Origin of the sequence: Aeromonas sp. INTO2, assembly GCF_049860605.1 — a bacterium.
Taxonomy (GTDB): domain Bacteria; phylum Pseudomonadota; class Gammaproteobacteria; order Enterobacterales; family Aeromonadaceae; genus Aeromonas; species Aeromonas caviae.
In genome coordinates this window covers 2,089,575-2,146,687 of sequence record NZ_CP187588.1, presented here as the reverse complement: position 1 = coordinate 2,146,687, position 57,113 = coordinate 2,089,575, and the positions used below count along the sequence as shown (strand labels likewise).

General features: G+C 64.7%; 44 protein-coding genes, 5 tRNA genes and 1 other RNA gene (2 of these 50 cut by a window edge). 24 read left to right on the top strand and 26 right to left on the bottom strand.

What is annotated here, in order from left to right:
* Positions 1–411, top strand: partial view of a zinc-dependent peptidase gene (locus ACPW74_RS10180; protein WP_039039054.1) — the 3' portion only. Its footprint begins 399 nt before the window's first position; the window shows 411 of its 810 coding nt (coding positions 400–810); its start codon lies off the left edge, out of view; the stop codon is at positions 409–411.
* A gap of 80 nt (positions 412–491) precedes the next feature.
* Here the strand turns inward: ACPW74_RS10180 and ACPW74_RS10175 are convergent, their stop codons facing one another.
* The 8 genes from ACPW74_RS10175 to ACPW74_RS10140 all read right to left on the bottom strand — a co-directional run bounded on the left by ACPW74_RS10175 (position 492) and on the right by ACPW74_RS10140 (position 12,485).
* Entirely contained in the window at positions 492–1,088 is a 597-nt protein-coding gene (locus ACPW74_RS10175) for an acetate uptake transporter (RefSeq protein ID WP_029314465.1), read from the bottom strand.
* Between the two features lie 1,089 nt (positions 1,089–2,177).
* Complete coding sequence (locus ACPW74_RS10170; protein WP_408754826.1) at positions 2,178–5,084, bottom strand: DUF748 domain-containing protein; 2,907 nt, start codon at positions 5,082–5,084, stop codon at positions 2,178–2,180.
* Between the two features lie 271 nt (positions 5,085–5,355).
* Positions 5,356–5,769, bottom strand: coding sequence for a MerR family transcriptional regulator (locus tag ACPW74_RS10165; protein WP_010674587.1), 414 nt, complete (start codon positions 5,767–5,769; stop codon positions 5,356–5,358).
* A gap of 54 nt (positions 5,770–5,823) precedes the next feature.
* Positions 5,824–6,795, bottom strand: a complete 972-nt coding sequence (locus ACPW74_RS10160) for a hydroxymethylglutaryl-CoA lyase (RefSeq protein ID WP_010674588.1) — start codon at positions 6,793–6,795, stop codon at positions 5,824–5,826.
* Positions 6,792–8,756, bottom strand: coding sequence for an acetyl/propionyl/methylcrotonyl-CoA carboxylase subunit alpha (locus tag ACPW74_RS10155; protein WP_202007296.1), 1,965 nt, complete (start codon positions 8,754–8,756; stop codon positions 6,792–6,794). Before ACPW74_RS10155 ends, ACPW74_RS10160 begins: the two co-directional genes overlap by 4 nt.
* A 109-nt stretch (positions 8,757–8,865) precedes the next feature.
* Entirely contained in the window at positions 8,866–9,714 is an 849-nt protein-coding gene (locus ACPW74_RS10150) for an enoyl-CoA hydratase-related protein (RefSeq protein WP_161648157.1), read from the bottom strand.
* Positions 9,715–9,723: 9 nt separating this feature from the next.
* A complete protein-coding gene (locus tag ACPW74_RS10145; protein ID WP_010674592.1) occupies positions 9,724–11,340 on the bottom strand; it encodes a carboxyl transferase domain-containing protein in 1,617 nt (538 codons plus the stop codon).
* A complete protein-coding gene (locus ACPW74_RS10140) occupies positions 11,337–12,485 on the bottom strand; it encodes an isovaleryl-CoA dehydrogenase (protein ID WP_010674593.1) in 1,149 nt (382 codons plus the stop codon). Before ACPW74_RS10140 ends, ACPW74_RS10145 begins: the two co-directional genes overlap by 4 nt.
* Before the next feature lie 257 nt (positions 12,486–12,742).
* Between ACPW74_RS10140 and ACPW74_RS10135 the strand changes: the two genes are divergently transcribed.
* From ACPW74_RS10135 to ACPW74_RS10090, 10 genes are all read left to right on the top strand, one after another.
* Positions 12,743–14,254, top strand: coding sequence for a CoA-acylating methylmalonate-semialdehyde dehydrogenase (locus tag ACPW74_RS10135; RefSeq protein ID WP_010674594.1), 1,512 nt, complete (start codon positions 12,743–12,745; stop codon positions 14,252–14,254).
* A gap of 79 nt (positions 14,255–14,333) precedes the next feature.
* Entirely contained in the window at positions 14,334–15,491 is a 1,158-nt protein-coding gene (locus tag ACPW74_RS10130) for an acyl-CoA dehydrogenase family protein (RefSeq protein ID WP_104452896.1), read from the top strand.
* Positions 15,492–15,609: 118 nt separating this feature from the next.
* Positions 15,610–16,401, top strand: a complete 792-nt coding sequence (locus ACPW74_RS10125; protein WP_010674596.1) for an enoyl-CoA hydratase — start codon at positions 15,610–15,612, stop codon at positions 16,399–16,401.
* 78 nt (positions 16,402–16,479) lie between these two features.
* A complete protein-coding gene (locus ACPW74_RS10120) occupies positions 16,480–17,580 on the top strand; it encodes an enoyl-CoA hydratase/isomerase family protein (RefSeq protein WP_029314467.1) in 1,101 nt (366 codons plus the stop codon).
* 27 nt (positions 17,581–17,607) lie between these two features.
* The gene (gene mmsB / locus ACPW74_RS10115; protein ID WP_104452897.1) at positions 17,608–18,528 is read left to right on the top strand and encodes a 3-hydroxyisobutyrate dehydrogenase; all 921 of its coding nucleotides are present in this window, start codon (positions 17,608–17,610) and stop codon (positions 18,526–18,528) included.
* Positions 18,529–18,599: 71 nt separating this feature from the next.
* Positions 18,600–19,361, top strand: a complete 762-nt coding sequence (locus ACPW74_RS10110; protein ID WP_010674599.1) for an SDR family oxidoreductase — start codon at positions 18,600–18,602, stop codon at positions 19,359–19,361.
* A 364-nt stretch (positions 19,362–19,725) separates the two neighbouring features.
* Positions 19,726–21,162, top strand: a complete 1,437-nt coding sequence (arcD, locus tag ACPW74_RS10105; protein ID WP_010674600.1) for an arginine-ornithine antiporter — start codon at positions 19,726–19,728, stop codon at positions 21,160–21,162.
* 92 nt (positions 21,163–21,254) lie between these two features.
* On the top strand, positions 21,255–22,043 hold the full coding sequence (locus ACPW74_RS10100; RefSeq protein WP_408754831.1) for a sulfite exporter TauE/SafE family protein: 789 nt from the start codon (positions 21,255–21,257) through the stop codon (positions 22,041–22,043).
* 102 nt (positions 22,044–22,145) lie between these two features.
* An RNA gene (gene ffs, locus ACPW74_RS10095) (signal recognition particle sRNA small type) lies at positions 22,146–22,242 on the top strand.
* Between the two features lie 647 nt (positions 22,243–22,889).
* A complete protein-coding gene (locus ACPW74_RS10090) occupies positions 22,890–23,909 on the top strand; it encodes an MBL fold metallo-hydrolase (RefSeq protein WP_232097984.1) in 1,020 nt (339 codons plus the stop codon).
* A 182-nt stretch (positions 23,910–24,091) separates the two neighbouring features.
* Here ACPW74_RS10090 and yjfF read toward each other — a convergent pair whose 3' ends face one another.
* The 5 genes from yjfF to ACPW74_RS10065 form a co-directional block, all read right to left on the bottom strand.
* Complete coding sequence (gene yjfF / locus ACPW74_RS10085; protein WP_010674604.1) at positions 24,092–25,099, bottom strand: galactofuranose ABC transporter, permease protein YjfF; 1,008 nt, start codon at positions 25,097–25,099, stop codon at positions 24,092–24,094.
* On the bottom strand, positions 25,092–26,111 hold the full coding sequence (gene ytfT, locus ACPW74_RS10080) for a galactofuranose ABC transporter, ATP-binding protein YtfT (RefSeq protein WP_408755495.1): 1,020 nt from the start codon (positions 26,109–26,111) through the stop codon (positions 25,092–25,094). Before ytfT ends, yjfF begins: the two co-directional genes overlap by 8 nt.
* 1 nt (position 26,112) lies before the next feature.
* Entirely contained in the window at positions 26,113–27,621 is a 1,509-nt protein-coding gene (ytfR, locus tag ACPW74_RS10075; protein ID WP_010674606.1) for a galactofuranose ABC transporter, ATP-binding protein YtfR, read from the bottom strand.
* An 85-nt stretch (positions 27,622–27,706) separates the two neighbouring features.
* On the bottom strand, positions 27,707–28,666 hold the full coding sequence (gene ytfQ, locus ACPW74_RS10070) for a galactofuranose ABC transporter, galactofuranose-binding protein YtfQ (protein ID WP_010674607.1): 960 nt from the start codon (positions 28,664–28,666) through the stop codon (positions 27,707–27,709).
* Between the two features lie 283 nt (positions 28,667–28,949).
* The gene (locus ACPW74_RS10065) at positions 28,950–29,915 is read right to left on the bottom strand and encodes a LysR family transcriptional regulator (RefSeq protein WP_197975637.1); all 966 of its coding nucleotides are present in this window, start codon (positions 29,913–29,915) and stop codon (positions 28,950–28,952) included.
* 117 nt (positions 29,916–30,032) lie between these two features.
* Here ACPW74_RS10065 and ACPW74_RS10060 point away from each other — a divergent pair, with 117 nt between their 5' ends.
* Positions 30,033–30,884: a type 1 glutamine amidotransferase domain-containing protein gene (locus ACPW74_RS10060; protein ID WP_041211380.1), complete on the top strand. Its 852-nt coding sequence runs from the start codon at positions 30,033–30,035 to the stop codon at positions 30,882–30,884.
* 62 nt (positions 30,885–30,946) lie between these two features.
* Here ACPW74_RS10060 and ACPW74_RS10055 read toward each other — a convergent pair whose 3' ends face one another.
* Complete coding sequence (locus ACPW74_RS10055) at positions 30,947–31,825, bottom strand: LysR family transcriptional regulator (RefSeq protein ID WP_010674609.1); 879 nt, start codon at positions 31,823–31,825, stop codon at positions 30,947–30,949.
* Between the two features lie 161 nt (positions 31,826–31,986).
* Here ACPW74_RS10055 and fdhD point away from each other — a divergent pair, with 161 nt between their 5' ends.
* Together fdhD and ACPW74_RS10045 are read left to right on the top strand one after the other, a co-directional pair.
* Positions 31,987–32,772, top strand: coding sequence for a formate dehydrogenase accessory sulfurtransferase FdhD (gene fdhD / locus ACPW74_RS10050; protein WP_113070321.1), 786 nt, complete (start codon positions 31,987–31,989; stop codon positions 32,770–32,772).
* The gene (locus ACPW74_RS10045; RefSeq protein ID WP_425859083.1) at positions 32,756–35,053 is read left to right on the top strand and encodes an FdhF/YdeP family oxidoreductase; all 2,298 of its coding nucleotides are present in this window, start codon (positions 32,756–32,758) and stop codon (positions 35,051–35,053) included. Before fdhD ends, ACPW74_RS10045 begins: the two co-directional genes overlap by 17 nt.
* A gap of 82 nt (positions 35,054–35,135) precedes the next feature.
* Here ACPW74_RS10045 and ACPW74_RS10040 read toward each other — a convergent pair whose 3' ends face one another.
* Positions 35,136–36,710 carry a sensor domain-containing diguanylate cyclase gene (locus ACPW74_RS10040; protein ID WP_139701062.1) on the bottom strand — a complete coding sequence of 525 codons (1,575 nt, stop codon included), beginning with the start codon at positions 36,708–36,710 and terminating at the stop codon, positions 35,136–35,138.
* A gap of 101 nt (positions 36,711–36,811) precedes the next feature.
* Positions 36,812–37,729 carry a LysR family transcriptional regulator gene (locus ACPW74_RS10035; protein ID WP_425859080.1) on the bottom strand — a complete coding sequence of 306 codons (918 nt, stop codon included), beginning with the start codon at positions 37,727–37,729 and terminating at the stop codon, positions 36,812–36,814.
* A 163-nt stretch (positions 37,730–37,892) separates the two neighbouring features.
* On the opposite strand from ACPW74_RS10035, the gene ACPW74_RS10030 reads away from it, so the two are divergent.
* Positions 37,893–39,326 carry a glycoside hydrolase family 1 protein gene (locus ACPW74_RS10030; RefSeq protein WP_425859079.1) on the top strand — a complete coding sequence of 478 codons (1,434 nt, stop codon included), beginning with the start codon at positions 37,893–37,895 and terminating at the stop codon, positions 39,324–39,326.
* 95 nt (positions 39,327–39,421) lie between these two features.
* Here ACPW74_RS10030 and ACPW74_RS10025 read toward each other — a convergent pair whose 3' ends face one another.
* Complete coding sequence (locus tag ACPW74_RS10025) at positions 39,422–40,180, bottom strand: SDR family NAD(P)-dependent oxidoreductase (RefSeq protein ID WP_425859077.1); 759 nt, start codon at positions 40,178–40,180, stop codon at positions 39,422–39,424.
* A 130-nt stretch (positions 40,181–40,310) separates the two neighbouring features.
* Here ACPW74_RS10025 and ACPW74_RS10020 point away from each other — a divergent pair, with 130 nt between their 5' ends.
* Entirely contained in the window at positions 40,311–41,246 is a 936-nt protein-coding gene (locus tag ACPW74_RS10020) for a LysR substrate-binding domain-containing protein (RefSeq protein WP_425859076.1), read from the top strand.
* Here the strand turns inward: ACPW74_RS10020 and ACPW74_RS10015 are convergent.
* Positions 41,226–42,236, bottom strand: a complete 1,011-nt coding sequence (locus tag ACPW74_RS10015) for a helix-turn-helix domain-containing protein (protein ID WP_425859075.1) — start codon at positions 42,234–42,236, stop codon at positions 41,226–41,228. The two genes, ACPW74_RS10020 and ACPW74_RS10015, sit on opposite strands and share 21 nt — an antisense overlap.
* A gap of 231 nt (positions 42,237–42,467) precedes the next feature.
* On the opposite strand from ACPW74_RS10015, the gene ACPW74_RS10010 reads away from it, so the two are divergent.
* The 3 genes from ACPW74_RS10010 (at position 42,468) to ACPW74_RS10000 (ending at position 46,544) form a co-directional block, all read left to right on the top strand.
* Positions 42,468–44,504 carry a glycoside hydrolase family 3 protein gene (locus tag ACPW74_RS10010; RefSeq protein WP_323902150.1) on the top strand — a complete coding sequence of 679 codons (2,037 nt, stop codon included), beginning with the start codon at positions 42,468–42,470 and terminating at the stop codon, positions 44,502–44,504.
* A 169-nt stretch (positions 44,505–44,673) separates the two neighbouring features.
* Positions 44,674–45,531 carry a deoxyribonuclease IV gene (nfo, locus tag ACPW74_RS10005; RefSeq protein WP_042880583.1) on the top strand — a complete coding sequence of 286 codons (858 nt, stop codon included), beginning with the start codon at positions 44,674–44,676 and terminating at the stop codon, positions 45,529–45,531.
* Positions 45,532–45,566: 35 nt separating this feature from the next.
* Positions 45,567–46,544: a Gfo/Idh/MocA family protein gene (locus tag ACPW74_RS10000; RefSeq protein ID WP_010674620.1), complete on the top strand. Its 978-nt coding sequence runs from the start codon at positions 45,567–45,569 to the stop codon at positions 46,542–46,544.
* 85 nt (positions 46,545–46,629) lie between these two features.
* On the opposite strand, the gene ACPW74_RS09995 is transcribed toward ACPW74_RS10000, so the two are convergent.
* The gene (locus ACPW74_RS09995) at positions 46,630–47,514 is read right to left on the bottom strand and encodes a LysR substrate-binding domain-containing protein (RefSeq protein ID WP_010674621.1); all 885 of its coding nucleotides are present in this window, start codon (positions 47,512–47,514) and stop codon (positions 46,630–46,632) included.
* Between the two features lie 103 nt (positions 47,515–47,617).
* On the opposite strand from ACPW74_RS09995, the gene ACPW74_RS09990 reads away from it, so the two are divergent.
* The 4 genes from ACPW74_RS09990 (at position 47,618) to ACPW74_RS09975 (ending at position 51,913) form a co-directional block, all read left to right on the top strand.
* Positions 47,618–48,598: a TDT family transporter gene (locus tag ACPW74_RS09990; RefSeq protein WP_029314475.1), complete on the top strand. Its 981-nt coding sequence runs from the start codon at positions 47,618–47,620 to the stop codon at positions 48,596–48,598.
* A gap of 220 nt (positions 48,599–48,818) precedes the next feature.
* Complete coding sequence (locus ACPW74_RS09985) at positions 48,819–49,808, top strand: lipid A biosynthesis (KDO)2-(lauroyl)-lipid IVA acyltransferase (protein ID WP_010674623.1); 990 nt, start codon at positions 48,819–48,821, stop codon at positions 49,806–49,808.
* A gap of 154 nt (positions 49,809–49,962) precedes the next feature.
* Positions 49,963–50,958 (top strand): lipid A biosynthesis acyltransferase, encoded by a 996-nt coding sequence (locus ACPW74_RS09980; protein ID WP_041215911.1) that lies wholly within the window; start codon positions 49,963–49,965, stop codon positions 50,956–50,958.
* 94 nt (positions 50,959–51,052) lie between these two features.
* Entirely contained in the window at positions 51,053–51,913 is an 861-nt protein-coding gene (locus ACPW74_RS09975; protein ID WP_029314478.1) for a PA4780 family RIO1-like protein kinase, read from the top strand.
* Between the two features lie 59 nt (positions 51,914–51,972).
* On the opposite strand, the gene ACPW74_RS09970 is transcribed toward ACPW74_RS09975, so the two are convergent.
* Positions 51,973–52,851, bottom strand: coding sequence for a pirin family protein (locus ACPW74_RS09970; RefSeq protein WP_010674626.1), 879 nt, complete (start codon positions 52,849–52,851; stop codon positions 51,973–51,975).
* A gap of 237 nt (positions 52,852–53,088) precedes the next feature.
* On the opposite strand from ACPW74_RS09970, the gene ACPW74_RS09965 reads away from it, so the two are divergent.
* Positions 53,089–55,491, top strand: a complete 2,403-nt coding sequence (locus tag ACPW74_RS09965; RefSeq protein ID WP_039039090.1) for a DNA polymerase II — start codon at positions 53,089–53,091, stop codon at positions 55,489–55,491.
* 140 nt (positions 55,492–55,631) lie between these two features.
* On the opposite strand, the gene ACPW74_RS09960 is transcribed toward ACPW74_RS09965, so the two are convergent.
* From ACPW74_RS09960 to ACPW74_RS09935, 6 genes are all read right to left on the bottom strand, one after another.
* Positions 55,632–55,708 (bottom strand) — tRNA-Val (locus ACPW74_RS09960).
* Positions 55,709–55,747: 39 nt separating this feature from the next.
* A tRNA-Val gene (locus ACPW74_RS09955) sits at positions 55,748–55,824 on the bottom strand.
* A 121-nt stretch (positions 55,825–55,945) separates the two neighbouring features.
* Positions 55,946–56,022, bottom strand: a tRNA-Val gene (locus tag ACPW74_RS09950).
* Between the two features lie 17 nt (positions 56,023–56,039).
* Positions 56,040–56,116, bottom strand: a tRNA-Val gene (locus ACPW74_RS09945).
* A gap of 11 nt (positions 56,117–56,127) precedes the next feature.
* Positions 56,128–56,204, bottom strand: a tRNA-Val gene (locus tag ACPW74_RS09940).
* 194 nt (positions 56,205–56,398) lie between these two features.
* Positions 56,399–57,113 carry the 3' portion of an MATE family efflux transporter gene (locus ACPW74_RS09935; RefSeq protein WP_029314480.1) on the bottom strand. The gene runs 665 nt beyond the window's last position, so only the last 715 of its 1,380 coding nucleotides appear in the window; its start codon lies beyond the right edge, outside the window; the stop codon is at positions 56,399–56,401.

Here is a 57,113-nt window from a genome sequence, read left to right as displayed (position 1 = left end):
CTGGTGCTGGCCTGGAGCGAATTGCAGCAGGACGGGGACTGGGACGGATTCAACCTGGTGATCCATGAGCTTGCCCACAAGCTCGACATGCTGGGAGGGGATGCGGACGGTGCACCGCCCCTGCCGCGGGGCATGGATCCCCAGCAATGGACCCGGGCGCTGCAAGGTGCGTTTGACGAGATGAACGATCAGTTGACCAGAGAGGAGGTGACCGAGATAGACCCCTACGCCGCCTCGCACCCCGCCGAATTCTTCGCGGTGTGCAGCGAGAGCTTCTTCACCGATCCGTTGCGTCTGCGTGCCGTCTACCCTGCGGTCTATGACCAGTTCGCCCGCTTCTACGGTCAGGATCCCGCTGCCCGCTACCCGGCCACCCGGTTGCTGGCCGGAGATCCCGGAGCGCAGGGCTGACCGGCACTGCGTCCGGGCGGCAGAAACACAAAAGGCACCCCTGAGGGTGCCTTTTTCGTGACAGCGATGTCGCCGGGTGCTTAGGCAGCGGCTTTGAGCTGGGCGGGAGCGGCTTTCTTCTGCTCGCCGATGGGCAGCACGGTGCGACCGAACTGCTCGTTGATCACGGTGGCCATGGCCAGGTAGATGGCGCTGGCGCCGCAGATGATGCCTTCGAAACCGGCGATGGTGCCGATCAGGGTACTGCCGGTGAAGTCACGGGCAGCCAGCAGGAAGAACAGCACGGTCAGGGAGGCGAACACGAACTGCTTCACGCGGGGGAAGTTGACGGTCCCGATCAGCATGAACAGGGTGAACATGCCCCACATCAGCAGGTACCAGCCCATGTAGGCGTGCGGGGTGGCCTCGGCCAGACCCATGGTCGGCATCACCAGCAGGAACACCAGGCTCCACCAGAAGGTGCCGTAGGAGATGAAGGCGGTGACACCGAAGGTGTTGCCACGCTTGTACTCCATGATGCCGGCGATGATCTGGGCCAGACCGCCATAGCACAGACCCATGGCCAGGATCATGGCGCTGATGGGGAAGAAACCTGCGTTATGGATGTTCAGCAGAATGGTGGTCATACCGAAACCCATCAGACCCAGAGGGGCAGGGTTGGCCAATTTTTCGCTCACGTGGTGTTCTCCAACAATAGAGGTGGGGTTGATAAAAGACGCGCGATTTTAGGCAGGCTCAGGGGCCCGGGCAAGGGGGGGACACACAGAAATGGTAAAAAAAGAACACGAAAGTTTAAGTGGCCAACCATTCGTGCCATTCAGGTAGACGAGTGGTGAATGAAAAACGTTTTCAACGTTGCGATTTTGTATAAAAGGCAACTTGGCATGAAAGTCGGCAACGACGATGGTGACTGGGACTGGTGAGGGAAACGCGCCCCGGATGGTCGCGTCATGGCGGTTTGATTGAAAAATGAGTTCATATGCCATCAGACCAGAGTGTTTCCCTCCTGTTTGTGGCGCATGGACCTCCCGTATCGCTTGCCATCGCAGTGTCCGTTGCGCTCCCCATTTTCTCGTCAACCCCGCGCTCGCCACCGTGTTCCCTACACAAGGGCGGGGCGCCTGAGAAACCCGCAGGCGCGCTGTGTTGACTGCCACGGGCGAAAGGGGCGCAAGATTAACGGGCAGGATCAGAGGCTGCCCTTGTCAGAAAGCCAGAGGCGGGATGGGCCATGGGCCCAGTAAAGACGCTTCGAAATGGAAGGGGGGCGCGGGGTTGGCCCTTTGGCGTGCGCGAGAGGGTGTTCAGGATTGGCCCGATTAGACACTGTATATCTAATCGGCCATCTATTTTGACATGCCGACATGCCGACATGCCGACATGCCGACATGCGGGATAACGGGATAACGGGATAACGGGATAACGAGATCTTTCGAGACGGCTAGCGAGAGATAAATCCTGATGGCAGGGGTCGGGGGAGGTTAGAGAAGGGGAGGCAAGCAGGGATAAGGCAGCTCCACCATGATGTCGCCGCCGCTAGGCACAAAGGGAACAGCAGGGGCAAAGCGCGGGACCAGCCACCGCCCGCTCGCTCCGGCGGGAAAGAAAGGGATGAGAAAGGGTCGAGCAACTGGCACCGCACGGGTATCTGGGCGGTGGGCACCTTAAATGGCCAGGAAGGCGTTATCCGGTGGGGGTCGGGGGTGGGAGCCCCTTGGGCCATATGCCGTCGGGGCAAACAAGAGGGGCATCCGGCGGGCGCCGGATCAGTTGTCCAGGGTCAGCACCACCTTGGCTTCCTTGTCCGTCTCCTTCACCTGGCTGTCGAGCACGAAGAGGCGCTCCGGCGCGATGCCCTGGGTATCCACCAGATACTCCTTGGTGTTCTGGGCGCGGCGCATGGCGAGGTTTCGCAGGGACTTGGCGGTGATGAGCTGCTGATCCCGTAGCAGGAGCACCGCCTGGGCGCGCAGGGCCTCGCTCCCTTCATCGAGTCGCAACCGGTCGGCCAGATCCCCGAGATCTTCGTTGAACTTAGCTTCATAGGCCTCTGCCAGTGCGGATTGCATGGCGGGATCCTGCTCCAGCAGCGTCAAATCCACCGGGCTGCCGGTGGTCTTGGCCAGCAGCCGCTCAAGCTTCTGGCGCTGGAGGATGGGGCGCTCTTCGTTGAAGTTGACCTTGCCGCGAATGTTCATGCTGAGCTTGGGCCTCTCCTTGAGGGCCTGCGCGAGGGTGGTCAGCTTGGTCTGCTGGGTCGGGGTCAGGGCGGGATCGCCAGGTAGGAAGGGGAGCTCGTCGAGATCCTTGGTGCCCCCCGTCAAGGACGCAAGCAGGGAGAAGGGGGAGGTGATGGCCTTGCCGAGGGTATTGCCGAGCACGTCCCAGAAGATGTTGCCCAGGCTGAAATCAGGCTGATCCAGATTGCCCTTCACCTTGAGGTTCATCTTGATGACGCCGTTCGAATCGCTCAGCAGGGCGATGGCGAGGCCGAGGGGCAGATCCTTGGCCTGCTCGCTCTTGACCTTCTCCCCGAGTTGCAGCTTCTTGATGGTGATGTCGTTGTCCCCCTCCAGCCGGTTGCCCTGCAGCTTGTAGTTGAGTTTCATGGAGAGCTGCCCCTTGTCGATGGCATAGCCTGCATAGGTGCTGGAGTAGGGGGTGAAGGTGGTGAGCTCCAGATTGTTGAAGGCCACGGCCACATCCAGCACGGGATCCTCGATGAGCAGGTTGGCGCCCCCCCGGATGGTGACGGGGGCGTAGCGGTCCACCTTGCCGTTGAAGGCGAGCTCGGAGCGCTGCCCCGGGGTGTTGCTGATATGGCGGCTCTGGCCGTCGAGGGAGGCGATGTCCACCACGAAATCCGGGCTCAGGCTGCGATCGGCGAAGCGCAGGTTGCCCTGGGCGGTACGGATCTGATCGATGACGATGTGCGGGGCGGGGGCGCTCTCCCTGGCGTTCGCGGCGGGTTGCGGCAGCAGCAGTTGCTGCACGTTGGTGATCCCCTCTTCGTTGATCTCGATGCGGGCATAGGGTTTGCTCAGCAGGATGTCGGCGATGCGCAGTTGCTGGCTCAGGCCATCATAGTGCAGGCCGCTCAATTGCAGATTCTCTATCTGGAGCAGGCGCTGGTTGTCGGCCCGATCCAACACGTTGAGCCCCGCGACCTCGAGTCCACCGCTTATCTCCAGCTTGCTGATGGCCCCCTGGCGGTCGGTGGCCAGGTCCAGCCTGGTGCGGCTGGCAAGCTCGCCGTCCCGTACGCTGATGCGCAGCAGATCCTGCAGGTAGGGTTGAGCCAGGGTCAGCGGCAGCCCCTGCTGGCGGATGGCGCCGTTCAGGGTGAAGGGGGTCAGCCCCAGGGTGCCGTCAAACGCCACCGTCGTCCTGGTGTCGAGGGTTGCGTTGAGGGTGAGGGGGCTGGGTTGGGCGGTCTGGCTGCCAAGGGGCCCCAGGGTGAGGGCGAGGGCGGAGATGGCCCGTTTCAGGGGCTTGCCGCTGGTGGCTTCGGTCAGAGTGAGGCTGCCCTGGTCGATGCGGGTCTGCTTGAGGGCCCATTGCCAGGGCTTGGCGGGGGTGGCCGGTTGTTTGCCCCCCTTGGGGGTCTTCTGGGGGATCAACAGGTCCGCGAGATCCAGTTGTTGCTGTTGGTCGAGGACGGCGGTGATGGCCGGGCTCTTGAGGGTGGCGGCATCGAGCTCAAGGCGCTGCTTGTTGCCATCGATGCGGATCCCGGTCAGCGCCAACTGCTTGAAGCGGGCAAATTCCTCCCCCTTGTTGCGTGTGAGCTGCCAGTTGGCCAGGGTCAGCTTGCCCTTTGACAACTGCCAGTCCAGTCCCTGCTTGCCCTGGGTGAGGCGATAGGCGAGCTCGGCGCTGGCCTCCCCTTTGGCGAGGGTCGCCTTGAGATAGGGGGCCCAGAGGGGGGCGAAGGGGGCGATGGCCACCTTGCCAAGGCTGAGGTTGCCCTTGCCGGCGCCGCTCATCATGTCGAATTCCCCTTCGGCCTTGAGGGGGCTCTTCTCGTTGACGGTGGCGCACAGGCGATAGGGGTTGAGCACCCCCTCTGCGCTGGAAAAGCCGGGCAGGTGCAGGGCGAGCTTGTCCAGGGTGAGGGGCGGGACCCACCCCGGGCTGCTCTGCTTGCGGCTGTCCCGGTAGCTGAGCCGGCCCTGCTCGACGGACAGCTTGCCGATGGTCACCAGCACGGGCTCGGCGCTAGCTGGCGGTGTTTGCTCCGGCGCAGGGGCGAGCAGGGAGGCCAGTGCATCGGTCAGGTTGAAGCGTGCCTCCCCCTTGAGATCCTCGAGGCGCACCAGATCTGCCCTGGGGGCGGTCAGGGTGGCCTCTTCCAGTACCAGGGCGCGCTGCTGCCAGCTCGCTTTCAAGGCGGGAATGAGCTTCAGCTCTTCAAATGACACCAGTGCTTGCTGCTTGTCATCGAGCAGGGCGCTGGGCCCCAGCACGAGGGAGGGGTAGCGGATCCCCACCTCTATCTTGCCAAGGGAGAGGTGCAGACCGTAATGGGTGGCAAGCCAGCCGGGGAGATGGCGCTGGATGAGGGTCGGCGCCTGCCAGAGCAGGATGGTGATGCCGATGAGCAGGAGCGCGAGAAGATAGAGGGCATAGCGCAGCAGACGAGCGGGCAGAGGCTTGAGCATGATGGTCTCCATTTGATGCGCATATGGTAGCAATTAATCGTGCCCGGTTCATGGGAAGGACTCATGAGGTGCGCCGCACTCTGACCGGGCTGGGGAATTATTGTGCGACCAAGGCCGGATTTCCCCCGTTTGCCCCACCTCGCCGCTTGCCCAAACCGCCCAGTCTGTCCGGCATGCCGTGACGGGCGATGTGGGGAACAAGGGGGTTGCCGGGTCAGGGCCTGCCACTGCGAATATCCACTGGAAAACCGGGATACCGGGGGCGAGATACCCCCAGAGTCTGTCAATCCCCGTCGGTTTTCAAGCCGCCGAGGGAGTGGATGCAGCGCTGCTCGGCGGCATCGAGCTCGGCCATCACCATCTGGATGTCCTCCAGTTGCTGGCGCAGGGAGTGGCGTCTGGCCTCGATGAGCTGGATCATGGAGTGAAGCTGCATCCGGCTGGAGCGGTCGGTGTCGTACATGTCGAACAGCTCGCGGATCTCCGCCAGGCTGAACCCGAGGCGCTTGCCGCGCAGGGTCAGTTTCAGGCGGATCCTGTCCTTGTGGCTGTAGATACGGGTCTGCCCCTCCCGGGTCGGGGTGATGAGCCCCTCGTCCTCGTAATAGCGGATGGTGCGGGGGGTGATGTCGAACTCCTGGGCCAGCTCCGAGATGCTGTAGGTCCTCTCCTTGCCACTGGCGTGTCTGGCTCTCATGGTGCGCCCTCCTGATGAGCTGGCGGGGTCCTGGCCCCGCGGCAAGGGCCGGGTTCATGATGCATGATGGCCTCCCGGGGGGCGCTGCTCACGCTCTTGTGCGAAGCGCCGCCCCCTCCCGTGCAGGGCCTGGCCGACCCGGGAGCCGTTGGGGCGCCCCAGCAGCTCGCTCACCCACTGGCCGGTGGCGGCCAGCTGGTCGAGGTCGACGCCGGTGCTCATGCCAAGGCCGTGCAGCAGATAGACCACCTCTTCCGACGCCACATTGCCGGAGGCACCGGGGGCATAGGGGCAGCCGCCGAGCCCGGCCACCGAGCAGTCGATGGTGCGGATCCCGCGCTCGAGCGCCGGCAGCAGGTTGGCCAGCCCCTGGCCGTAGGTGTCGTGAAAATGAACCGCAAGCCGGCCCGCCGGGATCTCGTGCAGCACCGCATCCAGCATGGGAGCCACGGTGCCCGGGGTGCCGACGCCGATGGTGTCGCCGAGGGATATCTCATGGCAGCCCAGATCCAGCAGCCGCTCGGCAAGGGCGGCGACCCGTTTCGGGCGGGTCGGGCCGTCGAACGGGCAGGCGATGACGGTGGAGAGGTAGCCGCGCACCTTGATGCCGAGGCTGCGCGCCTCCTGCACCAGGGGAGCGAAGCGCACCAGGGACTCCTCCACGCTGATGCCGATGTTGGCTCGGGTGAAGCCGTCCGAGCAGGCGGTGAAGAGACCTATCTCGTCGGCGCGTGCGGCGACGGCGGCCTGCAGACCCTGCAGATTGGGCACCAGGGCGCCATAGCGGGTCGGCCCCCTGCGCGGCAGGGCATTAAAGAGTGCGGCGGAATCCGCCATCTGCGGCACCTTCTTGGGCGACACGAAGGCCCCCACCTCGATGCGCTGCAACCCGCTCTCGGCCAGGTGGGCGATGAGCGCCAGCCGCTGCGCCAGGGAGAGGGTGGCGGTCTCATTTTGCAGGCCGTCCCGCGGCCCCATCTCCACCAGGCTGACCTTGTCGTCCCGGTTCTCGTGCGTGTGGCTCATGAGCGCTCCTCCTGCGCGGTATGGTCCTCGGCAAAGCGCACCAGCACGGCGCCCTGGCTCACCTGTTCGCCCTGGCGGCACTGCAGGGCCTCAATCACCCCGTCCCGGTCAGCTTTGAGGACGTGCTCCATCTTCATTGCCTCCAGCACCAGCAGGGGTTGCCCCTTGCTGACCGGCTGGCCGGCCTCGACCTGCAGCGCCACCACGATGCCGTGCATGGGGGCCAGGATGCCCGGGACATGGCTCGTGTCGTGATCATGGTGGAGCTGATGATGCTGATCATCGAGCGAGAAGCGGATGCGCCTGCCCGCCAGGTGCAGCAAATAGGCGTCCTCGCCGAGGGGCTGCACCGGATAGCGCTGCCAATGTCCACCCTGGCACAGGCGGATCTGTTCTGACCCGAGTTCAAACGGGATCTGCTCGCCTTGCCAGAGTAGGCTGCCTGCCCGCTCGGCGAGGGTGAGAGTGCGGGTCTCCTCGCCGATGCGCACCGTGGCGCAAAAGCGGCGGGTGGGGCCCAGCCGAAAGCCTGCGGCCTGCTGCCAGGGGGAGGCATCGCGCTCGCAAGTGGCGAGCCAGAGGGTGGCGAGGGGCCAGGCGAGCGCAGGAACGGGCAGGGTGTCGGTGGGAATGGGCCACTGGGTGTGGTGGCGCATCGCCAGCACCTCTGGCGCTTCGCACAGGCGCTGCAGGAGCGGGCCGTTGTGCACCAGAGGGCCGAGATCCAGGGCTGCCAGGGCATCGGCCAGGGTGGCAAAGGCTTCGCTGCGGCTCGGTGCGTGGGCGACGAGCTTGGCGATCATGGGGTCGTAATAGGGGCTCACCTCATCGCCAGCGGTGACGCCGGTGTCGATGCGCACCCCCTTGGGCCAGGTGAGCCAGTGGATGGGGCCGCTCGCTGGCAGAAAACCGGCGGCCACGTCTTCGGCGTAGAGGCGCGCCTCCACCGCGTGGCCACGCAGCACCACCTGTTCCTGGGTGAGGGGCAGCGGTTTGCCCTCGGCCACCGCCAGCTGCCAGGCCACCAGATCCTGGCCTGTGATGGCCTCGGTAACCGGGTGCTCCACCTGCAACCGGGTGTTCATCTCCATGAAGAAGAACTCCTCCCCGCAGAGCAAAAACTCGATGGTGCCCGCCCCCCGATAGGCGATGGCCTTGGCCGCCGCCACGGCCGCCTCGCCCATGGCGCGGCGCAGGGCAGGGGAGATGTCGGGGGCGGGGGCCTCCTCGATCACCTTCTGGTGGCGGCGCTGCAAGGAGCAGTCCCGATCCCCCAGATAGATGGCGTTGCCAAGGGCATCGGCAAAGACCTGCACCTCCACGTGACGGGCGCGGGGGAGATAGCGCTCCAGCAGCACATGGTCGTCGCCAAAGGCGGCACTCGCCTCCCGCTTGACCGCCGCCAGGGCGTCGTCAAAGTCGGCCAGCTGATCGACCCGCCGCATCCCCTTGCCACCGCCGCCGCTGGCCGCCTTGATAAGGAGCGGGAAGCCCACCTGGCTCGCCTGATCGCGCAAAAAGTCAGGATGCTGATCCGCGCCGTGATAACCGGGCAGCACGGGGACGCCGGCTGCCTGCATCAGCCCTTTGGCCCCCGACTTGTCCCCCATGGCGAGGATGGCGGCGCCGCTTGGGCCGACAAAGCGCACGCCCCGCTGCTCGCAGGCGGTGGCAAAGTCGCTGTTCTCGGAGAGGAAACCGTAGCCCGGGTGGATGGCGTCGGCATTCGCTTCTTTGGCAATCTTGAGCACCTTGCCGGTGTCGAGGTAGCTCTCCCGGGCGGGGGCCGGCCCCAGATGCCAGGCTTCGTCGGCTTCGCGCACGTGCATGGCGCGGGCATCGGCGTCCGAGTAGAGGGCGATGGTGTGAATGCCGAGGCGCCGTGCTGTCTTGATGATGCGCACGGCGATTTCACCGCGATTGGCGATCAGCAGGCGCTTGATGGGAGTGTGATGGGTCATGCTGCCTCCCTGTTGTTCAAGGCGCACAAGTGCGAAGCGTGTTGATCCACACTCCCGTTATATTGACCACAGTTGGCGATCAGCAGGTGCTTGATGAGGTGGTATTGAGTCATGCTTCGTCCTTGAAACGGGGGCGCCAGGTTGGGGGGCGTTTGTCGAAGAAGGCCTGGATCCCCTCCTGGGCCTCGAGACCGACCCGTACCCGGGCGATGGTCTCGACGGTCTGCTCTTCGTGCTGGTGGCCTGGGCGCCCTTCGAGGGCGGCCAGCAGCCGCTTGGTCTCCTTCATCGCCTGGGGGCCGTTGCGACACAACCGCAGGGCCATGGCGCGTCCCTCCGCCAGCAACTGATCAGGCTGGCTGAGCCTGTGCACCACGTTGAGTCGGCAGGCGGTGATGGCATCGAAAGGCTCTGCGCTCAGCATGTAGCGGCGGGCCTGGCGCATCCCCATGGTGCGCACCACGTAGGGGCTGATCACCGCAGGCACCAGTCCCAGGGTCACCTCGGAGAGGCAGAAGCGGGCATTTTCGCTGGCCAGCACGATGTCGCAGGCGCAGACAAGGCCTAAGGCGCCGCCGTAGGCGGCCCCCTGCACCAGGGCTACCGTGGGGAAGGGCAGCTCGTCCAGTGCCTGCATCAGGTGGGCCAGCACCCGGGCGTCCTCGCGATTCTTGTCAAAGGCGCGGGGGTCGAACGCTTCCCCTGCCATCTTGCGCATCCACTCGAGATCGGCGCCCGCGCAAAAATGCGGCCCCTCGGCGCGCAGCAGCAGCACGTGGGGGCGGTCGGCGAGGGGCTGGCCGTGGGTCAGCTCGTCGAGGCAGTCGAGCAGCCCTTGCATCAGGTCGGCATCGAGGGCGTTGTGACGGGCCGGGCGGGCGAGCACCAGCTCGATCACCGGGCCGTGGCGCTCCAGGCGAAAATGGGCAAGGGGATCGTTGAAGAGCGGGTCTGACATATGAACTCCTTACATCCGGAAGATGCCGTACTGCCCGGGGCCCGGCTCGGCCCCCTGGCAGGCCGCCAGCGCCAGGGCGAGCACGGTGCGGCTCTGGGCCGGGTCGATGACGCCGTCATCCCACAGGCGAGCACTGGCGTAATAGGGGTGACCCTGGCGCTCGTACTGCGCGATCACCGGGGCGCGAATGGCGGCCGCCTCCGGCTCGCCCAGAGTCTTGCCCTCGGCGGCCAGCTTGTCCCGGCGCACCTGCACCAGCACCCCGGCCGCCTGCTCGCCCCCCATGACGGAGATGCGGCTGTTGGGCCAGCTGAAGAGAAAATCCGGTTCATAGGCGCGCCCGCACATGCCGTAGTTGCCGGCACCGAAGCTGCCGCCGACGATCAGAGTGATCTTGGGCACCCGGCTGCAGGCCACGGCGGTCACCAGCTTGGCGCCGTGCTTGGCGATCCCCTCTTTCTCCGCCGTACTCCCCACCATAAAGCCGGTGATGTTTTGCAGAAACAGCAGCGGGATCCCCCGCTGGTTGCAGAGCTGGATGAAGTGGGCCCCCTTCTGGGCGCTGTCGCTGTGCAGCACGCCGTTGTTGGCGAGGATCCCCACCTGCATGCCCTCAATGCGGGAAAAACCCGTCACCAAGGTAGTGCCGAACAACGCCTTGAATTCGTCAAACACAGAGCCATCCACTAGTCGGGCGATCAATTCTCGTGCGTCATAGGGGCGCTTGAGACTGGTGCCCACCAGGCCGTAGAGCTCCTCGATGGGGTAGTGCGGCTCATCATAGGAGGGAGCGGATGGGGCGGGTGACGCCGCCGTCTGGTTGTCACCCAGGTTGCTTACCAGGGTGCGGGTGATGGCCAGGGCATGGGCATCGTCCCTGGCCATGTGATCCGCCACCCCGGAGTGGACGCAGTGCACCTCGGCGCCGCCCAAGGCTTCTGCGCTGATCTCCTCACCGGTGGCGGCCTTGACCAGGGGCGGGCCCGCCAGAAAGAGGGTGGCCTGTTCCCTGACCATGATCGACTCGTCCGCCATGGCGGGCACGTAGGCACCCCCGGCGGTACAGAGTCCCATCACCACCGCCAGCTGGGGGATGCTCTGGGCCGACATGCGAGCCTGGTTGTAGAAGATGCGGCCAAAATGCTCCCGGTCGGGGAACACCTCGTCCTGCATGGGCAGGAAGGCACCGCCGGAATCCACCAGATAGAGGCATGGGAGGCGCAGTCGCTCGGCAATGGCCTGGGCGCGCAGGTGCTTTTTCACCGTGAGGGGGTAGTAGGTGCCGCCCTTCACGGTGGCGTCATTCACCACCAGCATGCACAGGCGCCCCGAGACCCGTCCGATGCCGGTGAGGATGCCGGCAGCGGGCACCGGTTCGTCATAGACCTGCCAGCCAGCCAGCGCCGACAGTTCGAGAAAGGGGGAACCCGGGTCCAGCAGCTGGTCGATGCGCTCCCGGGGCAGCAGCTTGCCACGGGCCTGGTGGCGGGCCTTGTTGGCAGCACCGCCGCCCAAGGCTATCTCCTCCAGGCGGGCATTGAGATCGTCGACCAGTGCCTGCATGGCGGCACGATTGGCCTCATAGTCGGGGCTCGCGGTGTCGAGACGGGAGTGGATCCTGCTCATGCATTATCCCCCATCAGCTCGCGGCCGATGAGCCAGCGGCGGATCTCCGAGGTGCCGGCGCCGATTTCGTAGAGTTTGGCGTCCCGCAGCAGGCGGCCTGTGGGGTATTCGTTGATGTAGCCGTTGCCGCCGAGCAGCTGGATGGCATCGAGGGCCATCTGGGTGGCATTTTCGGCGGCAAACAGGATGGCGGCGGCGCAATCCTTGCGGCTGGTGCGGCCCTGATCGCAGGCGCTCGCCACCGAATAGACCAGCGCCCGGCTGCTGGCGAGACGGGTATACATGTCGGCGAGCTTGCCCTGCACCAGCTGGAACTCGCCGATGGCCTGGCCGAACTGCTTGCGCTCGCGCACATAGGGAAGCACCACGTCCATGCAGGCCTGCATGATGCCAAGGGGGCCTGCTGCCAGCACCACCCGCTCGTAGTCGAGCCCGCTCATCAGTACCTTGACCCCGCCGTGCAGGGGACCCAGCAGGTTCTCCTGCGGCACCCGGCAGTTGTCGAACACCAGCTCGCAGGTACTGGATCCGCGCATGCCGAGCTTGTCGAGCTTCTGGGCGGTGGAAAAACCGGGAGTTCCCGCCTCGACGATAAAGGCGGAAATACCTTTGGGCCCTGCAGCGGCATCGGTCTTGGCATAGATGACGAAGGTGTCGGCATCGGGCCCGTTTGTGATCCACATCTTGTTGCCGTTCAGCACGAAGTGATCCCCCTCGCGCACCGCGGTGAGGCGCATGCTCACCACATCGGAGCCGGCACCCGGCTCGCTCATGGCCAGCGCCCCCACGTGTTTGCCGCTGACGAGGGAGGGCAGATATTTCGCCTTCTGATCAGGGGTGCCGTGGCGGTGGATCTGGTTGATGCAGAGGTTGGAGTGAGCGCCGTAGGAGAGGCCGACCGAGGCGCTGGCGCGGCTCACCTGCTCCATCACCAGCACATGGGCCAGATAGCCGAGGTTCACCCCGTCATACTCCTCCGCCACCGTGATGCCGTGCAGCCCCAGCTCACCCATGCGGGGCCAGAGATCCCGGGGAAAAGCGTTGCTCTGATCGATCTCGCTGGCGCGCGGTGCGATCACTTTCTGGCAGAAAGCCTCGACCTGTTCGGTCAGGGCCTGGAGGGTTTCATCCATCAGGGCATGCATCCGTGCTCTCCTTGGTGCAGTGGACTGCCGATTTCCCCTGCCATCAGGGTGATGACTGGTCAGTCCATTCGTGATTCAAGTTTACGTTAGCGTAAACGTAAATTGATTGTTAGTCTAAGGTAAATTCGATGGCAGCCCGCCGCAAGGGGCTACCCGGGCAGAGGAGCGCAAGGAGTGAACAGGATGTGCAACAGCAACATGGATGTGGCCGGCCTGCAGTGGCCTGCCATCGCCAGCCAACGGGCTAGGAGGGGGGCATGAGCCAGCATCACACCCAGTACGGGGATCTGCCGCTCTACATCGGTGGCGAGGCGTGTCCGTCCGCAAGCGACGAGTGGATAGAGGTGACCGACCCGGCGGACCAGCATCTGCTGGCGCGTGTGCCGAAAGCTACCTCTGCGGAAATTGAGCTGGCGGTGCGCGCCGCCCACGACGCCTACCTGCTGTGGCGGGAGGTGCCGGCCCCCGAGCGGGCCCGGGTCATGTTCAACTACCAGCATCTGTTGAAAGTGCATCACGACGAGCTGGCGACCCTGCTGGCCCAGGAAACCGGCAAGAACCTGGCGGATGCCAAGGGGGATGTGTGGCGCGGCATCGAGGTGGTGGAGCAGGCCTGCGGTATTGCCAGTCAGACCCTGGGGGAGACCATGGGCAACGTGGCGCGCCGGGTGGATGGCCACTCCTGGGTGCAGCCCCTCGGGGTCTGCGTCGGCATCACGCCGTTCAACTTCCCAGCCATGATACCGCTGTGGATGTTCCCGCTGGCGGTGGCCTGCGGCAACGGCTTTGTGCTCAAGCCCTCCGAGCAGGATCCCCTCACCCCCATGCGCCTGGCCGAGCTGTTTACCGAGGCGGGGGCCCCCAGGGGCATTCTGTCGGTGGTGCACGGCGGCGCCGAGCAGGTGGATGCGCTGCTGGCCCATCCCGATGTCAAGGCAGTCAGTTTCGTGGGCTCGGCCCGGGTCGGCGGCCACGTCTATCGCAGCGCCACGTCGCAGCTCAAGCGCGCCCAGTGTTTTGTCGGCGCCAAGAATCACATGGTGATCATGCCGGATGCCAACAAGGCGCAGGTGCTCGGCAACTTGGTGGGAGCCGGAGTCGGCGCCGCCGGTCAGCGCTGCATGGCCATCAGCGTGGCGGTGTTCGTGGGGAGCGCCAGGGAGTGGATCCCCGAGCTCGCCGCCGAGTTCGCCAAGGTGAAACCCGGTGTCTGGCACGATCCCGAGGCCGCCTACGGCCCCCTCATCAGCCCGGAGGCGAAAGTCAGGGTGGAGGGGCTTATCGAGGCGGGGATTGCCGAGGGAGCCGAGTGCCTGCTGGACGGCCGTTTTTGCGACGTCCCCGGCTACCCGGTGGGCAACTGGGTGGGGCCGACCCTGTTTCGCGGCGTGACCCCCGAGATGCGCATCTACAAGGAGGAGATCTTCGGGCCCGTGCTGGCCTGCCTCGAGGTGGGGAGCCTGGATGAGGCGCTTGCCCTCATCAACGCCAACCCCTATGGCAACGGCACCTCCCTCTTCACCGGCTGTGGCGCCGCCGCCCGCAAGTTTCGCCACGAGGTGGCGGTGGGCCAGGTGGGGATCAACGTGCCCATCCCGGTGCCGCTGCCGTTCTTCTCCTTTACCGGCTGGCGCGGCTCCTTCTACGGGGATCTGCACGCCTACGGCAAGCAGGCGGTACGTTTTTACACCGAGACCAAGACGGTGACGGAGCGCTGGTTCGACGAAGACATTCCCAGCGGCCCCAATATGACCATTCAGCTGCGCTGACGGCAGGTTGCCCACTTTGCCCGGGTGCCCCCATTGACAGCAACGGATCGACGGAACAAGTACAAAGGAAGCGAACAAGATGGATTTTACCCTGACCGAATCCCAACGGGCCTGTGTCGAGTCGGCCGGCGCCTTCGCCGATCTGGCGCTCAAACCCCACGCCGCGCGCTGGGACAGGGAGCACGAGTTCCCCATCCCCACCATCAAGCAGGCGGCGGCGTTGGGCCTGTGTGGCCTCTATACCCCGGAGCAGTATGACGGTCTGGGCCTGAGCCGGCTCGATGCCAGCCTCATCTTCGAACGCCTCGCCATGGGCTGCACCTCCACCACCGCCTATCTCACCATCCACAACATGGTGAGCTGGATGCTGGGCAGCTGGCTGCCTGCCGAGGTGGCCGCGGAGTGGGTACCCAGGCTCGCCAGCGGCGAGCTGCTGGGATCCTACTGCCTCACCGAGCCGGGGGCGGGCTCCGACGCTGCGGCCCTCAAGACCCGCGCCGTGCGCGATGGCGCGGATTACCTCCTCGACGGCAGCAAGGTGTTCATCTCGGGCGCCGGCAGCACCGACGTGCTGGTGGTGATGGCCCGCACCGGTGGTGAGGGGGCCAAGGGGATCTCTGCCTTCATGGTACCGGCCCAGACCCCCGGCGTGAGCTACGGCAAGGCGGAGGAGAAGATGGGCTGGAACAGCCAGCCGACCCGGGAGGTGAACTTCAATGCCGTGCGCATTCCCGCTCGCTTCCGGCTGGGGGAGGAGGGGGAAGGGTTCAAGTTCGCCATGCAGGCGCTCGATGGGGGGCGCATCAACATCGCCAGCTGTTCGCTGGGCACAGCCCAGCAGGCTCTCAACGATGCCCTGGCCCATGTGCAGCAGCGCCAGCAATTTGGACACCCGATCAGCGAATTCCAGAGCGTGCAGTTTCGCCTGGCCGACATGGCCACCGAGCTCGCTGCCGCCCGCCTGCTGGTGCGCCAGGCGGCCGCCAAACTCGATGAGGGCAGCCCGGACAAGAGCGCCTGGTGCGCCATGGCCAAGCGTTTTGCCACCGACGTGGGGCACCGCATCTGCGACGACGCCCTGCAACTCTTTGGCGGCTATGGTTATATCCGCGAGTATCCGCTTGAGCGCTATCTGCGCGACACCCGGGTGCACCGCATTCTGGAAGGGACGAATGAAGTGATGCGGCTCATCATCGCCCGCCGCCTGCTGGCCGACCCCGGCCTGTCGCTGGAGTAGCGGGAGTAGCCTGCCCTGAGGACGCAGTCGGCGCGTCCTCAGGCTTTGTGAGCCAGGTGCAGGTTGGCTCCATTCAACCCTGTCATCATGGGGCAGTTTTTTTGACAAGGACAACGCAATGACAAGGATCAGGCTCGAATATCACGGCCACGTGGCCTACATCACCCTCGATCACCCACCCGCCAACACCTGGACGCTCGCCAGCCTGAAAGCCTTCTTGCAGATGATGGTGGAGCTGGATGGTCGCCCCGACGTGGTAGCCCTGGTGATCCGCGGTGCCGGAGAGAAATTCTTCTGCGCCGGCGCCGATCTCAAGATGTTCGCCGACGGCAGCCTGGCGCATGCCCGCGAGGTGGCCGAGGCCTTTGGCCACGCCTTCGAGGCGCTGGCCCGCTTTCACGGGGTCAGCATCGCCGCCATCAACGGCTATGCCATGGGAGGGGGGCTCGAAGTTGCGCTGGCCTGCGACATCCGCATCGCCGAGCAGCAGGCCAAGCTGGGGTTGCCAGAGGCCTCGGTGGGTTTGTTGCCCTGCGCCGGCGGCACCCAGCGCCTCACCGAGCTGGTGGGGCCGGGCTGGGCCAAGCGGATGATCCTCTGCGGCGAGAAGGTGAGCGCCACCCTGGCCTACGAGATGGGGCTGGTGGAGGAGGTGGTGACCGAGGGGCACGCCTGGGAGGCGGCGCAGCAGATGGCCCAGCTGGTGGAGCGCCAGAGCCCGAGCGCCCTGCGCGCCTGCAAACAGCTCATCAATCAGGGGCGAAGCACCCACAGGGACGCGGCGCTGCCACTCGAGCGCAGCCTCTTTCTCGCCCTGTTTGACGATGCCAATCAGCGCGAAGGGGTGGCGGCCTTCCTGGAGAAGCGGGCCCCGCGCTGGCGTTACGACCAATCCAAACCGAAAGAGTGAGGGAGCGAAGGATGAATGAGGTATTGATGGCGACCCGCCATGTCGCAGGGGCAGATACCCGGTCTACGGGGGCTGCCCATGAGTGAGCCCGTGCTCATCGAGACCCACCCCACGGCGGATGGCCGCCACATCGGCATGCTGACTCTGGACAGCCCCGCCTCCCTCAACGCCCTGAGCCTTGAGATGATCCAGTTGTTGCAGGGGGCGTTGACCCGCTGGGAGCAGGATCCGGCCATCGTCTGCGTGTTGTTGCAAGGGGCCGGCGAGAAGGCATTCTGCGCCGGTGGTGACATCCGCTCCTTTTATTACCGCAAGCAGGAGGCGAGCCACTCTGAATTGTTCGGCTATGCCCGCGACTTCTTCCTGCAGGAGTACCGGCTCGATCATCACATCCACTGCTACGGCAAGCCCCTTGTCTGCGTGGCGGACGGCATCTGCATGGGGGGCGGCATCGGCCTCTTTGCCGGGGCCGCTTTTCGGGTGGTGACAGAGAAGAGTCTGTTCGCCATGCCGGAGGTGACCATAGGCCTCTATCCGGATGTGGGGGCCAGCTGGTTTTTGAGCCGGATGCCGGGGCGGCTCGGACTCTGGCTCGGCCTCACCGGTGCCCGCTTCAACGGGGCGGACGCCATCGGCCTGGGGCTCGCGGATCACGCCATGGGGAGCCGCGAGCGGGTGGAGCTGCCGGCGCGCCTCGCCGCCCTCGACTGGTCCGCAGGCGACCCCTGCGAGCAGATCGAGGTGCTGCTCACCGATTTGCAGGAGGTCCCTGGTCAGGCATTGCCCCCTCCCGTACTGCTGCCCCACCAGGCCCGCATCGATGCGCTGTTGGCTGGCCGCTCTCTGCAAGGGGTGCTGGCACGCCTCGAGGGCGCCGAGCTGGACGAACCGGCGCTGACTCAGGGGCGGGAGACCTGCCTTCGCGGCAGCCCCATCAGCCGCGCCATCCTCTGGCGCCAGTTCTGGCAGGCACGGCGCCAGTCCCTGGCCGAGGTGTTTGCCGACGAGCTGACCCTCTCGGTCAATTGCGTGCTCAGAGGGGACTTCGTGGAAGGGGTGCGGGCTCTGCTCATCGACAAGGACAAATCCCCTCGCTGGCAGGCCCCGCAGGCGGGCGAGGCCTGGCTGGATGCCTTCTATCGCTGGCCCGAGGGGGACAACCCCTTGCGCCTCCGCTGACGCGGGATCACACACAAGGAGCACACCATGACAAGGATTGGGTTTATCGGGCTTGGCAACATGGGGGGCCCCATGGCCGCCAACCTGGCCAGGGCGGGGCACAGGATGCAGGTGTTTGATCTGGTGCCCGAGAGCCTGAGCCGGGCCATCGAGGCTGGCTGCATTGCCGCCGGGAATGCCCGGGAAGCGGTGAGCGGCTGCGAGCTGGTCATCAGCATGCTGCCAGCGGGGGAGCACGTGCGCAGCCTCTGGCTGGGGGAGAGTGTCGGTGAGCGGGGTGGCCAGGATCTGCTGGCGGCCCTGTCGCCCGGCACCTTGGTCATCGACTGCTCCACCATAGACGTGGCCTCGGCCCGTCAGGTGGGGGCGGCGGCGAAGGCGAGCGGCATCCGTTTTCTCGATGCCCCCGTCTCGGGAGGGGTGGCCGGTGCGGCGGCGGGCACGCTCACTTTCATCGTCGGCGGCGAACAAGCGGATTATGAAGCGGCCAGACCCGTGCTCGCCTGCATGGGGCAGAACCTGTTTCACGCCGGGGCGCTTGGCGCCGGCCAGATCGCCAAGATGTGCAACAACATGCTGCTCGCCATCCACATGGCGGGCACCGCCGAGGCGCTGGCGCTCGGGGTCAAGGAGGGGCTGGATCCCGTCGTGCTCTCCACCATCATGGGCAAGAGTTCGGGCAACAACTGGAGCCTGGAGCGCTACAACCCCTGGCCCGGTGTGATGGAGAACGTGCCGGCGTCCCGTGGGTATGCAGGGGGCTTTATGACCCGGCTGATGGTCAAGGATTTGGGGCTCGCCATGGCGTTGGCGGAACATGCCCACAGCGCCGTGCCCATGGGGGCCCTGGCCCGCAACCTCTTCAACCTGCACGCGAGCCTGGGCCAGGAGAACAAGGATTTTTCCAGCATCCTCGAGCTCTATCGGGACAAGACAGCGCCGGGTTAAGGGCCGCTATCTACCTATTTACCCGATAGTCTTTGACTCGACAGTCACCGGCCATCTCACCAGGAGCATTTATGGATATCACACGGAAAGTCATCGCCATCACGGGGGCGGGTAGGGGGCTGGGCCGCGCCATCGCTCTGAGTCTGGCGGAGCAGGGGGCCGTGCTTGCGCTCATCGATGTCAACCGCACCGATCTGGAGGTGACCGAGGCAGAAGTGCGCAGCCGTGACGGCCGCTGCGCCCTGTTCGTCTGCAACGTGGCAAGCGAGCCAGAGGTCGAGGCGACCTTCGCCGCCATCAAGGATCAGTTCGGTGCGCTGCACGGCCTCGTCAACTGTGCCGGCATCCTGCGCGACGGCATGCTGATCAAGGTGAAGGAGGGGGCACTGACGGAGAAGATGAGCCTGGCCCAGTGGCAGAGCGTCATCGACGTCAATCTCACCGGCACTTTCCTGTGCGGGCGCGAGGGGGCGGCGCTGATGGCCACCGGCGGGGAGGGGGGCGTCATCATCAACATCTCCTCCATCGCCCGGGCCGGCAACATGGGCCAGAGCAACTATGCCGCCAGCAAGGCGGGGGTGGCCTCTCTGGTGGTCACCTGGGGGAAGGAGCTGGCCCGTCACGGCATCCGGGTGATGGGCATCGCCCCCGGCGTCTTTGCCACCGACATGACGGCGGCGATGAAGCCCGAAGCCATGGCCCGCATGCAACAGGCCATCCCGGTGGGCACCCTGGGGCAGGCGGCGCAGCTGGCCCAGACGGTGCAGTTCATCCTTGCCAACGACTATCTGTCCGGGCGGATGATCGAGCTGGACGGCGGCTTGAGGCTCTAGTCCCCCTGCATATACCCTCTCTGACGCCCCTCCTGCAGGGGCGTTTTTGCAGGGGAAAGGCCCCAGTGCAAGGGTGCATAGCCATGCAGGTCCGGCTTTTGAAAAGCGGTGCGACATCATGAAAAGTCGTGAAATATCAACGGGTCTTTCTTAATTTGAACCAGCTCACAGGCACCCCGGGTCAGTGCTGTAAAATTGCGCGCGGTCAAGGCGGCTCATGATTGACGGCAAGAGGGATTGCGGCCGGAATAGTCATGCAATATAGTTGCCGCCTTTTTCACGGGGTACGGATTTCTAGCCCCTCCCATGTCGCGCGCTGTATGAATACGGATGCTCAGCCGCCGCCTAATAAAACAGGTTTGAGATGGACAAGAAACTGGGGCTGGGTGCCCTCATTTCGCTGGTGATCGGCTCCATGGTCGGTGCCGGGGTTTTCAGTCTGCCGCAAAACATCGCAGCGCACGCCAGTGCCGGGGCAGTCGCCCTGGGATGGGCCATCACGGGGATCGGCATGATCTGCCTCGCCCTGGTCTACCAGAATCTCTCCATGCGTCGACCGGATCTCGATGGCGGCATCTTCAGCTACGCCAAGGCGGGGTTCGGGGATTTCGTCGGCTTCAACGCCGCCTGGGGTTACTGGCTGTGCCAGCTGCTGGCCAACGTCTCCTACGCCATCGTGGTGTTCAGTGCGCTGAGCTACTTCTTCGACACGCCGGACAATGTCATCTTCGGTGACGGCAACACCCCGGTCGCCATCACGCTCGCTTCCCTGCTCATCTGGTCGGTGCATGCCCTGGTTCTGCGCGGCATCCAGGTGGCGGCGCTGGTGAACATCGTCACCACCATCGCCAAGATGGTGCCCCTCATCGTCTTCTGCGTGGCCATCCTGCTCGCTTTCAACATGGAGACCTTCACCCTGGATCTCTGGGGGCAGGGGAGTCCCGAGCTCGGCTCCGTGATGGATCAGGTGAAGTCCACCATGAAGGTGACCCTCTGGGTCTTCATCGGCATCGAGGGGGCCGTGGTGGTCTCCGCCCGTGCCCGCCATCGCAAGGACGTGGGCCGCGCCACCGTGCTGGCGCTGCTGGGGGCCCTGGCGCTCTACGTCATGGTGACCCTGTTCTCCCTGGGGGTCATGAACCAGCCGCAACTGGCGGCCCTCAAGAACCCCTCCACCGCCATGATCCTGGAAGCCGTGGTCGGCCCCTGGGGCGCCTGGCTCATCAACATCGGCCTGGTGATCTCGGTGATGGGGGCCCTGCTGAGCTGGACCGTGCTGGCGGCGGAAGTGCCCTACATCGCGGGCAAGACCGGGGTCTTCCCGGCCTGGTTCGCCAAGGAGAACAAGAACGGCTCCCCCAAGGTGTCGCTCTGGTGCTCCACCTGCCTGGTGCAGATCTTCCTCATCATCATCTACTTCCAGAACAGCACCTATCTGGCGTTGGTGAACATCGCCACCTCGGCGGCCCTGGTGCCCTATGTCTTCTCCGGTGCTTACGGCCTCAAGCTGGCGTTGAAAGGGGAGACCTACGCGGGCCAGCCCCATCAGCGCAAGCGCGACCTGCTGTTGGCCCTGGTGGCCACCGTCTATGGCTGCTGGCTGGTCTATGCCGCCGGGGTGGAGTACCTCTTGCTGGTGGCGCTGCTCTACAGCCCGGGGATCTTCATCTACTGGAAGGCGCGCCAGCACCACGGCCTGCGCAGCCTCAACCGGCTGGAGCAGGGGATGACGGCAGCCCTGCTCGGTTGCGCCGTGCTGGCGTTCTACAAGGTGATGGACGGTACCATTCCCCTGCATTAATCGGCACAATAAAGGGATGGCAAGATGCCATCTCTTTTTTTATGGGCAATGGCGGTCAAGTTGACCGCTGTTTCGTTATTGAAGGAATGTTTATGCTGTTTGTGGGCTATCTGGTGTTGGGGGCCTTCGCGGGCATGCTGGCCGGGCTGTTCGGTATCGGCGGCGGCCTCATCATCGTCCCCGTGCTGGTCCTGAGTTTTCACGCACAGGGCGTGGCGCCGGAGATCATCACCCATCTGGCCCTCGGCACCTCGCTGCCCACCATGATCTTCACCGGTTTCAGCTCCCTGCGTGCGCACCAGGAGGCAGGAGCGGTGGACTGGGGGATGATTCGGCGCCTGGGCGCCGGCATGCTGGTCGGTGCCTGGCTCGGCGGCATGACCGCCAATCTGCTGAGCGCCAGCACCCTCAACATCATCATCGGCTGCTTCGCCTGGACCATGGCCCTGCAGATGGGGCTCAATTTGAGGCCAAAAGCGGAGCGACACATGCCGGGCCCCCTTGGTACCGGGATCGCCGGCACCCTCATCGGCTGGATGTCGGCCTTGTTCGGCATCGGTGGCGGCTCGCTGACCGTGCCTTACCTCACCTGGAACTCGGTGCCCATGCGCAACGCCGTGGCCGCCTCCGCCGCCTGCAGCATGCCCATCGCCCTGGCAGGCAGCCTCAGCTACCTCTATGCCGGTTGGGGAGACGCCGATCTGCCCGAGTGGAGCGTCGGATTCATCTATCTGCCGGCCCTGCTTGGCATCGTGCTCACCAGCACCCAGTTTGCCCGTCTGGGCGCCAGACTGGCACACAGTATGTCACCCCGGCGGCTCAAGCAGGCCTTTGCCCTGCTCATGTTGCTGGTGGGTGCCAAATTCATGCTCTTTAGCTGAACCCTTGGCCAGATTGTTGAAAAATAAGGCGAACGGCTCGCGATGCGGTAGAAAGCCATTGCATTGAGGGGCCAGTTTGCCTATTCTCCTCGCCGGTGGTCCTATTGGTCCTCTCGCATTGATAACCCGTCGACCTGGTCAGGACCGGAAGGTAGCAGCCAAGGCGGGGGACTCGAGTGCCGGGATGTGGCTGGTAGGGCCACCACCTGTTTCTGCCATTCAACAAGTTACAGCTAATACCCCCTTCAGACCTCTTGGTAATCCACTTCATGTGGATGAATCAGGAGTCTTCAAAGTGCATTTTCAGCTCTCTTCACATGCAATTTGCTCTACCGCAAGGTGAGCCTGTGCCCTATGGGCGTTCATCAGGCTTCAGACCGCGCCTGGCTCAAACTTCCTCTTGATCTTCAGCACTGTCCCCTTGAGATCATGCTTTCCCTCAGTCACCTCCCGTGGCCTCTATGGCCCAGCCATCTTCTGACTTTCAGCACTGCAAGCTCTTGCAGTACGCCATCTGACGCCTCCTTTTGTTGGCGCCGGCAGAGCAGGTGAGGCCATGCGCTTGATGCGACACCATGCCGGGGCCACGCGGCAACGCGAACCCCTCTGGTGGCGGGAGCCCGGGCAGGCTATCTTGCCGTTACTGGAGACGCCGGGAACCGGTTTCATACCGTGCGACTCTCCCGTTCTGTTTTATGGATGGTGAGGCCCCGTGCAGGGGCTGCTCTCGACTCACCAGAGACCAGGCTGACAGGCGTGGCATGAATGCAGACCCCGTCAGCCTCTTTTCGCGCCCCTGAGGGGCGCCGTTTTCTGTGGTTGCTCAAAGGAGCCCTGATGATTGGCATGATCGCATCTCTACTCAAACCGGGCCTGCCCGAACACCCGGACTCCTCGCAATATCATGGGGGCCGGTTCAACAATGCCGTGACACCCCAGGCGCGAAGTCTGTGGGAAGGGGCCAGGCTCTGGTGGGACTTTCTGTTCGCCAAGCCTGAGGGCACGGTGCCGGATCGCGCCATTCCGGTACAGGTCATGACCCGGGAGGGGCTCATCGCGGCGCCGGACAACAGCGTGTGGCGCCTCGGCCACTCCACTCTGCTGCTGAAGTTGCAGGGCACGTTCTGGCTGACGGATCCCGTGTTCAGCGAGCGGGCCTCGCCGGTGCAGTGGTTCGGCCCCAAGCGCTGGCATCAACCGCCCATCACCCTGGAGGCGCTGCCCCCCATCGAGGGGGTGATCCTCTCCCACGATCACTACGACCATCTCGATCACGGGGCCATACTGGCGCTGCAGGAGAAGGTCGACCACTTCATCACGCCCCTCGGGGTGGGGGCGCGCCTCATGGCCTGGGGGATTGCGAAGGAGAAGATCCGCGAACTGGACTGGTGGCAGCAGACCCGGGTGGGCGGTGTCACCCTGGTAGCGACCCCGGCCCAGCATTTCTCCGGCCGTGGCCTCGGGGACGGCAACCAGACCCTCTGGGCCTCCTGGGTCATTCGCGGCGAGGGGGTCAACCTCTTCTTCAGCGGTGACAGCGGCTACTTCGACGGTTTCAAGGAGATTGGCAGGCGCTACGGTCCGTTCGACGTGACCTTCCTCGAGACCGGGGCCTACGACAAGCGCTGGGAGCTGGTGCACATGCTCCCGGCGCAGACGGCGCAGGCGTTTCACGATCTCGGGGGGAAATGGCTCTATCCGGTGCACAACGGCACCTTCGATCTGGCCATGCACCGCTGGAACGACCCGCTTGAGCAGATTGCCCGACTGGCTGCCGAGCAACAGATCCCCCTGACCACGCCTGTCATGGGGGAGCCTCTGGAGGTGCTGAGCCCCCATGAGGGTAGCCCCTGGTGGCGCGATTGACCTGAGTGCCTTCCAAAGACGGTGTCACCCCTCAAAGGGGCGTGCGGGAGGTTGGGGCCGGGCCCTGTGAGCGCCCCCGCTGCCTCCCCATCCTCTGCGCCGGACCCGCGACGGCCAGGCGGGGAGGGCGCACGGGAGCGCCTTGCCGCGTTATCTTCTGCCACCAGAGTCTTGCTGATACCTCACTCGGGCTGGGCGGCAACCTGGCGCTTGAAGGGACCTGGCTTGTTGGCCTTGCGGTGTTCCGAAACCAGGATCAGCAGGCGCTGCAGGGCGATGAAGCTGAACAGCAGCAGGCCGATGATGATCTTGGTCCACCAGGAGCTGAGGGTGCCGTCGAAGTTGATGTAGGTCTGGATCAACCCCTGGATCAGCACCCCGAACAGGGAGCCGAAGACGGTGCCCACCCCGCCGCTCAGCAGGGTGCCGCCGATGACAACGGCGGCGATGGCATCGAGCTCGACCCCGACGGCGGCGAGCGGGTAGCCCGCCGAGGTATAGAGCGCGAACACGATGCCTGCCAGGGTCGCCAGGGTGGTGGAGAGCAGGTAGATGCGAATGGTGGTGTGGCGCACCGAGATCCCCATCAGGGCTGCCGAGGTGGCGTTGCCGCCGATGGCGTAAACGTTGTTGCCAAAGCGGGTGCGGTTGGCGAGCAGGATGCCGAAGACCACCACCGCCAGCATGATGAGGGCCAGCAGGCTCAGGCGACCGCCCCCCGGTATCTTCCACGACAGGCTCGACAGGTAGGTGAAGGTGGGGTGATCGATGGGCAGGGACTGCTCGGAGATGAGAAAACTGGCCCCCCGCAGGAAGAACATGCCCGCCAGGGTGATGATGAAGGCGGGGATCTTCAGGGTGTCGATCAGCCAGCCCATGAGGGCGCCAAAGCCTGCCCCGAGCACCAGCACCAGAGGGATGGCCAGCACGGGGCTGACGCCCAGCTTCCCGATGAGGGTTGCCAGCAGCACGCCGGTGAAGGCGATGACGGCCCCCACCGACAGATCGATGCCCCCCGAGAGGATGACGAAGGTCATGCCCACCGCCACTATTCCCAGAAACGCGTTGTCCGTCAGGATGTTGCAGATGATGCGGGTGGACATGAAGGCTGGGAAGGAGGCCAGGCAGAGCAGATAGCCCAGCACGAAGACCATGATGGTCACCATCAGGGGGAGGTTGCGTTTAAACATGGCGAGTCCCTCGCTGGAAGAGGTGGTTGAGGGCCGGTGACTGCATGACCAGCACCGCCAGCACCACCAGGGCCTTGACGATCTGGTTCCACTGGGGCTGGTAGCCGGAGAGCAGGATCCCGGTGTTCACCCCCTGGATGATCAGTATGCCGATCAGGGAGAGGGCGAGGTTGAAGCGCCCCCCCATCAGGGAGGTGCCCCCTATCACCACCGCCAGAATGGCGTCCATCTCGAGCCAGAGTCCGGCGTTGTTGGCATCGGCACCCCGGATGTCGGCGGCGACTATCATGCCGGCGACGGCGGCCATCATGCCGCTCAGCAGGTAGGTGGCGATCACCACCATGGGGGTGTTGAGCCCGGCGTTCTTGGCGGCCTTGATGTTGATCCCCACCGCTTCGATGAAGAGGCCGAGGGCGGTGCGCTTGGTCAGCAGCCAGAGCAGCAGCGCCATGCCCAGGGTGATGATGACCGGGGTGGGCAGATAGAAGAGGGAGCCGCTGCCGATCCAGGCGAGTGCGTCGTTGTTGAAGGTGATGATCTGCCCCTCGGTGATGAGCTGGGCGATGCCCCGGCCCGCCACCATGAGGATCAGGGTGGCGACGATGGGCTGGATCTTGAACACCGCCACCAGCAGGCCGTTCCACAGGCCGCACAGAAGGCCCACCCCGATGACAGCGGCGAAGATGACCGGCAGGCTGTGACCGCCGGTGGCCAGGCTGGCCATGGTGGCCCCGCTGATGGCCATGACGGCTCCCACCGACAGGTCGATGCCGCCGGTGGCGATCACCAGCGTCATGCCGAGGGAGAGCAGGGCCACCGGGGCACAGCGGTTGAGGATGTCGATGAGGCTGCCAAACAGCCGCCCATCCTGGATGTGGATGGCGAAGAAGTTGTCGGCGACCAGGGCATTGATGAGCAGCACGCACACCAGGGCGGCGCACTGGGCCGAGCCCGTGGGCCACTCCCTGCGGGCGGGCGACCCCTTGGCGAGGGGGAGAATGGATGACGTCATATCAGGCCTCACATGCAATGGCGTTCATGATGGCAGGGACGCTCAGGGCGTCCGTCGCAAGCTCTGCCACCTGTTTTCTGTCACGAAGGACGATCACCCGATCGGCATAGCCCACCAGCTCCTCGAGCTCGGAGGAGATGACCAGCAGGGCCAGCCCGTTGGCGCAGAGGGATTCGATGAGGCGGATGATCTCGGCGTGGGCCCCCACGTCGATGCCCCGGGTAGGCTCGTCCAGGATCAGGAACTGGGGTTTGGTGAGCAGCCAGCGGGCGAGCAGCACCTTTTGCTGGTTGCCCCCGGAGAGAAACTGGATGGGCTGCTCTGGTCCCGGGGTCTTGATGGCCAACTGCTCGATGAGGCGGGCGGTGATCTCGTCCTGCTCCTTGCGAGACAGGGGATGCAACCAGCCCCGCTGGGCTTGCAGGGCCAGCACCATGTTCTCCCGCACCGAGGCCGAGGCGATGATGCCGGCGCTCTTGCGATCCTCCGGGCAGAAACCAAAGCCGTTGGCGGCCGCCTGGCGTGCAGAGCGGATGGTCACCGGCTTGTCCCGCACCCGGCACTCGCCGCTATCGCTCGGGACTATGCCGAACATCAGCTCGGCGGTCTCGGTACGACCGGACCCGAGCAGGCCGGCGAGGCCCACTATCTCCCCGGGCATGACGTCGAGACTGAAAGGGGTGATGACTCCCCGCTTGCCATAGTCCCTGAACGACACCATGGGCTGGTTGCTGCGCAGTGTTTTGCCCGCCCGCTTGAGGGCATTGTCGTCCAGCTCGCGTCCCAGCATCATCTTGACCAGCTCCAGTTGTGGCAGTGCCTGGGTGTCGCGGGTGCCGACCAGCTCGCCGTTGCGCAGCACTGTGATGCGATCGCTGATGGCGTAGACCTGATCGAGAAAATGGGTGATGAAGATGAGGCTCACCCCCTGATCCCGCAGGCGCGTCATCAGGGAGAAGAGCATCTGGACTTCGCTGGCATCCAGGCTCGCGGTGGGCTCGTCCAGGATCAGGATCCTGGCGGAGAGTGACACCGCCCGGGCGATGGCCACGATCTGCTGCATGGCGACCGAGTAGTGGTCGAGGGGCAGGGTGACATCCATCTCGAAGCCGTGGCTGGCCATGATGGCGCTGGCCTGCCGGGTCATGGCGCCCCGGTCGATGAAGCCGAAACGGCGTGGCTCGTGGCCGATGAAGAGGTTGTCCGCCACCGACATGTTCGGCAGCAGGTTGACCTCCTGATAGACGGTGCCTATCCCCAGACGCTGGGCATGGGCGGTGTCCGTCGGGGAGATGGGGACGCCATCGAGTTCGATACGGCCAGCGTCTCGCTGATAGACACCGGTGAGGGTCTTGATCAACGTGGACTTGCCGGCCCCGTTCTCGCCGAGCAGCGCCATGATCTCTCCCCGGCGCAGGGAGAAGTCCACCTGATGCAGGGCTCGTACTCCGGGAAACGCCTTGCATATTCCGCGGGCATTCAATACGACATCGTGAGTGTTCTCTGACATGAACATTGGCTCTCCGATATAGCGCGCCATACAAGTTCAATCACTTATATGGCGCGCTATGTGACAGTCTGGCGGGGGAGCGGGATTAATAACCCATGTCTTTTTTCAGCTCGAGCTGCGCCTCGGCACTCCCGGGCTCAAACAGTTTGGACTCCGTCTTGATATGTTTGGGGGGCAGGGTGCCATCTTTCTTATAGGCCAGCAGGGCATCGAAGGCCGGTCCCGCCATATTCGGCGTGAGCTCCACCGAGGCATTGGCTTCGCCTGCGATCATCGCCTTGAAAATATCCGGCACGCCATCGATGGAGATGATCTTGATATCCTTGCCCGGTTTCAGCCCGGCCTCTTTAATGGCCTGGATGGCGCCGATGGCCATGTCATCGTTATGGGCGTAGACGGCGCAAATATTCTTGCCGCTATTTTCCGCCTTGATGAAGCTCTCCATCACCTCCTTGCCCTTGCTGCGGGTGAAGTCGCCGGACTGCGTGCGGATGATCTTGATGGTGGGCACGGCCGAGACGGTGTCGAGGAAGCCCTTCTTGCGATCCAGCGCCACGCTGGCACCCACCGTGCCCTGCAATTCCACCACGTTGCACGGTTTGCCATCCTGCTGCTTGATGAGCCACTGGGCTGCCACTTCCCCTTCGTGGACGCTGTCGGCGGCGACCCCGGTCATGAAGAGACCGTCATCTTTTACCGTGATATTGCGATCCAGCAGGAAGACCGGGATCTCGGCCTCTTTCGCCTCCTGCAATACTGGCTCCCAACCAGTCTGTACCACGGGGGCAATAAAGATGGCATCCACCCCCTGGGCAATAAAGGAGCGAATGGCCTTGATCTGGTTCTCCTGTTTCTGCTGGGCATCGGCAATTTTCAGGATGATGCCGCGTTTTTGGGCTTCGCTCTTGGCGACCGATGTTTCTGCAGCTCGCCACCCGGATTCAGAACCAATTTGCGAGAAGCCCACGGTCATCTCTGCAGAATATGCAGTGGCCGAGAGAATAAGGGTGCTGATAATGCTCGCCAGTTTCACTTTTTTATACATATGACACTCCTTTGTGATGCATGGTGAAATAAACCGGAACACGTCAGGTTTTTATTGTACGGGTCAAGGTTATAGGCTCTTGAATTAAACGGCGGGAGGTGGCTCACAGAAAATTTTTAGCAGCACGATGCTTCATACAAACAGCAGAAGAGTTCATATATCGAGCCCTGCCTGTATTGATTTTTATGCATATTTATTTAATTAGGCAACCATTGTGTCCAGAGTGCCACCTGCTTTTTGCCCCCGGTATCGGGGGCGCAGGCACGCAGATGAGGGGCCCTCGTCAACGAAGAGGGGGATATTCCCCTGGCACAGGCGACCCCTCTGGGTGCACCGCTGCCAGCAGATAATCCACGAAGGCCCGGACCCGGGCCGAGAGGTGACGGTGCTGTGGATAGAGGGCGTAGAAGGGGCGGGATCGCCCCGCAAAGGGGGTCATCACCTCGATCAGCTTGCCTTGCAACAGCGCCTCGGCTGCCACGAAATGGTAGATCTGGAACAGACCGCCCCCAGCCACCGCCCAGCCCAGGCCCGCCAGCACATCGTCAAGCACCCGCTGTCTGCTCTGGACATGAAGGTCGACAGGGTCCCCCTGCTCGTTCACGAACTGCCAGGGGAAGGGGCGACCCGTGCTCGGGGTGATGAACTGGATCAGATCATGTTGCGACAGCATCTCCAGGGAGGTTGGCGCGGGGCGGCGGGCGGCATAATCGGGGGTGCAGAAGACCCCGAGGCTGGCATCCTCCAGCTTGCGGGCGATGATCCGCCCATCGCGCGGCTCCCCCAGCCGGATGGCCAGATCGTAACCATCCTCCACGAAGTCGATGTTCCTGTTGGAGACATTGAGCTCCAGCTCGACCTCGGGATAGGCCGCCATGAAGCCTGGCAGCAGGGGCACCAGACGGTGGTGGGCATAGACGGTGCCCACGCTGATGCGCAGCACTCCTCTGGGGTGGCGCTGGCGGCCGGTGATGGCCCGCTCGGCCTCGGCGATCTGCTCGAGCGCCTGCTGGCACTGTTCCCGATAGAGCTCCCCGTCATGGGTGAGGCGCACGCTGCGGGTGGTGCGATGGAAGAGTTTGACGCCGAGCCTGGCCTCGAGACGCTGGATGGAGCGGCTCACCGAGGCGGGCGTTACCCCCAGTACCTGAGCCGTGGCGGTAAAGCTACCAAGTTCGGCTGCCTTGCAAAAGAGCTCTATGGTGCCGAGCTGGACGGGGTCGAAGGCACGGGACATATGTTCATCCATGTAAATAATCAAGTTCAATGGTGTGAGTTTATTCGTCCGTGTGTAATCAGTAAATTGCTCATCGAGGGCGGCCCGGTGGCCGCCCGATCGATCACTGCCATCAAAAGGAAGATCACGATGAAGAACACCCTCAAGGCCGTGCTGGCCTCACTGCTGCTGGCGACCTCCGCTGCGGCCAGCGCCTCCCCGAAAGGCGAGATCCTGGTGCTGCTCTCGAGCGAGACCGAACTGCCGCTGCAAGGGGGCAAGAGCCTGACCACCGGCTTCTACCAGAATGAACTGGGGGTGCCTGCCGCCGCCCTGCTGGAGGCCGGTTATACCCTGACCCCGGTGACCCCGAGAGGGAACCGGCCCGTTGTCGACAAACACTCCGTCGATCCCCAGTACTTTGGTGGCAACCCGCAGGAGATGGTGCGCATCGGCGCCGTCGTGGAGGGGCTGCTTGGCGCCGGCAAGGTGCTCTCCCTGAGGGAGGTGCTGGCATCCGGTCCCGAGCGCTATGCCGGCCTCTTCATTCCCGGCGGCCACGCACCCCTCATCGATCTTGCCAAGGATCCCGAGGTGGGGACCCTGCTTCGCCACTTCCATGACAACCACAAACCCACGGCCGCCATCTGCCATGGCCCCATCGCGCTGCTGGCGGCGCAGGCGGATCCGGCCGGGTTCGAGCAGTCGGTCATTGCAGGCAAGGCAGACGGCGCCAGAGAGTGGATCTACGACGGTTACAGGATGACCATCTTCTCCGACAAGGAAGAGGCGGTGTTTGAAGGCTCCCTTGGGGGTGACAAGCTGCGCTACTACCCGGCGAAGGCCATGGCCCAGGCCGGCGGCAGCATGCAGTTCGTGGCACCCTGGCAGCCTGGCGTTGTGATCGATCGCGAGCTCATCACAGGCCAGAATCCCTTCTCCGACCACGCCCTGGCGAGCGCCTTCATCGCGGCGCTGGACAAACAGCAAGGGGCAGACTGACGCCAGGAGAGGCGCAAGTTCCCCCCTTGATCAGTGCAGGCAGCCCCCATGGGCTGCCTTTTTCATGCCCCTGCCTTGGCGAGAAACGCCTTCATGGCGGGGGTGACACTGTGTTTTCGGGTGATGAAGGCGATGGTGCCTGCGCTTGCATCGCTCAGGTGGTGGCAGGGCAGTTTGAAGAGCTGCTGGGCGGTGGCGGCGATGCCGGCGCTGACCACGGCGCAGCCCAGGCCGTGGCTCACCCCGTTGACCAGGTGGAACAGGGAGTCTGTCTCCAGCACCACCCGCAGGCTGATCTGCTGGCGGGCGGCGGCCTCGTCCAGGTAGCGGCGAAACTGCATGGTGGTGCTTGGCAGGATCAGGGGGAGATCTTGCAGGTCCGCCAGGGTCAGCGGCCCGGTCGGGGCGCAGTGGGCAGGCAGGGGGCCCAGCAGGGCCATGGGGTTGGGGTGGCGAAGCTGGACGTCGAGGGCCCTGCGCTGATGCTCGGTGAGCAACTCGTCAAAGCCGAGCCCGATGTCGATGCGATGCAGATCCAGCTGCTCCATCAGGGTGGCATGGGTCATCACGCAGAGGTGCAGGCCCACCTTGGGGTAGGCGTCGTTGAACCCCTTAAGCAGCGGCATGATGTCGATGCTCGACTGGGGCACGACGCCGATGCGTAGCGCCCCCGACAGCCCGCCCCGAAAGAGGCTGAGCTCTTGGCGCATGGCATCCTGCTCCTGCAGCATCCGCTCGGCGTGGTGCAGCACCACTTCCCCCGCCTGGGTCAGGGCCACGAACTGGCTGTTGCGCACCACCAGTTCGGTGCCAAGTGACTTCTCCAGGGCGGTGATGCTGGCTGACAGGGTCGGCTGGGTGATGAAGCAAGCCTTGGCCGCCTTGGCGAAGTGACGGTGCTGGGCCAGCTCGTAGAAATAGTGCAACTGCTTGATATTCATCGTGGTAATGGCAGCAGGCAAAGGCAATGAGCGACAAATTTAATCAATCGACATCCCGATAGCAATAGAAGTTATCTATTGGTGAATAGATTTGTTTCATTGGTTTTGGCGCGGCGGCTTATCTAAACTTGAGGCCCGAATACAGCTTATAAGCGTCTCGCATGATCCCTTTCAATTCACGGTTGCCCAGTCTGGATGAGCTGGTGGAGGAGGTGGCCGTGTCCGTCAACATCAACGGCATCAACCATGCCGTCATGATGGCCACCCCGGACGATCTCGACGATTTCGCCATCGGTTTTCTGTTTGGCGAGGGGATCATCGGGGGCAACCACGATGTACACGATATCCAGAGCACCCCGTCCGAGCACGGCATCGTGCTCGATGTCACCATCGCCAACCGCTGTCTGGCTGTGCTTGGCCAGCGCAAGCGCCGCCTGGCCGGTGCCAGCGGCTGTGGCATCTGCGGGGTGGAGGCCATCGAACATGCGTTGCCCGTGCTCACCCCGCTGACCCCGGGCGCCCCCTTCGACACCGCCTCTTTGCAGGACCTGCGGGAGCGCATCGTCCCCTGGCAGAGCAAGGCCCGCCAGAGCGGCGCCCTTCATGCCGCCCTGGCGCTGGATGATCGCGGCGAGATCCTGGCCTGCCGGGAGGACATAGGGCGGCACAACGCCCTGGACAAGCTCATCGGCATGCAGCTGCGCCAGCCGTTGCAGGCCGATACGCTGGTCATCACCAGTCGTTGCGGCAGCGAACTCATTCACAAGGCGGTGCAATTTGGCGCCGCTCACCTCATCAGCCTTGCTTCCCCCAGCCAGCTCGCGGTGCGACTGGCCCTGAAGTACAACCTGACCCTGATCCATGTGCCCCGATCCGATGCCCCGGTCTGCTATGCCAGCCCCCGCGCCCAGGATCACGTTGGAGATTCCCATGTCCAGTCATATTGAGAAACCGGCCAAGGCCGGCGGCTTTTCCTCCCTGCAGTCCACCTTCAAGCAGGTGCTGCAGAGCCAGAAGACCCGCCAGAACATCAAGAACCTGCTGCGGGTCAACCAGACCGACGGCTTTGACTGTCCCGGCTGCGCCTGGGGTGACAACAAGCAGGGGGCCTTCCAGTTTTGCGAGAACGGCGCCAAGGCGGTGGCCTGGGAATCCACCGGCAAGACGGTGGGTGCCGATTTCTTCGCCGAGCATTCGGTGCGCCGTATCGCCACCCAGAGCGACTACTGGCTCGAATATCAGGGGCGACTGACCGAGCCCCTGCGCTACAACCCGGCCACCGATCACTACGAGCCGGTGAGCTGGGATCAGGCGTTTGCCCTCATCGCCGACAAACTCAAGAGCCTGGCCAGCCCCGACGAGGTGGAGTTCTACACCTCGGGACGCGCCAGCAACGAAGCCTCCTACCTCTATCAGCTGTTTGGCCGCCTCTATGGCACCAACAACTTCCCCGACTGCTCCAACATGTGCCACGAGGCGAGCGGGGTGGGGCTTATCCAGTCCGTCGGGGTGGGCAAGGGCACCGTGGTGCTCGATGATTTCGACGCCGCCAAAGCCATCTTCGTCTTTGGCCAGAACCCGGGCACCAACCACCCGCGCATGATGAACGCCCTGCGCAAGGCGGCGCGCCAGGGGTGCCAGATCGTCACCTTCAACAACCTCAAAGAGGTGGCCCTCGAGCGCTTCGCGAGCCCCCAGAGCCCGGCGGAGCTACTGACCCCGGCGGCCACCACCATCAGCCACCAGTACCTCACGCCAAAACTTGGCGGTGACATGGCGGCCATTCGCGGCATGGCGAAATACATCCTGGAAGAGGAGGGGGGGCGCATCGATCTTGCCTTCATCGAGCAGCACACCGCGCACTTTGACGACTACCTGGCTCAGGTGAAGGCCACGGAGTGGACGCAGATCGAGGCGCAATCCGGCCTCGGTCGGGAGGCGATCACCCGGGCGGCGCAGATCTTCGCAAGCAGCGAGAGCGTGATCAGCTGCTGGGCCATGGGGATCACCCAGCACAAACATTCGGTCGACACCATTCGCGAAATCGTCAACCTGCACCTGATGTGCGGCCAGATTGGCAAGCCGGGGGCCGGACTCTGTCCGGTGCGCGGTCACAGCAACGTGCAGGGCAACCGCACCATGGGGATCAACGAGAAACCCAATGCCGCTTTCCTCGATCGCCTGGAGCGCCGCTTCCCGGTGGGCTTCAAGCGCACGCCGGGGCACAACGTTTACGAGGCCCTCAAAGCCCTTCATGGCGGCAAGAGCAAGGTGCTCATCTGCCTTGGGGGCAACCTGGCAGCCGCCGCGCCGGATACCGAGTTCACCTATGAAGCGATGCGAAGGAGCGAGCTCAACGTGCAGATCAGCACCAAGCTCAACCGCAGCCACCTCATGGTGTCAAAAGATGCTCTTATCCTGCCCTGCCTGGGCCGTACCGAGCTCGATCAGCAGCGCACCGGGGTGCAGAAGATCACCGTGGAGGACACCTTCAGCATGGTGCACGCCTCCACCGGGATGAACGAGCCGGTCTCGCCGCTCTGTCTCTCCGAGATAGACATCGTGGCCCGCATGGCCGAGGCAACGCTCCGCAGCGAGCGGGTGGACTGGCTGGCGCTGCGGGATGACTACGGGTTGCTGCGGGATCTCATCGAGGAGACCATCGCGGGCTTTGGCGACTTCAACCGCCGCATCGAGGAGCCCTGCGGCTTCCATCTGGAGAACAGCGCCGCCCTGCTGCGCTGGAACACCGCGAGCGGGCGCGCCGAATTCAGGGCGAGCCGTTTGCCGGACTCCATTCTGCCCGAGTGCACCAGCCACGCGGAGCAGATGGTGGACCAGCCCGTGCTGCTGCTTCAGAGCCTGCGCTCCCACGATCAGTACAACACCACCATCTATGGCATGGATGATCGCTATCGCGGCATCAAGGGGCGACGCAACGTGGTCTTCATGAACGAGGAGGATGCCAGGAGGCTGGGGCTCGCCGAGGAGCAGCGGGTGGACATGAGTGCGGTGTGCAACGACGGGCGCGAGCGGGTGGTACGGGGCTTTAGCGTCATCTTCTACGAGATCCCGAAAGGCAACATCGCCGCCTACTACCCGGAGACCAACCCCCTGGTGGCCATCGAGAGCATAGGGGAGGGCTCTTTCACCCCCACCTCCAAATCGGTGCCCGTACTGGTGACCCCGAGCGCCGCCTCGGTCGAGAACCTGGCCGTCACGCTCTGATCCCCTGACATGGATACCGTCCGACCCCTGCCATGGCAGGGGTTTTTTATGGCCGAACGGTGTCCGGCAAAGCCTGGGCCGATCAACCCAGGGCCACCACCACGCAGTTTCGGCCCTGGCTCTTGGCATCATAGAGCGCCTTGTCCGCCTCCTTGAGCACGGCGGCGATGCTGGTGGCATCCGCCCCCCAGTGGGCGACGCCGAGGGAGATGGTGATGTGGCCAGCTACCTCCATGTCGTGGCTCGCCACCCGGGTACGCAGGCGCTCGGCGATCTTCTGCGCCTGTGCAAGGGAGACCCCGGGCAGCAGCAGCAGGAACTCCTCGCCGCCGCTTCGACACAAGGCGGCATCGGAACGCAGATCCTGCTGCATCAGGGTGGCGAGGGAGACGATGACGGCATCCCCCACGTCGTGACCGAAGCGGTCGTTGATGGCCTTGAAGTGATCGATGTCCAGGGCAATCACCGTCAGGGGCTGACGTTCGGCCTCGTACTCGTCCAGCATCTGCTGCATGGCCCGGCGGTTAAACAGGCCCGTCATGGGGTCGGTGTGGCTGTCGGTGTGCAGTTTGTCGATCTTGGTATTGAGCAGCCCCAGACCCTTGAGGATGGCCTGCTTCAACTGGGCCGCTTCGAAATACCAGGCGCGGATCCCCGAGATGCTGGTGGCGGCCCCCTGCTGATCCATGAGTCCGGCCCGGTTGGCCAGTTGACGCAGGGGTCTGGCGATGATGGTGGCCGAGAGCCAGATGACGAAGAGAATGAAGAGGGTGACCGGGATCATCCCCTTGAGGATCTCCAGCATCTGTTCATCCAGACCGGCCAGGGTGGCGCTGCGGGGGCGCTGGGCCACTATCCCCCAGCCTGCGTCCGCCACCGGGGCAAAGCCTGCCAGCATCTCGCTGCCCCGGGAGTTGAGCACGCTCTGGGCGCCATCCTGCCCCTTGAGCACCGCATCCACCACCCGGTTCTTGCCAATCCTCTGGCCGATGCGTTCCGGGTTCGGGTGGTAGATGAGGGTGCGCTGGCGGTCCACCACATAAAGATAAGAACCATCCTGGTAGTAGTGCTGCCCCAGCAGGCTGGAGAGCACGCTGGCGGACTCCAGATAGATGGTGCCGGCGACATAGCCGAGGTAGCGCTTGTCTGCCGAGAAGATGGGGTGGGAGAGGCTGATGAGGTAGTTGCCAGTGAGGGAGACCAGGGGATCCGCGATGAGGGGCTGCTGGCTGGCCAGGGTCCGGCTCGCATTGGCCGAGGTGAGCTTGACCCCTTTCACATGCAACGCCTCGGGAGAGACGGCGACGATGACGGAATCGGTGTTCACGATGGCCACCGAGTTGAAGGTGTTGGTCTGCTGGCGCAACTGGCCTGCCACCTCCTCGAGTCCATGGAGGTCGTTGCCCTGTAGCAAGGGGGCGAGCCGGGCCGCGCCATAGGCCAGCTGTCCCTGGGCCGAGCGCAGCATGGTCTCGGTGGAGGCGGCGAGCTTGGTGGCATAGACCCGGTTTGCTTCCAGGGTGCTGTCGATGAGCAGTTGTCTTTGTGCCTGATAGATGGCGTAAAAGCTGTTGCCAAAGGTTGCCAGCACGCCGATGACGGCCAGCGCAAGGATGAGGCGATGCAGATCAAACCTCAGCAGCCAGTGAGAGTGCATGAACGAAACGGATCCTTGTCGTGGCGTCGGGGCAGTGCGGCAATTTTAAGGGGGGTGTCCGCCCAATGCCATCGTTAATGTGATTCTCGAATGGTTCCCTTTCATGGGGTGTCCCAGGTGGGAGCCCCGTCCCCGGTCGTCATGAGGCCGGTGAGGGCGGGATCCGCCAGCTCCGCCACCGTCTGCCAGAAGGGGGCGACGAGGGGATTGTCGTTGCCCGGCGGGCGAATGAGCCCGATGATCCAGCTCGCGTCGGCCTCCCCGAGGGGCAGGGTCAGCACATCGGGATGCTCAATGGTGGTGGAGGAGGGGACCAGGGTCCAGGCGATGCCGGCCGCCGCGGTGGCGATGCCGGCGGCGAAGTCGTTCACGTACTGGATGTCCTGAAAGCGCAGGCCGCTCTGGGCGAGGTAATGGATGAACTGATCGTAAAAAGAGGGGGCCTTGTCCCGGCGCAGGATGGCGAGCGGCTTCTCCTGCAGATCGGCGAGCCCTGCCACCCCCTGATAGCCTGAGGGCAGCACGGCGACGAAATGGGCGCGCACCACGGGCAGCACCGGCCAGCCCTTGGGGGCGGGCAGGCGGCAGAAGCCGAGATCCAGCCGCCCCTCCGCCAGCGCCAGCAACTGGTGATGGGTGGAGAGATCGTTGAGCTCGATGGCGACCCCGGGGCGGCTGGCCCGAAAACGGGCGATGGCGGCGGGCACCAGCAGCTTGGTGGCGACCCCGAAGCCGATGCGCAGGGTACCCGCGTGGCCCGCCAGCACGTCGCGGGCGCTGCGGGCGAGCTGCTCGCTCTGGGCCACCAGGGTGCAGGCGTCGGCGTAGAGGGCGCGCCCGAGCACCGTCAGCCGGGTGCTGCCGGCGTTGCGCTCGAACAGCTCGCCACCAAGGTCCGCCTCCAGCCGGCGGATCTGCTTGCTCAGGGCAGACTGGGTGACGTGCTGGCGCGCCGCCGCCTGACCAAAGTGCAATACCTCCCCCAGGGTGACGAAGGCTTTCAGGTCTCTCAACTCCATGGTGCCTCGCTTGATTCCAGATAGGAATGATAGGTGGCTATATTTGTCATTGGACGGAATTCTAGAAGTGTTGGATGCTGGTGCCAACTCATTTCGGGCCCCTGTACGGGGTCGACGTATCACGGGATGGCCCCCGCCATCCGCGCAGAAGGAGCAACACCAGATGCATCATCACAAGTTCAATGACTTCCCGAACGGTTTCCTCTGGGGCGCCGCCTCCGCCGCCTATCAGGTGGAAGGGGCCTGGAACGAGGAGGGCAAGGGCCCCTCGGTATGGGACAGCTTCACCAAGCTGCCGGGCAAGACCTTTGAAGGGAGCAACGGAGACGTGGCGGTGGATCACTACCACAGGGTGGAAGAGGACGTGGCGCTGATGGCCGAGATGGGGCTCAAGGCCTATCGCTTCTCGGTGAGCTGGCCGCGCATCTACCCGACGGGGCGTGGCGAGGTGAACGAGGCGGGGCTCGCCTTCTACGACAGGCTCATCGACGCCCTGCTGGCCCACGGCATCGAGCCGGTGCTGACCCTCTATCACTGGGATCTCCCCCAGGCCCTGCAGGATGAGTACGGCGGCTGGGAAGACAGGCGGATCATCGACGACTTCGAGTGCTATTGCGTGACCCTCTATCAGCGCTTCGCCGGCAAGGTGAAGTACTGGGTGTCGCTCAACGAGCAGAACTACAACCTGACCAACGCCTACCAGCTGGGCACCCATCCTCCCGCGGTGCAGGACAGGAAGCGTTTCTTCGCCGCCAACCACATCGCGTTTCTCGCCAATGCCCGGGTCATCAAGGCGTTTCGCCAGCATGTGCCGGGTGGCCTGATTGGCCCCAGCTTCGCCTACTCGCCAGCCTATCCGGCCTCCTGCGCCCCGAGCGACATGCTGGCGTTCGAGAATGCCGAGGAGTTCACCAACCTCTGGTGGCTGGATGCCTACTGCTTCGGCCGTTACCCCCAGGCGGCGCTCGCCTATCTGCGGGAGACCGGCGAGGCGCCGGAGATCCTGCCGGGCGATCTCGAGCTCTTGCGCGAAGGCACCCCCGACTACATCGGGGTCAACTACTACTACACCCTGACCTTCACCGACAACCCCCTCGGCGGCCAGACGATGCAGCGCATCAACACCACGGGCAAGAAGGGCACTACGCCCTCCAGCGGCATTCCCGGCCTCTACAAGACGGCCCCCAATCCGCACCTTGAGACCAGCAACTGGGACTGGGCCATCGATCCCACCGGGATGCGCATCGCCCTGCGTCGGCTCTCCTCCCGTTATGCCCTGCCGCTGATGATCACCGAGAACGGCCTGGGGGAGTTCGACAAGCTGGAAGCCGGGGACAAGGTGAACGACGACTACCGTATCGCCTATCTGCACAGCCACCTCAAGGCGTGCCAGGAGGCGATGCAGGACGGGGTCGAGCTGATTGGATATTGCGCCTGGTCCTTCACCGACATCCTGAGCTGGCTCAACGGCTACCAGAAGCGCTACGGCTTTGTCTACGTGGACAGGGACGAGCAGGGAGGGTCTCTTCGTCGCATCAAGAAAGAGAGCTTCCACTGGTACAGCCAGGTCATTGCAAGCGGTGGCAAGACTCTGTAACGGGCCCGGTGCGCCGCACCTCGTCTGCCCAATGCCGGAAGGCCCCCTCGTCGGAGGGGGCCTTCCTTGTTTGTGCAGTAGGCAACCATGACCGCCTAGATAAACATGCCGCCCGAGGCTTCGATGCGCTGGGCGGTGATCCAGCGGCAGTCATCGGAGAGCAGGGCGGCGATGGCACCACCGATGTCGTCGGGCTGACCTACCCGGCCAAGGGCGGTCTGGCTCGCGAGAAAGTCGTTGACTCCCTTGTTGTCGCGCACCACGCCGCCGCCAAAATCGGTCTCGATGGCGCCGGGGGCCAGCACGTTGACCGCGATGCCCCTGGGGCCCAGCTCCTTGGCCAGATAGTGGGTCAGCACCTCGACGCCCCCCTTCATGGCGGCGTAGGCGGCATAACCCGGCATGGCGAAGCGGGTGAGGCCGGTGGAGAGGTTGAGGATGCGACCGCCGTCTGCCAGGAGGGGCAGGAGCGCCTGGGTCAGGAAGAAGGTCCCCTTGAGGTGGATGTTGAGCAGGGTGTCGAACTGCTGCTCCGTGGTCTGCTCGAAGCTGGCATGAATGCCGATCCCGGCGTTGTTGACCAGGAAGTTGAAATGGGTGCGCTGCCACTCCCGGGCGAGCAGTTGCGTCACCTCCTCTGCAAAGGCCGCGAAGGTGGCGCTCTCGCCCACGTCCAGTGTAAGGGCATGGGCCCGAACGCCGAGGGCGCGGGCCTGGGCCACCACCGCCACCGCCTCTGCGGCCTGGCTGCGGTAGGTGATGATGAGGTCGACGCCTTTGGCGGCGAGGGCCAGGGCCCCGTGCTTGCCAAGGCCGCGGCTGGCCCCGGTGATGAGGGCGATGGGTCTGGTCATGGTATGACTCCTGTCAGGGTGGCGGACACAGGCTCGATACGAGCCGACCGGATCACTGTATTGTTCCTTTTAAACTGGATAAATAGCGTGATAATGAAATCACTGTTCCGTTTGAAGAGACAATCAGGCCATGGATCAACTGGATGCGATGAGATTGTTCGTGCGGGTCGCCGAACTGGAGAACTTCACCCGCTGCGCCGAGCAGCTGGGCATCCCCAAGGCGACCCTCTCCGCCGCCATCCGCCGGCTGGAGGAGCGCATGGGGACCCGGCTCCTGCTGCGCACCACGAGGCGGGTGCAGCTCACCACGGACGGCCAGCTCTGCTACGCCAGGTGCCGGGATCTGCTGGCGGACATGGAGGAGTTTGACGGCCTGTTTCGCCAGGGGGGGCAGATCTCGGGACAACTGCGGGTGGACATGCCGAGCCGGATGGCGCGCCATCTGGTGATCCCGGCGCTGCCCGCCTTCCTGGCGCAGCACCCCGACTTGCAGCTGATGCTGAGCAGCACGGACAGGCGGGTGGATCTGGTGCGCGACGGGTTCGACTGCGTGGTGCGGGTCGGGGCGCTGGAGCCCTCCAGCCTGGTGGCGCGCCCCCTGGGTCACTATCGCCAGATCAACTGCGCCAGCGCCGGCTACCTGGCCCGTTACGGGGTGCCGCAGCGCCTCGCCGATCTGGCCGGGCACCGGCTGGTGCACTATGGTCCCGGGTTTGGTGCCGGGCAGGGGCGCAGCGAGCCCGGCTTTGAATACCTGGCGGAAGATGGCCGCCGCGCCCTGCTGCCCATGGCGGGGGCCCTCATGGTCAATGACAGCGAGACCTACCTGGCGGCGGCGCTGGCGGGGCTTGGCATCATCCAGATGCCGCGTGTGGGGGTCGAATCCCTGCTCGCGGGGGGCGAGCTGGTGAGCATCCTGCCCCAGTGGCAGCCGCCGCCGCTCCCCATCCACGCCCTCTATGCCCATCGCCGCCAACTGGCCCCCAGGGTCCAGCTCTTCATCCACTGGCTGGCGGGGTTGCTCGCCGCCCATCTCGGGGGCGCCTCAGAGGCGGCTGCGCCTTGAGCGAAACTCGCGGGGCGAGAGGGCAAACGCCTCACGAAAGAAGCGGGTAAAGCTGCTCTGGCGGGCAAAACCCAGGCGCTCCCCCACTGTCTGCAGGGGGAGGGCGGGATCCTGCAACAGGCGGCAGGCCTCCTCCCGGCGCACCCGCTCCAGCAGACCCGAGAAGTGGCACCCTTCCTCCCGCAGATGGCGGTTGAGGGTCCAGCGGGTCAGCTTGAGGTGCTCGCACACCCCATCGAGCAGAGAGGAGGCCTCGGCGCTCTCTTGCCACAGCTGCTGGCGGATGAGTGCCATCACCCTGTCCCGGTAGCGGCTGCTGGGGCGAAGCTGGGCCATCTGCCGGTCGAGCTCCCCGAGCAGCAGGGGTTGCAGGGGCAGGTTGCACTGCCCGTGGGCGAGATCGAGCAAGGCGGCGGGAAAGCGCAGCTCGAAGGCTGCCCCCTGTTGCAACCGCCCTTCCAGCCAGCCTGCCAGCTCACGCCACAGCCTGGGGCGTACCGGGGTGGGCAGCACCAGCAGCCCCTGGCCCGGGTGGTAGAACTGGAGCAGGGCATAGAGGTGGCAGAGGTTGGCCAGGCTGCTCAGGGTGATGACGTCCGGATGATCGGACTCCGAGTGGTAGCTGATCCTGGCCTGTCCCTCTTCTTCTTGCAGGCGGATCTCGTCGCTCTCGCCGATAAGGGGGCGGTAGGTGAGAAAGAAGTGCAGGGCCTGGCGAAGGGTGGAGGCGTTGCAGCACAGGCTCGCCAGCGACATGAAGTCGGCAAAGAGACCGGGGAGGGCGGGGGGCGTCCAATCGAGGGCCAGATCCACGTGGGGGGCTGCCCCGGCCAGCAGACGGAAGTGGCGCCCGGTGTCGAGCCGCCCCTGGGGGATCAGCAGCTCTTCGTGAGCGATGCCGCAGGGGTGCAGGAGGGCAGCAGGATCCCGCCCGCGGGCCTGCCAGTGGTTGAGGCAGTGCAGGGCAATCCGGTTGGAGACGGTCTTCACGGCAAAAATCCTTGTCAGCGGTGGCCCACCATCATCGGCCAACGGCGGCGGATTGCCGTGAGCCAGCGCCGCTTTCATGTTTCAGATTTGTAACCAAGGGTAACCCTGCAACCCTTTTCACACTTTTCAATCCTGCTCCCAACCGGCAACTTCCTGCACCCGACGGGCAAGTGAGAGGGGCCGCTTTTGCATAGAGTGGCGACTCCTACACACACAAGGAAGATAACAACAATGAAACACCACTCGCTCTCCCGAACCCGTGTCGCCCTCGCCATCGGGGCCCTGCTGCTGGCAGGGTGCAACGACAACGACTCCACCCCCAAGCCCGAGCAGCCGGTTCTGGGCCACCGCACCGTCACCCTCATCGAGCAGGACGGCCTGCAATTCAAGGATCTCGATGGCAGCGGCACCCTGACCCCCTACGAGGACTGGCGCCTCGGCGCCGCCGAGCGAGCCCGGGATCTGGTGGGCAGGCTCACCCTGGCCCAGAAGGCAGGGCTGATGATGCACGGCACCCTGGTGCTGGACGGGGCGGGGCGGGTGAACCTCGCGGCCATGGACAAGATGCTGCGCGAGGACGGGGTCAACACCTTCATCACCCGCATGGCCGGTGATCCGGCGGCCATCGCCGCGGACAACAACACCCTGCAGGCCCTGCTGGAAGGGGTGGGATTCGGCATCCCCATGACGGTGAGCACGGATCCCCGCAACCACTTCACCCATGATCCCAACGCCACCAGCATCGGTGCCGGGGCCTTCTCCCAGTGGCCCGAGACCCTGGGGCTGGCCGCCATCGGCGATGCCGCCCTGGTGCAGCGCTTTGGCGACATCGCCCGTCAGGAGTACCGGGCCGTCGGCATCCACGAGGCCCTCTCGCCCCAGGCGGATCTTGCGACCGAGCCGCGCTGGGGGCGCATCAACGGCACCTTCGGGGAAGACAACCTGCTCGCCAAGTCCCTGGTCAAGGCCTACATCGAGGGCTTCCAGCAGGGGAGCGAGGGGATAGGCAAGGAGAGCGTGGTCACCGTGGTCAAGCACTTCGCCGGGGCCGGTCCCCAGAAGGACGGGCTGGATGCCCACAACCCCTGGGGCAAGGAGCAGGTTTACCCCGGCGGTCAGTTTGCCTACCACCTGGTGCCCTTCGAGGGCGCCTTCGAGGCCAGGGTAGCCGCCGTGATGCCCTATTACGCCATGCCCCTGGGCCTGACCCAGGATGGGCAGCCCGTCGAGGAGGTGGGGTTTGGCTTCAACCGCCAGATCATCACGGATCTGTTGCGGGGTCACTTCAAGTTTGACGGCGTGGTGCTGAGCGACTGGGGCATCGTCAATGACTGTGACAGCCGCTGCGAGCAGGGGCTGACCCAGGATGAAGTCAATGCCGGGGTGAGCCCCTGGACCGTGCCCTTTGGCATGTCCTGGGGCGTGGAGAAGCTCACCAAGGCCGAGCGTTATGCCAAGGCCATCGACGCCGGGGTGGATCAGTTCGGTGGCGTGGAAGATCCGGCTCCCCTGCTGGCGGCGGTGCAGAGCGGTCTGGTGACCGAGGCGGCCATCACCACTTCGGCCGAGCGGATCCTGGCCCAGAAGTTTGCCCTCGGGCTCTTTGAGAATCCCTATGTGGATGCCGAGGCCGCGGTGGCCCTGGTGGGCAAGACAGAGTTCCAGCAAGAGGCCCAGGCCGCCCAGGCGGCGTCTCACGTGTTGCTGAAGAATGAGGGAGCCCTGCTGCCGCTGAAGGCGGACGGCAAGCGGGTCTACCTGCACAATGTCAACGCCGAGGTGGCCAGGGCCAACGGCTATACGGTGGTGACGAACCTGGCCGACGCGGAGCTTGCCATCGTGCGGGTCAACGCCCCGGGCGAGCAGGATCCCCGCTTCCCGTTTGGCAGCATCCACTTCGGTCAGCTCGGCTTTGCCAGCAATGATCAGGTGGTGCAGGAGACGGCCCACGAAGGGGTCTACCGCGGCGCGGATGACTTTGCCGCCATCCAGGCCATCGAGCAGGCCGGGGTGCCCATGGTGCTCTCCGTCTATCTGGACAGGCCCGCCATCCTGACCGAGGTGGCCCCGGCGGCCCGGGTGCTGCTCGCCAACTTCGGCGCCCTGGATCAGGCCCTGTTCGATGTCATGAGCGGCACCCAGAAGGCACGCGGCAAGCTCCCCTTCGAGCTGCCCTCCAGCTGGCAGGCGGTGCTGGCCCAGTCCCCGGATGTGGCCAAGGACTCACAAAGCCCGCTCTATCCCTACGGGGCCGGTCTGGCCTATTGATGGACAGGGATGTCCTGTCTCTCATCAAGGCGCCTGCGGGCGCCTTTTCCATTGCCCCCATCGACAATCCCGGTTTGGCGCAAGGGGTTGGCTTGGGCATAATGGCGCCCCGGCAACGGGTGCGGTGGCCAGTGTGGCGGGCACCCGGTCACAGTGCACAGGAGATGAGATGAAATTTATCGGAGCCCACGTCAGTGCGGCGGGCGGGGTGGAAAACACCATCGCCCGGGCCAAAGCCATCGGGGCCAACGCCTTCGCCCTGTTTACCAAGAACCAGCGCCAGTGGCAGGCGGCGCCCCTCTCCGAGGCCAGTATTCGCGCCTTCAAGGCCGCCTGCGAGAAGGAGGGCTTTCGCCCCGAGCAGATCCTGCCCCACGACAGCTACCTCATCAACCTGGGTCATCCCGACCCCGACGCCCTCGCCAAGTCCCGGGATGCGTTTCTGGACGAGATGAAGCGCTGCGAGCAACTGGGGCTGTGCTACCTGAACTTCCACCCGGGCAGCCATCTCAAGCAGATCCCCGAGGCGGTGAGCCTCAAGCTCGTGAGCGAGTCCATCAACTGGGCGCTGGAGCGCAGCGAAGGGGTGACGGCGGTGATCGAGAATACCGCCGGCCAGGGCACCAACCTCGGCTGGTCGTTCGAGCACCTGGCCACCCTCATCGACGGAGTAGAGGACAAGAGTCGGGTCGGCGTCTGCTTTGACACCTGCCACGCCTTCGCCGCCGGTTACGATCTGCGTACCCCCGAGGGGTGCGAGGCGGTGTTTGCCGACTTCGACCGCATCGTGGGGTTCCAGTACCTCAAGGGGATGCATATCAACGGCGCCAAGTGTACCTTCGGTAGTCGGGTCGACCGTCACCACAGCCTGCGGGAGGGCAACCTCGGCGAGGCGGTGTTCCACCACATCATGAACGACGACCGTTTCGACGGCATCCCGCTTATCCTCGAGACCATCGATGAGTCCATCTGGGGCGAGGAGATAAGCTGGCTGCGCAGCCTGGCCGGGAGCCCGCGCCCGGCGTGATGCCGGGGTCCACCATTGGGTAGCAAGGAGAGACGATGCACGACGAGACAAGGGCGCCCCTGCGCTTTGGCATTGCCGGGGCGGGGGCCATCGCCCGGCGTTTTTGCCGCGATGTGAACGGGCACGCCAGGGGAGCCGAGGTGGTGGCCATCGCCGCCCGGGACCAGGGACGGGCGGACGAGTTCGCCCGGGATCTGGGGCTGCCCCACGCCTATGGCAGCTATGAGGCCCTGGCCGCCAGCCCCGAGGTGGAGGCCGTCTATGTGGCGGTCATCCACCCGGAGCACGCGGGCCTGGTGAGGCAGATGCTGCTGGCGGGCAAGCACGTACTGGTGGAAAAACCGGCGGTGACCCGGGTGGCGGATTGGGACGCCCTGGTGGCGCTCGCCCACGCACGGGGCCTGCTGCTGCTCGAGGCCATGAAGGTGATGTGCTTCCCCGCCATGCGCGCCCTGTTGCAGCGCCTGCCCCTGCTGCCGCCGCCGCGCGAGCTGCGGGCGGCGTTCGGTTCGACCCAGCCCAGGGTGGGCAAGCTGTTCGATCCTGCCCTCGACGGCGGCGCCGCCTGGGACGTGGGGGTCTATCCCCTCTGGCTCCATGCCGCCCTCTGCCATCGGCTGGGGCTGGGCTGCCCCGCCCCCGAGGTGACGCTGACGCGGGCTCCGGGGGAGGTGGATCTTACCGCCAGCTTCACGTTCGATGAGCCGTTTCGGGCCGAGCTCGGGGCCTCCATCATCGAGGATCTCGAGCGGGAAGCGTCCTTGTCCGGGGAGGGGTGGCGCCTGGTCATCGAGGGCAAGTGGTGGAATCCCCAGCACATTCGCTGGCAAGGGGGGCCTGCCCCCGTCATCTGGCCGGCGGACATCTATCTGCCGGTGGAGGGGGGCGGCATGCAGCACGAGGCGGATCACTTCGCCGATTGCCTGCGCCACCGGCTGCTGGACTCCCCCTGGGTGCCCCAGGCCGTGACCCGGCAGGTGCTCGGCTGGATTGAAGGGGGACTCGCCGGCTGAGGCCGGGGAAGGGCTGAGGGTCGAGGGGAGCATCGGCTGAACGACAAGGGCGCCAATGGCGCCCTTGTCGTATCCGAAGGGGTTCTCACGCCAGGGTCTGGGCGCGGCAGAAGGCCAGGAAGCGGCGCAGGGCGACGGAGTGGAACTTCTGCTTGTGCCAGACGAGGGAGAGCTGGCGGGGGAAGCGGCGACTCGGGGTGAGGGCCACCAGGCGCCCCTGTGCCAGCCGGTCCGCCACCGCGAGGCGGGAGATGAAGGAGATGCCGAGCCCCTTCTCCACCGCCAGCATCACCGCCTCCAGGGTATTGAGCTCTATCCCCGCCTGCCAGCGGGGCAGGTGGGGCTGGAGCTGCTGCTCGAACTGCTCGCGGCTGCCGGATTGCGCCTCGCGCAGCACCCAGGTTTCCCCGGCAAGCCGGCGCAGGGGCAGCTCGAGCTGATCCGCCAGGGGGTGACCGGGGGCGGCGATGATGAGCATCTCGTCCTCCAGCCAGGGTTCGCTCACCAGGTCCGGGTGGTGGTTCTCCCCCTCGATGAGGGCGAGATCCAGCTCGAAGTGGGCGAGGGCATGGCACAGGAGGTGGGTGTTGGCGATGGTGACCCTGGGGGCGGCTCCCAGCTCCTGGGCCCCCTCCGCCAGCAGGGCGGGCAGCAGGTAGTTGCCGATGGTCTGGCTGGCCCCGAGGTGCAGCTGGCCGCTCGGCTCGGCATCGGGGCTGAAGAGCTGCTCTATCTCCTGCATCCGGGTCAGCAGCTCCTCGGCGGCCGGTTGCAGCAGGCGCCCCTCGCTGTTGAGCTGAAGCCTCGGGTGCACCCGGTCGAACAGGGGCGTGGCGAGCTGGCGCTCCAGCTCCTGCAGCGACTGGGAGACGGCCCCCTTGCTCAGGCAAAGTTCATTGGCGGCGCCCCCCAGGTTGCCGTGGCGGGCGATGGTGGCAAACACCTTGAGTTGTTGCAGGGTGAGCTTCATATCGTTTGATTTTCCTAAACGCTAAGTTCAATTCATTTAGATATCGTAAACGATAGACCCCCTTTATCCTATGCCCATCGTCATCATCAAGAGGGTATTCGCCATGATCGCAAGAACCCGCCGCTCCCTGGCCGCCGCCCCGACCCCCATGGCCGGTCTGGCTCTGGGGATCGCCAGCCTCGGCTGGTGCTGGGAAAATGCCGGTCAGTTCGATGGCCGTCTGCAACTGCTGGGGGCCGCCATCGCCGCCGTGCTGCTCCTCGTCCTGACCTTCAAGTTTCTGATCCACCCGCGCCTGCTGTGGCAGGATCTCGCCCATCCCGTGGTGGGCAGCGTGGTGCCCACCTACGCCATGGGGACCATGGTGGTCTCCAAGGCGGTCGGCCTGCTCGCCCCGACCCTGGGGCAGGGGCTCTGGCTGTTTGCGGTCATCATCCACCTCGTCTTCCTCGCCACTTTCGTCTGGCACAGGGCCAGAGCGTTCGAAATCCATCACATGGTGCCGAGCTGGTTTGTGCCGCCGGTGGGGATCATCGTGGCTGACGTGGCCTACCCGGGCGGTCCCTTCGCATCCCTGGCCACCGGCCTGCTCTGGTTCGGCATGGCCTGCTACGGCCTGATGCTGCCGCTGATGCTCTATCGCCTCATCTTCAGCCACGAGGTGCCGGATGCCGCCAAGCCCACTATCGCCATCCTGGCCGCCCCGGCGAGCCTGTCGCTGGCCGGCTACCTCACCGTGAGCCAGGATCCCTCCCTGCTGCTGGTGGCGGTGCTGCTCGGGATCGCCGTGCTGATGACCGGCATCATCTACCTGGCCTTCATCAAGCTGCTGCGCCTGCCGTTCTCGCCGGGTTACGCCGCTTTCACCTTCCCCCTGGTGATCGGGGCCACCGCCCTGTTCAAGGTGAGTCACCTGCTGTCGCAGTGGCCGGAGGCGGCCCGCTATGCCGAGCAGCTCCATCAGCTGGCCTATCTGGAGCTGGGGGTGGCCACCCTGGTGGTGGGTTACGTGGCCCTGCGTTACCTGATGTTCTTCCTGCCGGCGGTGCAGGATGACCTGCCGGGGCAGCCCGCACGCCGCTAGGCACAAGGTTTTCATCCCCCCTCGTCATCGACCCCGCCCGTGCGGGGTCTGCCGTTCGTGATGCAGTGACACAGAGGGGAATCAAATGAAGCAGATTAATTTTGTCAATCCGTGAAGTGGCTTAAATAGTTGCCCATACAGGCGACATTCAGTTGGCGTTAACTGGTAATACCTGTCACGATGCGCGCCACTTTATCTTCCCATTGTTTTGTCGTGCCCCATGTCCTCATCTGATCCCGTGTTTGACGCCCGATTCCAGCCTCGTCTGCTGCACCCCCGTTACTGGTTGAGCTGGCTCGCCCTCGGCGCCATCGGTGTGCTCGCCTTCGTGCCCCCGCGCTGGCGGGATCGCCTGGCCGATGCTCTGACGCCCCTGGTATGCGCCATCTCGAAGAAGCAGATCTACATCGCCAGGACCAACCTCGCCATCTGCTTCAAGGAGAAGAGCGAGGCCGAGCGGGAGGCCATCCTGATGACCTCCATCCGGGTCGGCCTCAAGAGCCTGCTGGGCTTTGGCGAGTTCACCTGGCGCAGCCCCGCCCACGTGATGGGGCGGATCCAGGTCAGCGGCTGGGAACATATCGAGGCGGAGCAGGCCGCTGGCCGACCGGTGATCCTGGTGGTGCCCCACAGCTGGCCCATCGACGCGGCGGGCTACTACTTTGCCCAGCGGGGCCTGCCCATGTGCACCATGATGAAGAGCGCCCGCAACCCGGTGTTCGACTGGCACATCAACGGCGCGCGGGCCCGGCACGGCTGCCGCGTCTATGAGCGCAGCGCCGGCATCAAGCCGGTGATCAAGGCGGTGAAATCCGGTCTGAGCTTCTTCTATCTGCCGGATCAGGATCACGGCCGGGAGGCAAGCCTGTTCGCCCCCTTCTTCAACCACCCCAAGGCGACGTTGCCGGCCCTGCCACGGCTGGTGAAGCTGACCGGCGCCCGGGCCCTGCCGGTGCTGGCCTGCTATGACGAGCAGGCGCACGGCTACCGGTTGGAGGTCGAGGCTCCCTACGCCGACTACCCGAGCGGGGATCTGATGGCGGATACCTGCCGCATGAACGACAGCGTGGAGCGCCAGCTCTGCCGCCACCCGGGCCAGTACATGTGGTTCCTCAAGATCTTCGACACCCGTGAGGATCAGGTGGGGCCGGATGGCCTCTACGAAGAGGGGATCCGGCGCATCCGCCGGGGCCTTGCTCCTCACCCCTGAGCCTTGCGCTCACCCGGTGCAAAAATGTGGCCCCAAGCGGGCCACTTTTTATTTCTAACTTGTCTGATCAGTGACTTGGCGCGGGGGCGCTGTGCAGGGCAGGGTAGAAAAAGTTGTCAGGATCACTAAAATGACGCTCTGTTTTGATGATTCGATGGCGACCATGTCCGCACAAGATCCGGTGTTTGACACCTCTTTTCATCCGCGCCTGCTGCACCCCCGTCTGTGGGGCAGCTGGCTGGCCGTCGCTCTGCTCTCCCTGCTGGCCTGGGTGCCGGCAAGGGCACGGGACAAGCTGGCCGACTACCTGGCCCCCCTGCTGCTGCGCGTCTCCAGGAAGCAGGCCTACATCGCCGACACCAACCTCAAGATCTGCTTCCCCCATCTCGACGAGGCGGGCCGTCAGGCCCTGCTGCTGAAATCCATCCGGGTGGGGCTCAAGACCTTCCTGGGCTTTGGCGAGCTGACCTGGCGCAGCCCCGACTTCCTCAAGGGGCGCGTCAAGGTGAGCGGCTGGGAGCACGTGGAGGCGGAGCGGGCAGCCGGTCGCCCCATGATCTTCGTGGTGCCCCACACCTGGGCGGTGGACATGATTGGCCGCTACTTCCCCCTCCAGGGGATCAAGATGTGCACCATGATGAAAAGCCCCAAGGATGCGGTGTTCGACTGGTACATCAACCGCGAGCGCAGCAAGGGTGGGCGTATCTACGAGCGCAGCGTCGGCATCAAGCCCGCCATCAAGGCCCTGCGCAGCGGCGACAGCTTTTTCTATCTGCCGGATCAGGATCACGGCCGGGAGGCGAGCCTCTTCGTGCCCTTCTTCAACCACCCCAAGGCGACCCTGCCGGCCCTGCCCAAACTGGTGAAGCTGACCGGTGCCCGCGCCGTGCCCATTCTGGCCTGCTACGACGAGGATCAGGGGTGCTACCGGCTGGAGATCGAGGCGCCGTTCGACCCTTATCCCACCGCGGATCTGGTAGCGGACGTCAACCAGATGAACCGCATGGTGGAGCAGCAGCTTGGCCGCTTCCCCGAGCAGTACATGTGGTTTCTCAAGATCTTCGAAACCCAGGAGCACGATCAGGGCGAAGACGGTCTCTACGAGGCGGGGATCCGCCGCATCCGCCAGGGGCTGCCACCGGAACCTTGATCGACACGGCCCCCTTGCGGGCCGTTTCTGACAGGGGTGGCAGGCCACCAGCAAACAGGTGCAAACAAGGTGCAAATAGGGTAAAAGGGCGGTCATGAAAATTCCAAATCGAATCCAACCTCTGGTTGATGACGGCCTGGTGGACGATGTCATCAGCCGGCTGATGAGCGGCAAAGAGGCCGACGTCTATGTGGTGCGCTGCGGCGACGAGATCCGCTGCGCCAAGGTCTACAAAGAGGCGTCAAAGCGCAGCTTCAAGCAGGCCGTGGTCTATCAGGAAGGGCGGCGGGTACGCAGCAGCCGCGATGCCCGCGCCATGGAGAAGGGCTCCAAGTACGGTCGCAAGCAGCACGAAGAGGTGTGGCAGAACACCGAGGTGGATGCCCTGTTCAAGCTGGCGGCGGCCGGGGTGCGGGTTCCCAGGCCCTATGTCTGCCTCGATGGCGTGCTGCTGATGGAGCTCATCACCGACGCCGACGGCAACGTCGCTCCCCGTCTCAACGATGTGGCCCTGACCCGTGAGCAGGCTCTGGTGGATCATGGCAAGGTGATCCGCTACGTGGTGCGCATGCTCTGCGCCGGTCTCATTCACGGGGATCTCTCGGAGTTCAACGTGCTGGTGGACGAAGAGGGGCCCGTCATCATCGACCTGCCCCAGGTGGTGGATGCCGCCGCCAACAACCAGGCCAGGGCCATGCTGGAGCGGGATGTCGACAACATGCGCAACTACTACGGCATGTATGCCCCCGAACTGCTCAAGACCCGGTATGCCCGGGAGATGTGGTCCTTGTTCGAGGATGGCAAGCTGGGCCCCGAGACCGAGCTCACCGGCCTGTTCGAAGAGAGCCGGGAGGCCATCGATCTGGATGGCGTGCTGCACGAGATAGAAAGTGCCCAGGAGGAGGCCATGGCCCGCCGGGCCAGGTTGCAGGCGGAGCAGGAAGAGGAGTCCTGACGGGCCTTCATTCCAATCAAAAAGAGCGCCATGGGCGCTCTTTTGTTTTGGACCCTGGCTCAGAGCCCGGTCAGGGGTGGCGCCTTGAGACGGGGCCCCTGGTAACCCGTCACCTCGCCAAAGCGCGGATGACCGCTCTCCCAGTCGGCGGCGGCGGTGCGAATGGCCTCCTTGTCGACGCTCACGAAGTTCCACCAGATCTGCAGCGGTTTGGGCAGGGGTTCGCCGCCAATGAGCAGCAGCCGGGCGCCCGGGCGCAGGGTCAGCGCCACCTCCCGGTTGCCGGGGGGCAGGTAGAGCAGCTGCTCCGGGGCCAGGGCCTCCCCTGCGACGATGGTCTCCCCCGCGAGGGGAAAGAGGCCGTGCTCGAAGGCGGGATCCAGGGGAAGGGTGATCTCGCCTCCCTCGGGGGCGTGCAGATCCAGCCCCAGAATGGGGGAGAAGTGCAGGGTGGGGGCGCGCCGGCTGCCGTGCTCGCCGATGAGCAGAGTGAGGGTGATCTCCCCTTGCTGCCAGCGGGGGAGCGTCGGGTAGTGATCGAAGCGGGGCGGGGTATGCTGATCCGCCTCTGGCAGGGCTATCCAGAGCTGGGCGGCGTGCAGATCGGGCTGGTTCGGGACCGACTCCTCCGTGTGGGCGATGCCCCGTCCTGCTGTCATCAGGTTCACCTGGCCCGGACGGATCACCTGCTTGCTGCCCAGGCTGTCCCGGTGGAGGATCTCCCCCTCCAGCATCCAGGTGAAGGTCTGCAGGGCGATGTGGGGGTGGGGCCCCACATCCATGCCGGGGGCGCCGGGGGCAAAGCGGGTCGGGCCGATATGATCGAGAAAACACCAGGGCCCGATGGTGCGCCGCTCCTTGACCGGGATGGCGCGAGCCACCGGGATGCCGCCCACATCGGTGAGGCGGGAGGCAATGCGTTGCCACTGTTGTGTCATGGGGTGCTCCTTGTCGAGGAAAAGGTTGGCGCGCGCAGGCCGCAGCGTCTGCCGGAAGTTGGACATGCCGTCTCGCCCGGTGCCTGTGAGTGATGCCGAGGTTACTATGCCCCAATCCGGCGCCGGATGGCAAAGACGGGGCACAGCGCCTGCCCTGAGGGCCCAGCCCGGCAATTGCAGCCGGGTACTGTATGAACGTACAATAGTCCCATCCCACTCTTGAGCCCGACCACCTGCATGACCGACATCCAGCCCCTCCCTCCCGTGACCCCGCCGCTCGACGGCTTCATCCTGACCCGCCATGGTCGGGATGTGCAGGGGCGTACCGAGATCGTGATGTGGCTCTGGAGCGCACAGGGACCGGTACGGGTGGTGGTGCCGGGGCAGGAGCCGGTCTTCTTCCTCCCGGAACGCCACCTGGAGGAGGCGGCAGAGCTTTTCAAGGGGGCCGGGGTGAGGGGGCGTTTTCGCCGCCTCCCCATGCACACCTTCGAGGGGAGCCGGGTGGTGGGCTGCTACTTTGCCACCCTGAGCGCCTTCCACCGCGCCATCGAGCTGCTGCTCATCCGCGGATTGGAGCACTTCGAGGCGGATATCCGCCTGCCCGAGCGCTTTCTCATGGAGCGCTTCATCACCGCCGGGATGCGCTTTGACGGCAAGGCGAGGCGAAAGGGGGGCAGGCAGGGTTACTGGGAGGTAAACGAGGCGCGCTGTGCGCCGCAGGCGGTGACGCCGACCCTCTCCTGGGTCTCCCTGGACGTGGAGTGCGCCATGGATGGCACTCTCTTCTCGGTGGGGCTTCATAGCGAAGAGGACGCGCGGGTCATCATGATTGGTGCCCCGGAGCCGGACTCGCAGGACTGGGAGACCCCCGTCGAGTGGGTGGCGGACGAGCCAGCCCTGCTCGGTGCCCTGGAGGGCTGGTTCAGCCTGCACGATCCCGATCTCGTCATCGGCTGGAACGTGGTGAATTTCGACTTTCGCCTGCTGCTGCGCCGCGCCGAACTCCACAAGCGGCGGCTGCGGCTCGGGCGCGGGCGGGAGCTCTGCTTCTGGCGCTCGTCCCGAAACGACCCCCAGAGCGGCAACGTCATCATCCCGGGGCGCATGGTGCTGGACGGCATCGATACCCTCAAGAGCGCCACCTGGCAGTTCCCGAGCTACAGCCTGGATGCGGTGGCGAGCGAGCTGCTCGGGCGGGGCAAGGACATCGAGGACGTGGCCAACCGGGGGGAGAAGATCACCGAGCTGTTCCACTCCGACAAGGAGGCGCTGGCCCGCTACAACCTGGAAGATTGCAGGCTGGTGTGGGAGATCTTCGATTTCTGCCACCTCATCCCCTTCGCCATCGAGCGCGCCTCCCTCACCGGTCTTGAGCTCGACCGGGTGGGCGGGTCGGTGGCGGCGTTCACCAACCTCTATCTGCCACGGCTGCACCGCGGTGGCTATGTGGCGCCCAACCTGCCGGCAGACGGCGGGCTCGCAAGCCCCGGCGGCTATGTGATGGACTCCAAGCCGGGGCTCTATCGCCACGTGCTGGTGCTCGACTTCAAGAGCCTCTATCCCAGCATCATCCGCACCTTCTGCATCGACCCCATGGGGCTGGTGGAGGGGCTCAAACACCCGGATAACGCCATTCCAGGCTTTCGCGGCGCCCTGTTCTCCCGAACCCGCCACTTCCTGCCGGATCTCATCGCCACCCTCTGGGCGGCGCGGGATCGGGCCAAGGCCGCCAGTAACAAGGCCCTCTCCCAGGCCATCAAGATCATCATGAACTCCTTCTACGGGGTGCTGGGGTCGGGGGGCTGCCGCTTCTATGACCCGAGGCTCGCCTCCTCCATCACCTTGCGGGGCCACGGCATCATGCAGCAGACCCGGGAGTGGATAGAGGCAGAAGGGTTCGAGGTGATCTATGGGGACACCGACTCCACCTTCGTGCACCTGGGGAGCGATATCCGTCTCGAACAGGCGGACGAGATTGGCCAGCGACTGGCGAAGATGATCAACGACAACTGGGCCGCGCTGATAAGGCGGGAGTTCGACCTGCCGAGCCATCTGGAGATCCAGTACGAGACCCACTACCGCCGTTTCCTGATGCCCACCATTCGCGGGCTGGAGAAGGGGAGCAAGAAACGCTATGCGGGACTGGTGGGCGAAGGGGAAGGGGAGCACCTGGTGTTCAAGGGGCTGGAGACGGTGCGCACCGACTGGACACCCCTTGCCAAGGCATTCCAGACCCGGCTCTACGAAATGGTGTTCCACGACCAGGATCCCAGCAGTTATGTGCGCACCATGGTGGACGAGACCCGGGCCGGCCGTCACGACGATCTGCTCATCTACCGCAAGCGGCTGCGCCAGAAACTCGAGGAGTATCAGAAGAACGTGCCGCCCCATGTGCGGGCGGCGCGCCTGGCGGATGAGGAGAATCTGCGCCGCGGCCTGCCCCAGCGTTATCAGCACAGGGGCACCATCGCCTACCTGATGACCCTGAACGGCCCCGAGCCTTTGGAGTACCGGCGCAGCGCCGTCGACTACGAGCACTACATCGACAAGCAGCTCAGGCCCATCGCCGACGCCATCCTTCCCTTTGTGGGGGAGTCGTTCGAGCGGATCTGCGGCCAGCAGCTCGATCTCTTCTGACGAAGCGAGGTAAACGCGGCGGCCATGGCACGACAATGGCGGCCCGTGGGCCAGAGGGGACAGGAGGCAGATGACGGGGGAGAGCGGATGTCAGAGCCGACCAATGCAAAAAGCCCGCTATCAAGCGGGCTTTTCAAATCTGGTGCGTCCTAGTGGATTCGAACCACCGACCCCCACCATGTCAAGGTGATGCTCTAACCAGCTGAGCTAAGGACGCAGGGTGCGCAAGGCGACTTTGTGTGTCATTGCAGGGGAGTGGTGGGTTTAATTGGATTCGAACCAACGACCCCTACCATGTCAAGGTAGTGCTCTAACCAACTGAGCTATAAACCCACATCTGTGTTCAACCGGATTCGAACCAACGACATTGCCTACGCCATGTCAAAGTACTGTTCTAACCGACTGAGCTTTAGACCCACATCAAATTCATATCTGCAATTTATTCAAACTGTTATGGTGCGTCCTAGTGGATTCGAACCACCGACCCCCACCATGTCAAGGTGGTGCTCTAACCAGCTGAGCTAAGGACGCATAACAGGGTTTCGTGATGGTGCGTCCTAGTGGATTCGAACCACCGACCCCCACCATGTCAAGGTGGTGCTCTAACCAGCTGAGCTAAGGACGCATCACGAAAAGTGGTGGGTTTAATTGGATTCGAACCAACGACCCCTACCATGTCAAGGTAGTGCTCTAACCAACTGAGCTATAAACCCACTTCATAAACCGGGTTGAAAACCCGTTTTATCCCGCCAGCACTGCTGGCGTGGTCGGCATACTACCCATGGCCCCCAAGGCTGTCAACAAGGGACATGCACAAAGGAGACTGTTTGCCCAGTTCTTGTGCAGCCTGTTGATTTTACAGGCGAGCCGCCCCAAAAGTGCTGCTCCCCGTGCCCCTGGCCGCGCCCTATTGCGCCCGGGAGAGGGCGGTGCAGGCTGCGGGGCTGGCGAAGCGGCCGTAGATGACGCGCAGCCGTGCGCCCAGCATCAGGGCGGCGGAGGTGAGACCGACGATGAAGCCTATCCAGAAGCCCTGCGGGCCCATGCGCGGTACCACCCAGTCGGTCAGCCCCAGGATCATGCCGGTGGGCAGACCCAGCCCCCAATAGGCGACGATGGTGACGTAGAAGATGGCCTGGGTATCCTTGTAACCGCGCAGGGCCGCCGCGGCCACCACCTGTACAGAATCGGAGATCTGGTAGATGGCGGCGAAGAAGAGCAGGGTGGCGGCGAGGCCGATCACCTGCAGGTCGTCGGTGTAGATCCCCGCGATGGGGTCGCGCAGCAGCACGGTGAGGGCGGCGGTTGCGGCGGCGACTCCCATGCCCAGCATCAGGCCGGTGCGGGCGGCGACCCTGGCCTGATCCGGTTGACCTTCCCCTATGTTGTGACCGACCCGGATGGTCACGCCGACACCAATGGACAGGGGCAGCATGAAGACCAGGCTGGAGAAGTTGAGCGCAATCTGGTGACTCGCCACCGTCTCCGCGCCGAAGGGTGCCAGCATCAGGGCCACCACGGTAAACAGGGTCACCTCGCAGAAGATGGCCATGGCGATGGGAAACCCCAGGCGGAACAGGCGCCAGATCCGGCTGCCGTTGGGGCGTGCCAGTTGGGCGAAC

What these genes read in the sequence shown, in the direction of transcription:
- ACPW74_RS10035 (WP_425859080.1), bottom strand. Translation starts at nt 37,729, where the DNA reads ATGGAGTTGAGAGACCTGAAAGCCTTCGTCACCCTGGGGGAGGTATTG.
- ytfQ (WP_010674607.1), bottom strand. Translation starts at nt 28,666, where the DNA reads ATGTATAAAAAAGTGAAACTGGCGAGCATTATCAGCACCCTTATTCTC.
- ACPW74_RS10155 (WP_202007296.1), bottom strand. Translation starts at nt 8,756, where the DNA reads ATGACCCATCACACTCCCATCAAGCGCCTGCTGATCGCCAATCGCGGT.
- ACPW74_RS09995 (WP_010674621.1), bottom strand. Translation starts at nt 47,514, where the DNA reads ATGAAGCTCACCCTGCAACAACTCAAGGTGTTTGCCACCATCGCCCGC.
- ACPW74_RS09965 (WP_039039090.1), top strand. Translation starts at nt 53,089, where the DNA reads ATGACCGACATCCAGCCCCTCCCTCCCGTGACCCCGCCGCTCGACGGC.
- ACPW74_RS10170 (WP_408754826.1), bottom strand. Translation starts at nt 5,084, where the DNA reads ATGGAGACCATCATGCTCAAGCCTCTGCCCGCTCGTCTGCTGCGCTAT.
- nfo (WP_042880583.1), top strand. Translation starts at nt 44,674, where the DNA reads ATGAAATTTATCGGAGCCCACGTCAGTGCGGCGGGCGGGGTGGAAAAC.
- ACPW74_RS10110 (WP_010674599.1), top strand. Translation starts at nt 18,600, where the DNA reads ATGGATATCACACGGAAAGTCATCGCCATCACGGGGGCGGGTAGGGGG.
- ACPW74_RS10130 (WP_104452896.1), top strand. Translation starts at nt 14,334, where the DNA reads ATGGATTTTACCCTGACCGAATCCCAACGGGCCTGTGTCGAGTCGGCC.
- ACPW74_RS10165 (WP_010674587.1), bottom strand. Translation starts at nt 5,769, where the DNA reads ATGAGAGCCAGACACGCCAGTGGCAAGGAGAGGACCTACAGCATCTCG.
- ACPW74_RS10000 (WP_010674620.1), top strand. Translation starts at nt 45,567, where the DNA reads ATGCACGACGAGACAAGGGCGCCCCTGCGCTTTGGCATTGCCGGGGCG.
- ACPW74_RS10030 (WP_425859079.1), top strand. Translation starts at nt 37,893, where the DNA reads ATGCATCATCACAAGTTCAATGACTTCCCGAACGGTTTCCTCTGGGGC.
- ACPW74_RS09980 (WP_041215911.1), top strand. Translation starts at nt 49,963, where the DNA reads ATGGCGACCATGTCCGCACAAGATCCGGTGTTTGACACCTCTTTTCAT.
- ACPW74_RS09970 (WP_010674626.1), bottom strand. Translation starts at nt 52,851, where the DNA reads ATGACACAACAGTGGCAACGCATTGCCTCCCGCCTCACCGATGTGGGC.
- ACPW74_RS10090 (WP_232097984.1), top strand. Translation starts at nt 22,890, where the DNA reads ATGATCGCATCTCTACTCAAACCGGGCCTGCCCGAACACCCGGACTCC.
- ACPW74_RS10100 (WP_408754831.1), top strand. Translation starts at nt 21,255, where the DNA reads ATGCTGTTTGTGGGCTATCTGGTGTTGGGGGCCTTCGCGGGCATGCTG.
- ACPW74_RS10160 (WP_010674588.1), bottom strand. Translation starts at nt 6,795, where the DNA reads ATGAGCCACACGCACGAGAACCGGGACGACAAGGTCAGCCTGGTGGAG.
- ytfR (WP_010674606.1), bottom strand. Translation starts at nt 27,621, where the DNA reads ATGTCAGAGAACACTCACGATGTCGTATTGAATGCCCGCGGAATATGC.
- mmsB (WP_104452897.1), top strand. Translation starts at nt 17,608, where the DNA reads ATGACAAGGATTGGGTTTATCGGGCTTGGCAACATGGGGGGCCCCATG.
- ACPW74_RS10025 (WP_425859077.1), bottom strand. Translation starts at nt 40,180, where the DNA reads ATGACCAGACCCATCGCCCTCATCACCGGGGCCAGCCGCGGCCTTGGC.
- ACPW74_RS10045 (WP_425859083.1), top strand. Translation starts at nt 32,756, where the DNA reads ATGTCCAGTCATATTGAGAAACCGGCCAAGGCCGGCGGCTTTTCCTCC.
- ACPW74_RS10020 (WP_425859076.1), top strand. Translation starts at nt 40,311, where the DNA reads ATGGATCAACTGGATGCGATGAGATTGTTCGTGCGGGTCGCCGAACTG.
- ACPW74_RS09985 (WP_010674623.1), top strand. Translation starts at nt 48,819, where the DNA reads ATGTCCTCATCTGATCCCGTGTTTGACGCCCGATTCCAGCCTCGTCTG.
- ACPW74_RS10055 (WP_010674609.1), bottom strand. Translation starts at nt 31,825, where the DNA reads ATGAATATCAAGCAGTTGCACTATTTCTACGAGCTGGCCCAGCACCGT.
- ACPW74_RS10065 (WP_197975637.1), bottom strand. Translation starts at nt 29,915, where the DNA reads ATGGATGAACATATGTCCCGTGCCTTCGACCCCGTCCAGCTCGGCACC.
- ACPW74_RS10040 (WP_139701062.1), bottom strand. Translation starts at nt 36,710, where the DNA reads ATGCACTCTCACTGGCTGCTGAGGTTTGATCTGCATCGCCTCATCCTT.
- ACPW74_RS10150 (WP_161648157.1), bottom strand. Translation starts at nt 9,714, where the DNA reads ATGTCAGACCCGCTCTTCAACGATCCCCTTGCCCATTTTCGCCTGGAG.
- ACPW74_RS10125 (WP_010674596.1), top strand. Translation starts at nt 15,610, where the DNA reads ATGACAAGGATCAGGCTCGAATATCACGGCCACGTGGCCTACATCACC.
- ACPW74_RS10135 (WP_010674594.1), top strand. Translation starts at nt 12,743, where the DNA reads ATGAGCCAGCATCACACCCAGTACGGGGATCTGCCGCTCTACATCGGT.
- ACPW74_RS10010 (WP_323902150.1), top strand. Translation starts at nt 42,468, where the DNA reads ATGAAACACCACTCGCTCTCCCGAACCCGTGTCGCCCTCGCCATCGGG.
- ACPW74_RS10140 (WP_010674593.1), bottom strand. Translation starts at nt 12,485, where the DNA reads ATGCATGCCCTGATGGATGAAACCCTCCAGGCCCTGACCGAACAGGTC.
- yjfF (WP_010674604.1), bottom strand. Translation starts at nt 25,099, where the DNA reads ATGTTTAAACGCAACCTCCCCCTGATGGTGACCATCATGGTCTTCGTG.
- ACPW74_RS10120 (WP_029314467.1), top strand. Translation starts at nt 16,480, where the DNA reads ATGAGTGAGCCCGTGCTCATCGAGACCCACCCCACGGCGGATGGCCGC.
- fdhD (WP_113070321.1), top strand. Translation starts at nt 31,987, where the DNA reads ATGATCCCTTTCAATTCACGGTTGCCCAGTCTGGATGAGCTGGTGGAG.
- ytfT (WP_408755495.1), bottom strand. Translation starts at nt 26,111, where the DNA reads ATGACGTCATCCATTCTCCCCCTCGCCAAGGGGTCGCCCGCCCGCAGG.
- ACPW74_RS10060 (WP_041211380.1), top strand. Translation starts at nt 30,033, where the DNA reads ATGAAGAACACCCTCAAGGCCGTGCTGGCCTCACTGCTGCTGGCGACC.
- arcD (WP_010674600.1), top strand. Translation starts at nt 19,726, where the DNA reads ATGGACAAGAAACTGGGGCTGGGTGCCCTCATTTCGCTGGTGATCGGC.
- ACPW74_RS10145 (WP_010674592.1), bottom strand. Translation starts at nt 11,340, where the DNA reads ATGAGCAGGATCCACTCCCGTCTCGACACCGCGAGCCCCGACTATGAG.
- ACPW74_RS09975 (WP_029314478.1), top strand. Translation starts at nt 51,053, where the DNA reads ATGAAAATTCCAAATCGAATCCAACCTCTGGTTGATGACGGCCTGGTG.
- ACPW74_RS09990 (WP_029314475.1), top strand. Translation starts at nt 47,618, where the DNA reads ATGATCGCAAGAACCCGCCGCTCCCTGGCCGCCGCCCCGACCCCCATG.